The organism is Sphingomonas sp. MJ1 (PH-R8) (assembly GCF_048058635.1).
Lineage (GTDB): Bacteria > Pseudomonadota > Alphaproteobacteria > Sphingomonadales > Sphingomonadaceae > Sphingomonas.
In genome coordinates this window covers 55,805-105,137 of the sequence record NZ_JBBEFX010000012.1, presented here as the reverse complement: position 1 = coordinate 105,137, position 49,333 = coordinate 55,805, and the positions used below count along the sequence as shown (strand labels likewise).

The 49,333-nt window shown below is 67.0% G+C and carries 59 protein-coding genes and 1 riboswitch (1 of these 60 only partly in view); of the genes, 6 read left to right on the top strand and 53 right to left on the bottom strand.

Features of this window, described 5'->3' with window-relative positions; translation table 11 throughout:
- Positions 1 to 207 precede the first annotated feature (207 nt).
- The 8 genes from VPH46_RS11700 to VPH46_RS11665 form a co-directional block, all read right to left on the bottom strand.
- Positions 208 to 411: a sulfurtransferase TusA family protein gene (locus VPH46_RS11700; RefSeq protein WP_132884408.1), complete on the bottom strand. Its 204-nt coding sequence runs from the start codon at positions 409 to 411 to the stop codon at positions 208 to 210.
- A complete protein-coding gene (gene der / locus VPH46_RS11695; protein ID WP_416611398.1) occupies positions 408 to 1,763 on the bottom strand; it encodes a ribosome biogenesis GTPase Der in 1,356 nt (451 codons plus the stop codon). The genes VPH46_RS11700 and der overlap by 4 nt, the downstream gene beginning before the upstream one ends.
- Positions 1,764 to 1,781: 18 nt before the next feature.
- A complete protein-coding gene (locus tag VPH46_RS11690) occupies positions 1,782 to 3,116 on the bottom strand; it encodes a PQQ-binding-like beta-propeller repeat protein (protein WP_416611396.1) in 1,335 nt (444 codons plus the stop codon).
- A complete protein-coding gene (locus tag VPH46_RS11685; RefSeq protein ID WP_416611394.1) occupies positions 3,113 to 3,835 on the bottom strand; it encodes a tetratricopeptide repeat protein in 723 nt (240 codons plus the stop codon). Before VPH46_RS11685 ends, VPH46_RS11690 begins: the two co-directional genes overlap by 4 nt.
- A gap of 68 nt (positions 3,836 to 3,903) precedes the next feature.
- Entirely contained in the window at positions 3,904 to 4,770 is an 867-nt protein-coding gene (gene panB, locus VPH46_RS11680; protein WP_416611392.1) for a 3-methyl-2-oxobutanoate hydroxymethyltransferase, read from the bottom strand.
- A gap of 49 nt (positions 4,771 to 4,819) precedes the next feature.
- Complete coding sequence (locus VPH46_RS11675; protein ID WP_416611390.1) at positions 4,820 to 5,167, bottom strand: ArsC family reductase; 348 nt, start codon at positions 5,165 to 5,167, stop codon at positions 4,820 to 4,822.
- 165 nt (positions 5,168 to 5,332) lie between these two features.
- The gene (locus VPH46_RS11670) at positions 5,333 to 6,286 is read right to left on the bottom strand and encodes a hypothetical protein (RefSeq protein WP_132884402.1); all 954 of its coding nucleotides are present in this window, start codon (positions 6,284 to 6,286) and stop codon (positions 5,333 to 5,335) included.
- 148 nt (positions 6,287 to 6,434) lie between these two features.
- On the bottom strand, positions 6,435 to 6,956 hold the full coding sequence (locus tag VPH46_RS11665) for a TPM domain-containing protein (protein ID WP_416611388.1): 522 nt from the start codon (positions 6,954 to 6,956) through the stop codon (positions 6,435 to 6,437).
- A 143-nt stretch (positions 6,957 to 7,099) separates the two neighbouring features.
- On the opposite strand from VPH46_RS11665, the gene VPH46_RS11660 reads away from it, so the two are divergent.
- The gene (locus VPH46_RS11660; RefSeq protein ID WP_416611386.1) at positions 7,100 to 7,279 is read left to right on the top strand and encodes a hypothetical protein; all 180 of its coding nucleotides are present in this window, start codon (positions 7,100 to 7,102) and stop codon (positions 7,277 to 7,279) included.
- 147 nt (positions 7,280 to 7,426) lie between these two features.
- Here the strand turns inward: VPH46_RS11660 and VPH46_RS11655 are convergent, their stop codons facing one another.
- The 3 genes from VPH46_RS11655 to VPH46_RS11645 all read right to left on the bottom strand — a co-directional run bounded on the left by VPH46_RS11655 (position 7,427) and on the right by VPH46_RS11645 (position 9,576).
- The gene (locus tag VPH46_RS11655; RefSeq protein WP_416611384.1) at positions 7,427 to 8,662 is read right to left on the bottom strand and encodes a family 1 glycosylhydrolase; all 1,236 of its coding nucleotides are present in this window, start codon (positions 8,660 to 8,662) and stop codon (positions 7,427 to 7,429) included.
- A gap of 108 nt (positions 8,663 to 8,770) precedes the next feature.
- Positions 8,771 to 9,193, bottom strand: a complete 423-nt coding sequence (locus VPH46_RS11650) for a GNAT family acetyltransferase (RefSeq protein ID WP_416611382.1) — start codon at positions 9,191 to 9,193, stop codon at positions 8,771 to 8,773.
- Complete coding sequence (locus VPH46_RS11645; protein WP_416611380.1) at positions 9,190 to 9,576, bottom strand: hypothetical protein; 387 nt, start codon at positions 9,574 to 9,576, stop codon at positions 9,190 to 9,192. Before VPH46_RS11645 ends, VPH46_RS11650 begins: the two co-directional genes overlap by 4 nt.
- 143 nt (positions 9,577 to 9,719) lie before the next feature.
- Between VPH46_RS11645 and VPH46_RS11640 the strand changes: the two genes are divergently transcribed.
- Positions 9,720 to 10,811 (top strand): SDR family oxidoreductase, encoded by a 1,092-nt coding sequence (locus VPH46_RS11640; RefSeq protein ID WP_416611378.1) that lies wholly within the window; start codon positions 9,720 to 9,722, stop codon positions 10,809 to 10,811.
- Here VPH46_RS11640 and VPH46_RS11635 read toward each other — a convergent pair.
- A complete protein-coding gene (locus tag VPH46_RS11635; protein ID WP_416611376.1) occupies positions 10,798 to 11,367 on the bottom strand; it encodes a hemerythrin domain-containing protein in 570 nt (189 codons plus the stop codon). The two genes, VPH46_RS11640 and VPH46_RS11635, sit on opposite strands and share 14 nt — an antisense overlap.
- Positions 11,368 to 11,547: 180 nt before the next feature.
- Here VPH46_RS11635 and VPH46_RS11630 point away from each other — a divergent pair, with 180 nt between their 5' ends.
- Both VPH46_RS11630 and metE read left to right on the top strand, forming a co-directional pair.
- Entirely contained in the window at positions 11,548 to 13,827 is a 2,280-nt protein-coding gene (locus tag VPH46_RS11630; protein ID WP_416611374.1) for a TonB-dependent receptor domain-containing protein, read from the top strand.
- Positions 13,828 to 13,938: 111 nt separating this feature from the next.
- Positions 13,939 to 14,161: riboswitch (cobalamin riboswitch) on the top strand.
- Positions 14,162 to 14,267: 106 nt separating this feature from the next.
- Positions 14,268 to 16,556 carry a 5-methyltetrahydropteroyltriglutamate--homocysteine S-methyltransferase gene (gene metE, locus VPH46_RS11625; RefSeq protein WP_416611372.1) on the top strand — a complete coding sequence of 763 codons (2,289 nt, stop codon included), beginning with the start codon at positions 14,268 to 14,270 and terminating at the stop codon, positions 16,554 to 16,556.
- A gap of 54 nt (positions 16,557 to 16,610) precedes the next feature.
- Here the strand turns inward: metE and VPH46_RS11620 are convergent, their stop codons facing one another.
- From VPH46_RS11620 to VPH46_RS11610, 3 genes are all read right to left on the bottom strand, one after another.
- The gene (locus VPH46_RS11620; RefSeq protein ID WP_416611370.1) at positions 16,611 to 17,054 is read right to left on the bottom strand and encodes an NIPSNAP family protein; all 444 of its coding nucleotides are present in this window, start codon (positions 17,052 to 17,054) and stop codon (positions 16,611 to 16,613) included.
- A gap of 95 nt (positions 17,055 to 17,149) precedes the next feature.
- Positions 17,150 to 18,472 (bottom strand): erythromycin esterase family protein, encoded by a 1,323-nt coding sequence (locus VPH46_RS11615; RefSeq protein ID WP_416611368.1) that lies wholly within the window; start codon positions 18,470 to 18,472, stop codon positions 17,150 to 17,152.
- Positions 18,473 to 18,589: 117 nt separating this feature from the next.
- Entirely contained in the window at positions 18,590 to 18,886 is a 297-nt protein-coding gene (locus VPH46_RS11610; protein ID WP_416611366.1) for a hypothetical protein, read from the bottom strand.
- Positions 18,887 to 19,055: 169 nt separating this feature from the next.
- Here VPH46_RS11610 and VPH46_RS11605 point away from each other — a divergent pair, with 169 nt between their 5' ends.
- On the top strand, positions 19,056 to 19,505 hold the full coding sequence (locus VPH46_RS11605) for a DUF2231 domain-containing protein (protein WP_416611364.1): 450 nt from the start codon (positions 19,056 to 19,058) through the stop codon (positions 19,503 to 19,505).
- The gene (locus VPH46_RS11600) at positions 19,505 to 20,863 is read left to right on the top strand and encodes a PQQ-dependent sugar dehydrogenase (protein ID WP_416611362.1); all 1,359 of its coding nucleotides are present in this window, start codon (positions 19,505 to 19,507) and stop codon (positions 20,861 to 20,863) included. The genes VPH46_RS11605 and VPH46_RS11600 overlap by 1 nt, the downstream gene beginning before the upstream one ends.
- 78 nt (positions 20,864 to 20,941) lie before the next feature.
- On the opposite strand, the gene guaA is transcribed toward VPH46_RS11600, so the two are convergent.
- The 38 genes from guaA to VPH46_RS11410 all read right to left on the bottom strand — a co-directional run.
- Entirely contained in the window at positions 20,942 to 22,501 is a 1,560-nt protein-coding gene (gene guaA / locus VPH46_RS11595; protein ID WP_125961387.1) for a glutamine-hydrolyzing GMP synthase, read from the bottom strand.
- A 189-nt stretch (positions 22,502 to 22,690) separates the two neighbouring features.
- Complete coding sequence (locus tag VPH46_RS11590) at positions 22,691 to 24,748, bottom strand: prolyl oligopeptidase family serine peptidase (protein ID WP_416611360.1); 2,058 nt, start codon at positions 24,746 to 24,748, stop codon at positions 22,691 to 22,693.
- 231 nt (positions 24,749 to 24,979) lie between these two features.
- A complete protein-coding gene (gene rplQ, locus VPH46_RS11585) occupies positions 24,980 to 25,402 on the bottom strand; it encodes a 50S ribosomal protein L17 (protein ID WP_416611358.1) in 423 nt (140 codons plus the stop codon).
- Positions 25,403 to 25,617: 215 nt separating this feature from the next.
- A complete protein-coding gene (locus VPH46_RS11580) occupies positions 25,618 to 26,682 on the bottom strand; it encodes a DNA-directed RNA polymerase subunit alpha (protein ID WP_125961389.1) in 1,065 nt (354 codons plus the stop codon).
- Between the two features lie 98 nt (positions 26,683 to 26,780).
- The gene (gene rpsK, locus VPH46_RS11575; protein ID WP_129342170.1) at positions 26,781 to 27,170 is read right to left on the bottom strand and encodes a 30S ribosomal protein S11; all 390 of its coding nucleotides are present in this window, start codon (positions 27,168 to 27,170) and stop codon (positions 26,781 to 26,783) included.
- Between the two features lie 86 nt (positions 27,171 to 27,256).
- Entirely contained in the window at positions 27,257 to 27,625 is a 369-nt protein-coding gene (gene rpsM / locus VPH46_RS11570) for a 30S ribosomal protein S13 (RefSeq protein WP_125961391.1), read from the bottom strand.
- 367 nt (positions 27,626 to 27,992) lie between these two features.
- The gene (locus VPH46_RS11565; RefSeq protein WP_125961392.1) at positions 27,993 to 28,640 is read right to left on the bottom strand and encodes an adenylate kinase; all 648 of its coding nucleotides are present in this window, start codon (positions 28,638 to 28,640) and stop codon (positions 27,993 to 27,995) included.
- 23 nt (positions 28,641 to 28,663) lie between these two features.
- Complete coding sequence (gene secY / locus VPH46_RS11560) at positions 28,664 to 30,031, bottom strand: preprotein translocase subunit SecY (protein WP_125961393.1); 1,368 nt, start codon at positions 30,029 to 30,031, stop codon at positions 28,664 to 28,666.
- 208 nt (positions 30,032 to 30,239) lie between these two features.
- Positions 30,240 to 30,767 carry a 50S ribosomal protein L15 gene (rplO, locus tag VPH46_RS11555; RefSeq protein WP_132883265.1) on the bottom strand — a complete coding sequence of 176 codons (528 nt, stop codon included), beginning with the start codon at positions 30,765 to 30,767 and terminating at the stop codon, positions 30,240 to 30,242.
- A 97-nt stretch (positions 30,768 to 30,864) separates the two neighbouring features.
- Positions 30,865 to 31,041, bottom strand: a complete 177-nt coding sequence (rpmD, locus tag VPH46_RS11550) for a 50S ribosomal protein L30 (protein ID WP_125961395.1) — start codon at positions 31,039 to 31,041, stop codon at positions 30,865 to 30,867.
- Positions 31,042 to 31,045: 4 nt separating this feature from the next.
- Positions 31,046 to 31,747 (bottom strand): 30S ribosomal protein S5, encoded by a 702-nt coding sequence (gene rpsE / locus VPH46_RS11545; protein ID WP_125961396.1) that lies wholly within the window; start codon positions 31,745 to 31,747, stop codon positions 31,046 to 31,048.
- 1 nt (position 31,748) lies between these two features.
- Positions 31,749 to 32,108: a 50S ribosomal protein L18 gene (gene rplR / locus VPH46_RS11540; RefSeq protein ID WP_125961397.1), complete on the bottom strand. Its 360-nt coding sequence runs from the start codon at positions 32,106 to 32,108 to the stop codon at positions 31,749 to 31,751.
- Positions 32,108 to 32,641, bottom strand: coding sequence for a 50S ribosomal protein L6 (rplF, locus tag VPH46_RS11535; protein ID WP_125961398.1), 534 nt, complete (start codon positions 32,639 to 32,641; stop codon positions 32,108 to 32,110). Before rplF ends, rplR begins: the two co-directional genes overlap by 1 nt.
- On the bottom strand, positions 32,641 to 33,036 hold the full coding sequence (gene rpsH / locus VPH46_RS11530; protein ID WP_125961399.1) for a 30S ribosomal protein S8: 396 nt from the start codon (positions 33,034 to 33,036) through the stop codon (positions 32,641 to 32,643). The genes rplF and rpsH overlap by 1 nt, the downstream gene beginning before the upstream one ends.
- A gap of 11 nt (positions 33,037 to 33,047) precedes the next feature.
- Entirely contained in the window at positions 33,048 to 33,353 is a 306-nt protein-coding gene (rpsN, locus tag VPH46_RS11525) for a 30S ribosomal protein S14 (RefSeq protein ID WP_125961400.1), read from the bottom strand.
- Positions 33,354 to 33,448: 95 nt separating this feature from the next.
- Positions 33,449 to 34,033 carry a 50S ribosomal protein L5 gene (gene rplE, locus VPH46_RS11520; RefSeq protein ID WP_125961401.1) on the bottom strand — a complete coding sequence of 195 codons (585 nt, stop codon included), beginning with the start codon at positions 34,031 to 34,033 and terminating at the stop codon, positions 33,449 to 33,451.
- Positions 34,026 to 34,340 (bottom strand): 50S ribosomal protein L24, encoded by a 315-nt coding sequence (gene rplX / locus VPH46_RS11515; protein WP_125961402.1) that lies wholly within the window; start codon positions 34,338 to 34,340, stop codon positions 34,026 to 34,028. Before rplX ends, rplE begins: the two co-directional genes overlap by 8 nt.
- Positions 34,340 to 34,708, bottom strand: coding sequence for a 50S ribosomal protein L14 (gene rplN, locus VPH46_RS11510; RefSeq protein WP_125961403.1), 369 nt, complete (start codon positions 34,706 to 34,708; stop codon positions 34,340 to 34,342). The genes rplX and rplN overlap by 1 nt, the downstream gene beginning before the upstream one ends.
- A 173-nt stretch (positions 34,709 to 34,881) precedes the next feature.
- Complete coding sequence (rpsQ, locus tag VPH46_RS11505; protein WP_125961404.1) at positions 34,882 to 35,154, bottom strand: 30S ribosomal protein S17; 273 nt, start codon at positions 35,152 to 35,154, stop codon at positions 34,882 to 34,884.
- A gap of 12 nt (positions 35,155 to 35,166) precedes the next feature.
- Positions 35,167 to 35,370 carry a 50S ribosomal protein L29 gene (gene rpmC, locus VPH46_RS11500; RefSeq protein WP_125961405.1) on the bottom strand — a complete coding sequence of 68 codons (204 nt, stop codon included), beginning with the start codon at positions 35,368 to 35,370 and terminating at the stop codon, positions 35,167 to 35,169.
- Positions 35,371 to 35,372: 2 nt separating this feature from the next.
- Positions 35,373 to 35,804 (bottom strand): 50S ribosomal protein L16, encoded by a 432-nt coding sequence (rplP, locus tag VPH46_RS11495; RefSeq protein ID WP_125961406.1) that lies wholly within the window; start codon positions 35,802 to 35,804, stop codon positions 35,373 to 35,375.
- 11 nt (positions 35,805 to 35,815) lie between these two features.
- Positions 35,816 to 36,523: a 30S ribosomal protein S3 gene (gene rpsC / locus VPH46_RS11490; protein WP_125961407.1), complete on the bottom strand. Its 708-nt coding sequence runs from the start codon at positions 36,521 to 36,523 to the stop codon at positions 35,816 to 35,818.
- Positions 36,523 to 36,900 carry a 50S ribosomal protein L22 gene (gene rplV, locus VPH46_RS11485; RefSeq protein WP_125961408.1) on the bottom strand — a complete coding sequence of 126 codons (378 nt, stop codon included), beginning with the start codon at positions 36,898 to 36,900 and terminating at the stop codon, positions 36,523 to 36,525. The genes rpsC and rplV overlap by 1 nt, the downstream gene beginning before the upstream one ends.
- Positions 36,900 to 37,178: a 30S ribosomal protein S19 gene (rpsS, locus tag VPH46_RS11480; RefSeq protein ID WP_125961409.1), complete on the bottom strand. Its 279-nt coding sequence runs from the start codon at positions 37,176 to 37,178 to the stop codon at positions 36,900 to 36,902. The genes rplV and rpsS overlap by 1 nt, the downstream gene beginning before the upstream one ends.
- A gap of 3 nt (positions 37,179 to 37,181) precedes the next feature.
- The gene (gene rplB / locus VPH46_RS11475; RefSeq protein WP_416611348.1) at positions 37,182 to 38,030 is read right to left on the bottom strand and encodes a 50S ribosomal protein L2; all 849 of its coding nucleotides are present in this window, start codon (positions 38,028 to 38,030) and stop codon (positions 37,182 to 37,184) included.
- On the bottom strand, positions 38,030 to 38,347 hold the full coding sequence (locus VPH46_RS11470) for a 50S ribosomal protein L23 (protein WP_125961411.1): 318 nt from the start codon (positions 38,345 to 38,347) through the stop codon (positions 38,030 to 38,032). The genes rplB and VPH46_RS11470 overlap by 1 nt, the downstream gene beginning before the upstream one ends.
- The gene (gene rplD, locus VPH46_RS11465) at positions 38,340 to 38,966 is read right to left on the bottom strand and encodes a 50S ribosomal protein L4 (protein ID WP_125961412.1); all 627 of its coding nucleotides are present in this window, start codon (positions 38,964 to 38,966) and stop codon (positions 38,340 to 38,342) included. The genes VPH46_RS11470 and rplD overlap by 8 nt, the downstream gene beginning before the upstream one ends.
- A gap of 2 nt (positions 38,967 to 38,968) precedes the next feature.
- The gene (gene rplC, locus VPH46_RS11460; RefSeq protein WP_416611346.1) at positions 38,969 to 39,718 is read right to left on the bottom strand and encodes a 50S ribosomal protein L3; all 750 of its coding nucleotides are present in this window, start codon (positions 39,716 to 39,718) and stop codon (positions 38,969 to 38,971) included.
- Between the two features lie 306 nt (positions 39,719 to 40,024).
- Positions 40,025 to 40,333 (bottom strand): 30S ribosomal protein S10, encoded by a 309-nt coding sequence (rpsJ, locus tag VPH46_RS11455; RefSeq protein ID WP_033921125.1) that lies wholly within the window; start codon positions 40,331 to 40,333, stop codon positions 40,025 to 40,027.
- A gap of 241 nt (positions 40,334 to 40,574) precedes the next feature.
- Positions 40,575 to 41,771, bottom strand: coding sequence for an elongation factor Tu (tuf, locus tag VPH46_RS11450; RefSeq protein ID WP_125961414.1), 1,197 nt, complete (start codon positions 41,769 to 41,771; stop codon positions 40,575 to 40,577).
- Positions 41,772 to 41,847: 76 nt separating this feature from the next.
- On the bottom strand, positions 41,848 to 43,941 hold the full coding sequence (gene fusA / locus VPH46_RS11445) for an elongation factor G (RefSeq protein WP_416611343.1): 2,094 nt from the start codon (positions 43,939 to 43,941) through the stop codon (positions 41,848 to 41,850).
- A 95-nt stretch (positions 43,942 to 44,036) separates the two neighbouring features.
- Positions 44,037 to 44,507 carry a 30S ribosomal protein S7 gene (gene rpsG, locus VPH46_RS11440; protein WP_125961416.1) on the bottom strand — a complete coding sequence of 157 codons (471 nt, stop codon included), beginning with the start codon at positions 44,505 to 44,507 and terminating at the stop codon, positions 44,037 to 44,039.
- A gap of 52 nt (positions 44,508 to 44,559) precedes the next feature.
- Positions 44,560 to 44,931, bottom strand: coding sequence for a 30S ribosomal protein S12 (gene rpsL, locus VPH46_RS11435; RefSeq protein WP_086129340.1), 372 nt, complete (start codon positions 44,929 to 44,931; stop codon positions 44,560 to 44,562).
- A 245-nt stretch (positions 44,932 to 45,176) separates the two neighbouring features.
- On the bottom strand, positions 45,177 to 46,481 hold the full coding sequence (locus VPH46_RS11430; RefSeq protein WP_416611340.1) for an amidohydrolase family protein: 1,305 nt from the start codon (positions 46,479 to 46,481) through the stop codon (positions 45,177 to 45,179).
- A 117-nt stretch (positions 46,482 to 46,598) separates the two neighbouring features.
- Positions 46,599 to 47,207 (bottom strand): DUF4142 domain-containing protein, encoded by a 609-nt coding sequence (locus tag VPH46_RS11425; protein ID WP_132883260.1) that lies wholly within the window; start codon positions 47,205 to 47,207, stop codon positions 46,599 to 46,601.
- Between the two features lie 87 nt (positions 47,208 to 47,294).
- Positions 47,295 to 47,576, bottom strand: a complete 282-nt coding sequence (locus VPH46_RS11420) for a hypothetical protein (RefSeq protein WP_416611338.1) — start codon at positions 47,574 to 47,576, stop codon at positions 47,295 to 47,297.
- Between the two features lie 107 nt (positions 47,577 to 47,683).
- On the bottom strand, positions 47,684 to 49,084 hold the full coding sequence (lpdA, locus tag VPH46_RS11415; protein WP_416611336.1) for a dihydrolipoyl dehydrogenase: 1,401 nt from the start codon (positions 49,082 to 49,084) through the stop codon (positions 47,684 to 47,686).
- A 27-nt stretch (positions 49,085 to 49,111) separates the two neighbouring features.
- On the bottom strand, positions 49,112 to 49,333 hold the 3' portion of the coding sequence (locus tag VPH46_RS11410; protein WP_125961421.1) for an acyl-CoA thioesterase. It continues 168 nt past the right edge of the window; only the last 222 of its 390 coding nucleotides appear in the window; its start codon lies beyond the right edge, outside the window; its stop codon occupies positions 49,112 to 49,114.

Below are 49,333 nucleotides of genomic sequence, written 5' to 3'. Positions count from 1 at the left end.
TCCCGAAGGTCCTGTGACAGCACTCGCGGCATCCGAGCCGGCCTCCAATCCGGCAAGAAGCCTGAATCAGAAAACCGCGCCCGTGTGAATCCTCAACGATTCAGAAGGACCGGAAACCGCTCTAGCGGTGACGCTGGATCATTTCGAAAACTCCCGAGAACGGGGTGGTGGTACGCCGACGGATCGCCGGTTGCAATCCGCGCGGGCTCAGGCGGCGGGACGGACCTCGAAGCGGGCGTCGGCGAGGCGGATCAAGCGGCGGCCGGCGGCCTCGGCCACCGCACGCATCTCGCGCTCGGCATTGGGATCGTCGGCGAGCACTTCGAACGGCTCCGGGTGCTCCCCCTGGCGGAGCGCCCTGGCGAGGCGAAGGGCCGGCCAGGGGCAGCGCAGGCCGCGGGCGTCGATCATCCGTCCTTGTTGTCGAACGGGTTCTTGGGCGCGCGCAGGTTCAGTCGCACCGGCACCGCGCCGAAATCGAATTCGCGGCGGATGCCGTTGATGAGGTAACGCTTGTAGCTTTCCGGCAGCATGTCGACGCGCGTGCCGAACAGCACGAAGCTGGGCGGACGCGTGTTGTTCTGCGTGATGTAGCGCATCTTGATGCGCTTGCCGCCGGGCGCGGGCGGCGGATTCGCCTCGATCGCGCGATCGAACCAGCGGTTGAGCTGGCCGGTCGACACGCGGCGGCTCCACGCCTCGCGCGTCTCGAAAGCGACCTTGAGCAGGGTGTCGATGCCCTTGCCGCTGAAGGCCGAGACGGTGAGCAGCGGCACGCCCTTGGCCTGGGCCAGCCCTTCCTCCAGCGCACCCTTGACGCCGTTGAACAGGCTGGAGGCGTTTTCGGCCACGTCCCATTTGTTGAGCGCGATCACCAGCGCACGACCTTCCTGGAGGACGCGATCGGCGATCTTGATGTCCTGCACTTCCAGCCCGCGGGTGGCGTCGAGCAGCAGCACGACGACCTCGGCGAAGTCGACCGCGCGCAGCGCGTCGGCGACGGAGAGCTTCTCGAGCTTCTCCTGCACGCGCGCCCGCTTGCGCATGCCGGCGGTGTCGATCAGGCGGACCGGACGGCCCTCCCATTCCCACTCGATCGCGATCGAATCGCGGGTGATGCCGGCCTCGGGCCCGGTGATGAGCCGGTCCTGGCCGAGCATGCGGTTGATGAGCGTCGACTTGCCCGCGTTCGGGCGGCCGACGATCGCGAGCTTGAGCGGCGCGTCGGGGGATTCGGGATCCTCCTCCGGCTCTTCCTCGTCCTCCCGGTCGACGAACGGGCGCAGCGCGTCGAACAGGTCGACCACGCCCTCGCCGTGCTCGGCCGACAGCGGCACGGGATCGCCGAAGCCGAATGCCATCGCCTCGATCACGCCGGTCTCGCCGGCGCGGCCCTCGGCCTTGTTGGCGAGCACGACGACGGGGCGATCGGCGGCGCGCAGCCAGCGGGCGATTTCCTCGTCCAGCGGGGTCACGCCGACGCGCGCGTCGATCATGAACAGCGCGACGTCCGCGTCCATGACGGCCGCCTCAGTCTGCTGGCGCATGCGGCCGGGCAGGCTCTGCGGGTCCTCGTCCTCGAACCCGGCGGTGTCGATGATCCGGAATTCCAGGCCGAGGAGGTTGGCATCCCCCTCCCGCCGGTCGCGCGTGACGCCAGGCTGGTCATCGACAAGCGCCAGGCGCTTGCCGACGAGCCGGTTGAACAGCGTCGACTTGCCCACATTGGGGCGTCCGATAATGGCGACGGTAGGAAGCGGCATGTCCGTTTTCAGCAGCGATCAGCGCCAGGCGCTGATCGTGCCCGAGTCATCGAGCAGGTAAAGGGTCGAGTTGGCGACGATCGGCGACAGGCCGATCGGGCCGCTGGAAGCCTCCACGGTGGCGCTGACGGTGCCGTCCTCGGGCGAGGCATAGACCAGCTGGCCTTCGGAGTTGGCGAGCACCAGGCGATTGCCGGCGAGCACCGGGCCGACCCACAGGATCGGGCCCTTCTTCTTCTTCTCGTTCTGGTAGCGGGGCAGCTGGTGCATCCAGCGGACCTTGCCGCTGCCACGCGCGACGCAGAGCAGGCGCGCATCGTCGGTGACGACGAACAGCCACTCTCCGGCGACGGCGGGCGTCGAGATGCCGGCGAGGTTCTGCTCCCACAAGCGCTGGCCGCTGGTGACCTCGAGCGCGACCATGCGGCCGCCCTGCCCGACCGCATAGGCGCGGCCGGCGTCGATCACCGGCTCCGCATCGATGTCGGCGAGCGAGGAGACCGAGGTGGTGGCGCTGGTGCGCGAGAGGCTGTCCGCCCAGAGCGAGCGGCCGTTCTCGTAGCGATAGGCGTTGAGCTCCCCTGAGGAGAAGCCGGCAACCACGGTGCCCTGCGCCGAGGCGGGTGCGGCGACGCCGAACACGCCCTGGCTCTCGACGGAGCCGGCCTGGGTCCAGACGACGGTGCCGTCTGCCTGCGCCAGCGCGAACAGCTGGTTATCCTGGCTGACGACATAGACCTGGTCGTTGGCGACCGTGGGCGCACCGCGCAGCGGGCCACCCGGCTTCGCGCGCCACACCTCGGCACCGTCCGCCACGTTGAACGCGACCACGTCGCCGAGGCCGTTGGTGGCGAACAGGCGCCCTTCGCCGACGCTCACGCCGCCGCCGAAGCGGGCCGCCTGGTTGCCGTTATCGGCATCCTTGACCGTGCTGGCGGTCCAGCCGGCAGCGCCGGTCGTCGCGTCGAAGGAATGGACGACGCCCTCCACGTCCATGACGTAGAGGCGGCCGCCGGCGACCACCGGGGCGGCGCCCAGGCGGACGCGGGTGGTGCCGCCGGGAATGCGGGCGGTCCACACGCGGCTGGGCGCAGCGGCAAGCGCGAGATGGCCCATCGCCTTCGACTCGTTGCCGCCCGGCTGGGTCCAGTCGGCATTAGCGACCGGGGGCGGCAGCAGCACCTGCACCGCGGCGAGCGACGGATCGACCGTCACGTCATTCTCCGCGGACAGGATCGGCACGCGCTCGCCCAGGATCGGCGTCTTGCGCTTGCCATCGCCCTTGAAGATGCCGCAGCCGCCCAGCAGCGAAAGCGCTGCCACGGCCGTCATCAGCTTCGCGCTGGTCCTCATCCTGCGTTCTTTTCCTCTGAGGGGGGGGTCGTCGGCGCCTTGGAGGCGGGCGCGTCTACGCCAAGAGCACTCGCCATCTGAACCGCACGTTGCCGGATCGATTCCGGCACGCTCTCGGTCTGGGCCATTTCCCCAAACATCTTGCCGGCCAGGTCACGGCGACCCAGGCGGATATAGGCGACCGCGACCATCTCGCCCGCGCTGCCGAACCAGGGGCTCTGCTTGCTGGCGAGGCCACGGAGCCGATCGACGACGGCCTGGGGCTTCAACGTGTCATATTCGGCCGCGGTCTGGCGCAGGAGCGCCAAGTCGCGGAACTCGCCCGGAAGCGAGGTGTCGTTCGCGACCTCCGCGAACTTGGCGGCGGCGCCCTTCAGGTCCTGCTTGTTGAGCAGGATGTCGGCCTGCACGAACTTCGCCGAGGCGCGGTAGCCGTCGCTGCCCGAGCTCTCGAGCTTGGCAAGCGCGCTCGTGGCGGCATTGACCTTGCTCGCGCCCAGGTCGTCCATCGCCTGCTGGAGCAGCACGCCCTGTTCGGCGGCCTTCTCCTTCTGGTGGTGCTGCCACCAGATCCAGCCGCCGAACGCCGCCAGCACCGCGACGATCGCTACCGCGACCCACAGCCCGTAGCGGCGGCCGAAGCTCGCCACCTGGTCGCGCCGCAGCTCCTCGTCGACCTCGCGCAGGAAGGCCTGGTTATTCTGGGGGGTGAGCGCCAAGTCCTACTCCATGCGTGCGGCGAACGAAGCGCGCTATCTAGCGGCGCGGGAAGGGAAACGAAAGCCGTTCAAACCCTGGGCTGATAGAGGTGTTCGGCACTGGGAAATGCGCGCGACCGCACTTCGCCCGCATAGGCCTCAACCGCGGCCGAAATACGGCCGGCGAGATCTTCGTAGCGCTTCACGAACCGCGCGGTGCGATCGAACAGGCCGAGCATGTCCTCCCCCACCAGGACCTGGCCATCGCACTGCGCCGACGCGCCGATGCCGATGGTGGGACAGGCGATGCGGTCCGTCACTGCGATCGCGATCGGCTCCAGCACGCCCTCGATCACGACCATGAAGGCGCCCGCCTCTGCGATGGCGACGCCGTCCGCGACGATCTTGGCGGCCTCCGCCTCGCTGCGGCCGCGCGCGCCATAGCCGCCGAGGAGATTCACCGCCTGCGGCGTCAGGCCGATGTGACCGATCACGGGGATGCCGCGCTCGGTGAGGAAGCGGACGGTGGGCGCCATCGCCTCCCCGCCCTCCAGCTTCACCGCGGCCGCGCCGGTTTCCTTGAGGAGCCGTGCGGCGCTTTCGAAGGCCTGGGCCGGGCTCGCCTCATAGCTGCCGAAGGGCATGTCGATCGCGACCAGCGCATGGGCACTGCCGCGCACCACCGCCGCACCATGCGCCGCCATCATCTCCAGCGTGACCGGCACGGTCGACGGCAGGCCGTAGATCACCTGGGCCAGGCTGTCGCCGACCAGCAGCACGTCGCAATGCGGATCGAGCAGCTGCGCCATGCGCGCGGTATAGGCGGTGATCATCACCAGCGGCTCCGCATCGGCACCCTTGCGGGCGCGGAGCGCGGGCACGGTCAGCCGCTTGGGAGGAGGCGACGCAGGATCGGCACGACGCGCGCCGCCCTCGATGGAGGAGGTGGTGGACATGGGGGCGGAATAGAGGTTGCGGCGCCAGCGCGCCAGTCACTCGCGCCGATCAGCGCCAGTGCTGCGCATAGGCATCCGGCTTGAAGCCGACCAGCAGCGCATCCCCATCCTCCAGCACCGGACGGCGGATCGACGAGGGATTGGCGAGCATGATCGCGATTGCCCGATCGCGGTCGAGGTCGGCGCGCTGCTCTTCGGGCAGCTTGCGGAAGGTGGTGCCGGAGCGGTTGAGCAGCGCCTCCCAGCCGAGCCGGTCGACCCAACGCTCCAGCGCCTGCCGGTCGACGCCCGCGGTCTTGTAGTCGTGGAAGGTGAAGGCGACGCCCTTCTCCTCCAGCCAGCTGCGCGCCTTCTTCATCGTGTCGCAGGCGCGGATGCCGTACAGGGTGGCGGTCACATCGGGTCCTTGGTGGTTTGGGTTGGCCCCGGGAGTAGCCGCAAGGGTCGGGAAAGGCGACCGCCGAGTGCCTCGGCGGTACCCACCCCCGGCCCCTCCCTTCCAGGGAGGGGAGAAGCAGCCTGCTAGCCGATGACTGCAGCGCCCCCTACCAGCCGTGCCCGGTCAGCTGGCGCGGTAGGCGCGACCGGACTGGATGAGGCGCTGGCGCGCGGTATTGCCCGGGACCGCGATGTGGGTGGCGGGGTCGAACTCCTTGCCGGCACCGGGCGCATCGGCGGGGACCCAGATCTCGACCACCGTATTGGTGTAGCTGCTCGGCAGGTAGCGGACCCAATAGCCGTCCGGATGGTGGCTCCAGCGGCCGGTCGGCACGTCGCGGCTGCCGGCGCCCACGGGCGCCATACCGGCGAGCACCGCGACCCGCTCCAGCTCGCTGTAGCTGGTGCCGGGGGTGGTCAGCATCTGGCGCAGGTCCGCCTCCGCCCGGAGCACGGCGCGCACCTCGGCCGGCAGGTTGTCGGCGATCGGGCCGGACGAGAGCATGTCGAGCACGCCGCGGTTGAGCCCGGCGAGCTGGCGCGGGGTCAGCAGCTGGGCGGCGGCGGCGCGATGCTCGTTGGACATGTCCTCCAGCTTCGCGCGCGACAGGATCGCCCACAGCAGCGCCTGGATGGTGTGCTGATCGATCTCCGGGTGCTGGACCGAGTTGCGGACGATGGTGATCACCGCATCCTTGGCAGCACCGAGCGGCGGGGCATAGAGATAGCCGTCGCCGTTGCCCGGGCCATGGGTGCCGGCGTGCAGGCAGTAGCTCTGGTCGTGGAAGCTGTAATAGCCCGGCTGCAGGACGAAACCGCCGTTGGGCGTGCGCTGCAGTTCGGCGAGGTTGCGCTTGGGCTCCCGGGGCACGAACCCGTCCTGGCTGGGATCGCCCCAGCGCGCGTCGGGAAGGCTGGTGGTGATCGGTTCCTTGCGCAGGCTCGGCATCGAGACGCCAGCGCGCTTGGCGAGATCGCCGAGCATGCCGAACTGCGCATCCGCGGGGACGGCGCCCCAGGCGAGCATCGACACGGAAACCGACGCCAGAACCTTGATCCACACGGTGCGCAAAGTCATTCCCCCCGAAGTTATTGCCCCAGTTGCTGGCGGCCTCAGTAACGAGGGCACTGATAGCTGTGAAGCTGGTTCGAGAACTTGCGCGCAGCCGCGCCAAGCCGCCGGCAACTCAGGCAATCGGGAGGACGGGACGCGAGCGATCCCGAGTCTAGGTCAGCTGATTGATCAGGGCCGTCGCTCCGGCTTCGATCCCGGTTGCCAGGTCGCCCTGCCGGAAGCGAGGCAGCATTTGCTCCTCGATGATGTGGCCGCAAAGCGCATCGGGCAGGGTTTTCTCAAGACCGTAGCCGACCGCGATCCGTACCTTGCGTTCGTTGGGAGCCACGAGGAGGACGACGCCGTCGTCGTGTTCTGCCCGCCCGATCCCCCAGGCGTTGGCCAAAGCGGTCGTGAAGGCGGCAATGTCCAGCCCATCCAGCGAATGGACGGTTACGATGACCATCTGATGACCCGTCGCCTGCTCAAGCGCGTGCAGACGCTTGGAAAGCGCCTCTTCTCGCGTGGCATCGATAATGTCGGCGGTATCGGTGACATACCCTGTCGGGACGACCGCCGGCTGCGACGACGCCGGGGACTGCCTTGAACGGCTATCCTCGATAGAGGAATTCCCCGCCGATCCATCTGAGCAGGCGGCAGCAAGCGCAAGCATCAACAATGTCAGCTGCTTCATGGGAGGTACGCTGGCGTGCTGGCGTTCTGCCGTCAACGTCCGCAACCTGGGGTCGCTGGCTGCCCGCTACTAGGCGTCAGCCCCGCGGCGGAACTGGGGACTGGGCCGGCGGGTTGCATTGTCTTCCCTGACGGAGACTCGACATGGCTCAGAAAGGTGCAGGCGGAAATCCCGGCGCGATCACGAGCAAGGGCGGCGACGGTGCGAGGGGCAGCACTGGTACCGGTCGCGGCGGCGCCACCGGAACCGGCGCGCGCAAGGCGTCGAAGAAGAAGTCGCCCGACGAGACCGGGGACGACAAGGACAGCTCGGCCGAGGAATAGCGGGCGAGGAGGCGCGCCCGACTGGCGCCCTCTCCCCGTCCTACCGAGGCTCGCGCTGTAGCCCCGACTGGCAGGGGCACGGGATAGCGGACGCTTCGATTGCCGGGAGATCGCCGGTTTGCGGGCGACCGAGCGGCTCGCCGGCGGTCATGGCCCCGTGGGGTGGCTGCACGAGGGCGGTACGACCGGGACCACCAGGCACAGGCTCTGCGCCGGCAGCACGTCGCGCCAGTCGGCGATCAGCTGCTTGTACGCCTTTCCCACCGGGCGGATGTTGCGATCCAGGTCGTACAGGCCGACAGGCGTCACCCGGCCGTTCTTTTCGCGAAGCGCGGTGTCCCAGTCCATCTGGTCGGTCAGCGAATACCAGGTGAAGCCCACCGTCGGGATGCCGGTGTTGCGCAGCCTGAGGACGTTGGCCCATTCCTTCCACAGCCAGTTGACGCCCTCGTCGCCGTTCGGCCCCTCGGCGATATTGGTCTCGGTGTGCATCACCGGCAGGCCGTAGCGGCAGTAATATTGGCGGGTGATCTCGCTGTAGCCGAACACCTCGCCCGAGGCCCAGCTGTGGCCGTCCTGGTGCATGCGATGTTCGTTGGTCCAGTAATAGTCCGTGCCGAGGATGCAGTGCTGCTTCAGCCGGTTGCCGTGGAAGCGGTGGTACTCCTCGCGCGTCATGCCGTTATCCAGCAGATATTCGTACATCGCGCTGTCGACCCGGCGGCCGTAGTTGAGATCGAGGCTGAGGAAGCGGCGGGCGTTCATCACCTCGGCCGGGCGGATCGCAGCCGGGCTGTCGGCGTGGAAATACTCCGAGGACTCGCTCTGGATGAACAGCGCGTCGGCGCGATGCTCCAGGATGCGCCGCATCGCGAGGACGTTGGCATAGACGATGTTCTTGAGCGCGGTCACGAAGGCGCGGTCGCTCGCGAGCTGCTCGTTCCACCAGCCGTAGAGCGCGGAGAAGACCGCGCAGACGAACATCTCGTTCACCGGGGTATAGAGCTGCACCCAGGGGTAGCGCTGGGCGAAGGCGGCCGCATACTCGGCAAAGAGCTGCGGGAAATCGGGGTTCTGGAAGTCGCCCACGAAGTCGGGCACGCCGAAGTGGCAGAGATCGACGATGGGCGTGATGTTGCGGCGGCGGAGGTCCCCGAGCGTGAGGTCTGCGAACTCCCAATCATATTTGCCCGGCCCCAGCAGCGTCTTGTGGAGCGGCGGGCCGAAGCGGAGGAAGTGGATGCCGAGATCCTGGACCAGGTCGAAGTCCTCCCGCCAGCGCGCATAGTGGCCGCAGGACTCCATCTGGTCGACGCGCACCCGGCCGTTGTCGATGGTGGGGATGCTGCTCTCGATCCCCGTGCAGAACATGAAGTGCGCCATCCGCCTCTCCCGGCAGCCGGTCGGATCGCATGAGCGCGAGGCGGCCGAGACCAGGGACTGGAACGCCAGCCGCGACGCGAAGGTTTCGAGTCGGGGGCGCGTGCCCGGTCAGGCCGGCTCGGGCGCGAGGACGCGGCCGAGGGTGACGACGTCCTGCGGGACGAGCCCCAACCGATCGTAGAAGGCGAGCGCATCGGCATTGCCGGTGCGGACCATCAGCTGGATCTTGGGACAGCCGCGGGCGCGCAGCCATGCCTCTGCAGCCAGCATCAGCGTGCGGCCGAGCCCGTGGCGACGCCGATCGGGGGCGACCGCGAGATAATAGACCCAGCCGCGGTGGCCGTCATAGCCGACCATGACGCTGCCGATCAGCGCTGCGCCGTCGCGCAGCACCAGCACCGCCGAGTCTGCAGCCGCAAGCGCGCGGGCGAAATCGGCGGCGGGATCGTTCCAGGGCCGCGTCAGCCCAGCCGCCTGCCACAGCGCGACGACGGCGGCGGCATCGCCGGAGCCGGCCTCGACCGGGGTCACGGGCAGCGGATGCGGGTGGTGGTGATGCCGTCGACGGTGACGGCGAGCCGTTCTCCGCGCGAGCGTGCGAGCCGATAGCGCCGCCCCGTGGTGATGCCGTCGACCTCGGCCGAAGTGTCGACGTCCACCGCGCCATCGGCGGCGGTGGTGACCCCGTCGATCCGGGCGCCGGCGATGCGATCCGCCGTCACCTCGAGCGGATGGGCGCAGGCGGCGTCCTCTCCCCAGCGGCCGAGCATCGCGGGCGGAAGGCTGGTCGCGGCGGCGTGCGGCGGCAGTGCCGGGTCGGATCGCGGCGCCTCGTCCGAACAGGCGGCCAACAGCAGCGGCAGCACCGCAGCCGCCAGCCCCATGCCCCCGATCCGGCCGTTCCCTACGTTCATTCTCGCCCCTCCCCTGCAAGGTGCCCGCATAGCCAAGCGCCTCCGCCGCCGCCAGAGCCGCGAGGGATCGGATCGCACCGGCGGCTCGTTCTGCGCCCGCACGGCGCCGCCTTCCACGGCGTCGCCCAACCAGACGAGGTAGCATGAAGGCCCAGCTGAAGCCGCTTTCCGAGCAGGTGATCGTCATCACCGGCGCAAGTTCCGGCCACGGGCTGGAGACGGCCCGCCGGGCGGCGGCGGCAGGCGCGCGGGTGGTGCTGATCGCGCGCGACGGCGATGCGCTGGCGCGGGTGCGCGATCAGATCCAGACCACCGGCGGCACCGCCGCGACCTTCGTCGCCGACGTCGGCCAGGAGGAGGAAGTCGAGCGCGCGGCGGCCTTCGCGATCGATCACTTCGGCGGCTTCGACACCTGGGTGAACAATGCCGGTATCGGGGTCTATGCCGCAGCGCTGGAGACGCCCACCGCCGACCACCGCCAGGTGTTCGAGACCAATTACTGGGGGGTGGTGTACGGATCGCTGGCGGCGCTGCGCCACCTGAAGGAGAAGCCCGGTGGCGGCGCACTGATCAACGTGGGGTCGATCAACTCCGACATGCCGTCCCCGGTCATCTCCTCCTACACGGCGTCGAAGCATGCGGTGAAGGGCTTCACGGATTCGCTGCGGCTGGAGATGATGGCGGAGGGTGCGCCGGTGTCGATCACCCTCATCAAGCCGGGCCCGGTCGGAACCCCCTTCCCCCAGCACGGCCGCAACCTGACCGGCTACAAGGCGCAGCTGCCGCCGCCGCTCTACGCACCGTCGGTGGTGGCGGACGCGATCCTGGACGCAGCGCAGCACCCGCGGCGTTCGCTGACGGTCGGCGGTGTCGGCAAGCTGCAGGTGCTGGGCGCCCAGCTGGTGCCGCTGCTGTTCGACCGGGTGGCGCAGAACATGGGGGCGCTGCTGGCCAACCCCGCCCAGCCGGTGCCGGTGAGCCCGGGCAATCTCTACGCGCCGGACGGCAAGGACGGGGTCACCGAGGGCGAGCAGAAGGGGCGATCGGTCAGCGCCTTTACGGCCACCCGCACGCATCCGGGGATCGCGCTGGGGGCCGTTGCCCTGGCGGGTGCAGCGCTGGGCCTCGCCGTTCGTGCGCGGGGCCGCAAGCCGGAGCCCCTGACCGCCGCTCCGCGGGGATTCGGAGCGGCGGCCACGGCGGGGGTGAAGGGAAGCGCCCTCAGGCGAGCTTGAGGCCTTCCTTGTTCATCGCGGCGGTGATGTGCTTGTTCTGCGTTTCCGACAGCTGATCGCGCAGCTTCGGGAACAGGTCCTGTTCCTCCTCGCGCATGTGGCTTTCGATCAGGACGCGGAACTCCTTGAGCTTGGGAAGCCAGGCGGGATCGTCCTTCGCCATCTCGGTCAGGTCGAAGAAATACTGCTTCACATAGCCATGCTCGTGATTGAGATGGTCCGCCGCCTCCGTCAGGCCCTGGTCGCGCATCATCGCGTACACGACGTTCTCTTCCTGGAACGCATGCTTGCTGATCGCGTGCTTCAACTGCATCAGCAGGAAGGCGCGGCGGGCGGTGTCCTCGTCCTTCGTCTTTTCCAACAGGTCGAAGATCTTGAGCGCCGCGGCATGTTCGGCCGCCAGCGCCTTGTCCCAGCGGCCGGCCATCACCGTCGGCGCCTGCACCGCCGCCTTGCGCAGGAAATTGGCGAGAAGCCCGGCGACCACTCCCGTCGCCGCGCCGATCGCGACCGTGCGGCTGACATTCCCCGAAGATGCTTGCTGTGTCGTGGCCATCTGCTTGCTCCTCACCGTTTGCGCCTCAACGAAAGCCGTGGCGCGGCCGTTCCGCAGCGGGAGGGAATGGCGCGGCTTGGTGCGGAACGCCCGTGCGAACGGATGCGCGTACGTCCCATCTTGATTTAACGATATAACATCACCTAGACGACGCCGGTCAAAAAGGTGGGGAGCAAGACCATGGGTTTTCGAAACATGCGCCGCGGCGCAGCAGCGCTGCTGACGACGTCCGCCCTTGCGGCGGGTGCGCCGGTCCCGGCGTGGGCACAGGAGGCGGTGACCGGAGGTGAAGAGGCGGAAGTCGACGCGCGCGGCCACGTCGGCACGCGCGAGATCGTCGTCACCGGCCGATCGCTGGAGACGGAGGAGAATGCCCTGCCGGTGCAGGTGCTGGCCGGCGACGAACTGGCGCATCGCCGTGAAGGCGGCCTGGGCGAGACGCTCGCCGGCCTGCCGGGCGTGCACCTCGACAATTTCGGCGGGGGCGCTTCGCGTCCCGTGATCCGCGGCCAGACGGTGCCCCGCATCGAGGTGCTGACCGACGGCGCCAACCTGTTCGACGTGGCGTCGGTGTCGCCGGACCACGCGATCACGACCGATCCGCTGCTGCTCGACGCCATCGAGATCCAGCGTGGGCCCGCCGCGACCCGCTATGGCGGCAATGCCACCAACGGCGCGATCAACCTGATCGACAGCAAGGTGCCCAAGGTGGTGCCGGTCGGCGGCCTTGCCGGCGCGACGGAGGTGCGTTTCGGCACCGGCGACCAAGAGAAGACCGTCGTCGGCCGCGTAACGGCCGGGATCGGCCAGTTCGCTCTCCATGCCGAGGGAGCGCGTCGAGCGGCGGACGACTATGACGTGCCGGACAGCTACGGCTCCGACAAGCTGCGCGACTCCTTCGCCGAAAGCACCAGCTATGCGTTCGGCGCCTCCTGGATCACCGCCAAGGGCTATGTCGGCGCCGCCTATTCACGCATCGAGAGCCAATATGGGCTGCCCGGCCACAGCCATCTGAACGGCGTCTGCCATACGCACGGGCTGGACCTGCATTGCGGGGCACATGGCGGCTACGAAGATCCGTTCGGCTCGCCCGACGACCACACCGCCTATATCAAGCTGCGCAGCGACCGGGTCGACGTCCGGGCCGACTATGACGACCTGCTGCCCGGCTTCGCCCACACGCGCGCGCGCCTCTCCTACACCGACTATGCCCATGACGAGATCGACGGCGATCTGCTGTTCAGCCGCTACACCAACGAAGTCTGGGACGGCCGCTTCGAGCTGACGCACAAGCCACTCCTCGGCTTCACGGGTGTGCTGGGGGTGCAATATACTGACGGCCGGTTCGGCGGCATCAACGTCAACGACCGGCACAAGCCGTTCCCGGACGGAGCCTATGGCTTTGACGGAAGTCCCGATTACCTCACCGACAACTTCGGCATCTTCCTGTCGGAGCGGCGGTCGTTCGGCTCCGTCTACGTTGAAGCAGCGGTCCGCAAGGACTGGCGCAAGGTGGACGTGACGGTGCCGCCCTATCGCATCACCCTCGATGCCGAGCTGCAGGACCTCTTCGCCGAATGGTATGGCCCGGATTGGCGCCAGATCCTGGAGCGCGAGGACGTCGACGCGTTCCGTGCTCGCAACCCGGCCGTGAAGCACGATCCCTTCTCCGCCTCGCTTGCCGCCAACTGGAACATCGGGCGCGGATATGGGCTGGCGCTTTCGCTGGGGCATACCGAACGCGCGCCGAGCGTGCGCGAGCTGTACGCACGCGGCAACAACCTGGCGACCAACAGCTACGAACTCGGGCTTGCGGTCGGGAACCCGATCCTGGGCGAGGAGGGGCTGTCCGCCGAAGACATTCTGGAGACCACCGACGCGATCAACCTGACGTTGCGCAAGACGGGCGGTCCGCTCGCGTTCGAGGTCGGCCTGTTCTACCAGGAGGTCGACGACTATGTCTTCGCGCGCCTGATCGAGACCGAGACCGAGACCGGCGTTCCGCACGACTTCCTGATCTACACGGCGGCGGATGCGCGCTTCGCCGGAATCGACGGCCAACTCAGCTACCAGCTGACGCCCCAGTCGCGCGTGACGGTGTTCGGCGACTATGTCGATGCCAAGCTGAAGCGCGAGGACGACAACCTGCCGCGCATCCCACCGGGTCGCCTGGGCGCGCGCTATGACCTTGCCGCCGGGCCGCTTTCGGGTGACGTTGAATATTATCGCACGTTCGAGCAGGACAAGGTCGCCTCCTATGAGACGCCGACGGCGGGGTACGACATGCTCAATGCCACGCTGAGCTATCGCATGGATCTGGGCGGCGCGCGGGCGGTGGAGCTCTACGCACGTGGCAGCAACCTGCTCAACGAACTGGCGTTCGTCCACACCTCGTTCGTGAAGGAGCAGTCGCCGCTGCGTGGCCGCAACGTCGTGATCGGCATGCGCCACACCTTCTGACCGGGTGGCGGAACCCGCGCTTCCGCCCCCGTTTTCCAACCCGCGAAGGGGTTCGGCAGACGTGATATAAAGATTTCTTTATATGACGGTTGACCGGGCTGCGATTTTTCCCGATGCTTGTTGCGTCGAGGTTCTCCGGCCGGGCGTGTGCCTGCGCCGGAGCTAAGACGGGAAGCCGGTGCGCTCCTGATGGGGCAAGGCCGGCGCTGCCCCCGCAACTGTAAGCGGCGAGCGGCGATCCAAGCATGTCACTGAGGCGTCCCGCGTCTTGGGAAGACGGATCGTCCGCGCTGACCCGCGAGCCAGGAGACCTGCCTCTGACGCCATAACGTCCACCGGCGGGGTGCCCGGTCTGGTCGCGTGCGTGTGCGGCCGGGCGATCCCTGGCGCGTGCCTGCCTGCGCTCGGTCCGGCGCTTCGCCCTCTTCGGGGTTGAAGACATGACAGTGACGATCGCGACCTTGGGGTTTCCCCGCATCGGTCCGCGCCGCGAGTTGAAGTTCGCGTTAGAGAAGTTCTGGTCCGGCAGGATCGGCGAAGCCGAGCTGCAGGAGGCCGCATCGGGCCTGCGGACCGCCGCCTGGGCGCGGCAAAAGGCGTTGGGGGCCGACTGGCTGCCGTCCAACGACTTTTCGCTCTATGACCATGTGCTGGATACCAGCGTGATGCTGGGCGCGATCCCGAGCCGCTATGGCGCGGCCGACGGGGTCACCGACCTGGCGACCTATTTCGCGATGGCGCGCGGCACCACCGGCGAGGACGCGGGATGCGGCCATGCGCATGGTTCGGTGACCGCCGGCGAGATGACGAAGTGGTTCGACACCAACTACCACTATATCGTCCCGGAGATCGAACCCGGCCGCAAGCTCGCGCTCGGCCGGTTGAAGGTGGTCGAGGAATATCGCGAGGCTCAGGCGCAGGGCTATGAGACGCGGCCGGTGCTGCTCGGCCCGATCACCTGGCTGAGCCTGGCCAAGGGGCACGGCATCGACCCGTTCGACCTGCTCGACGAGGTGCTCGGGCTCTACCGGGTGATCCTGGGCCATCTCGCCCATGCCGGGGCCGAATGGGTGCAGATCGACGAGCCGATCCTGGCCACCGATCTTTCGGAGCAGCAGCGCGCCGCCTTCACCCGCGCCTATGCCGCGCTCCAGCGGTCCGGCCCGAAGCTGATGCTGACGACCTATTTCGGCGGGCTCGAGGACAATCTGACCCTGGCGACCGCGCTGCCGGTGCAGGGCTTGCACGTCGATCTCGTCCGCGCGCCCGGGCAGCTCGATGCCGTCCTGCGGGCCGCGCCCAAGGACCTGCTGCTCTCGCTGGGCGTGATCGACGGGCGCAACGTCTGGCGTGCCGACCTAGACGCGGTGCTGGAACGGCTCGCCCCGATCGCGGCATCGCGCGACCTGGTGCTGGCGCCGTCCTGCTCGCTGCTGCACGTGCCGGCGGACCTGACGCTCGAGCCCAAGCTCGACGCGGAGGTGAAGCAGTGGCTCGCCTTTGCGGTTCAGAAGGTGGAGGAACTGGCGGTCCTCAAGCGCGCGCTGAACGAAGGGCGCGATAGCGTGGCCGGGCCCCTCGCGGCCGCAGCAGAGGCGGCAGCGAACCGGAAGATCTCGCCCCGCATCCATGACGCGGCGGTGCAGGCGCGGGTGGCGGAGGCGACGCCGGAGATGCGCGAGCGCCGTTCCGGCCATGCCGAGCGCGCGCGTGCCCAGGCGAAACTGCTCGACCTGCCGCCCTTCCCCACGACCACCATCGGCTCCTTCCCGCAAACCGCCGAGGTACGCCATGCGCGTGCCGAGCATAATCGCGGCAACCTCGACGATGCCGGCTACCAGCAGTTCCTGCGCGAGGAGACCGAGCGCGCCATCCGCTGGCAGGAAGCGGTCGGGCTCGACATGCTCGTCCACGGCGAGTTCGAGCGCAACGACATGGTGCAGTATTTCGGCGAGCAGCTGGCCGGCTTCGCCTTCACGGTGAACGGCTGGGTGCAGAGCTATGGCTCGCGCTGCGTGCGGCCGCCGATCCTGTTCGGCGACGTCCGCCGTACCCATCCGATGACGGTGGAGTGGTGGCGCTTTGCGCAGGGGCTGACGGACAAGCCCGTGAAGGGCATGCTCACCGGGCCGGTCACGATCCTCAACTGGAGCTTCGTGCGCGACGACCAGCCGCGCGAGACCTCCTGCCGCCAGATCGCCTTTGCGATCCGCGACGAGGTGCAGGACCTGGAGGCCGCCGGATGCCGGGCGATCCAGATCGACGAGGCGGCGCTGCGCGAGGGCCTGCCGCTCAGGAAGCGGGACTGGCAGCAGTATCTCGACTGGGCGGTGGACTGTTTCCGCCTCTCGGCCGCAGGCGTGGCGGACGGCACCCAGATCCACACGCACATGTGCTATTCGGAGTTCAACGACATCCTGCCCTCGATCGGCGCGATGGAGACCGATGTGATCTCGATCGAGACGGCGCGCTCGCAGATGGAGCTGCTGGAGGCGTTCGCGAAGTATCGCTACCCGAGCGCGATCGGGCCGGGCGTGTACGACATCCATTCCGCGCGCGTGCCGGGCGAGGCCGAGATGGTCGAGCTGATGCGGCTGGCCCAGCAGCATCTGAGGCCCGAGCAGCTCTGGGTGAACCCGGACTGCGGGCTGAAGACGCGCAAATGGGACGAGGTGAAGCCGGCGATCGAGGCGATGGTCGCCGCGGCACGCACGCTGCGCGCCGCCTAGCGCTCAAAAGCGGCTGCGTGCCGGATCGGCGGCACGCAGCCTCCCCGCCTCGGCTCAGCGGAGCGGGAGGCGCGGGGAATAGTCGGCCAGAGTCATGAAGACGCTGTCGATCTTCGTCACCAGCTTGCCGCCGGCTTCGGAGGTCGCGACCACCGCACGCCATTCCGGATCGGTGCCGAACGCCTTCCAGCTCGCCTCCCGCGCCTCCCGGCTCGGGTAGGCGAGCACGTAGACGACGCGGCCCTCCGGCGCTTCTGCGGTGGGCTGCTCGTTCCAATAGGCGACGTTGTGCATGCCGTGCTTGGCGAAGAGCTTGAGCGTATGCTCGCGGAAGCGGGCGTTGAGGGCAGCAAGCTTGCCGGGCGCGGGATGGTAGATGCGCAACTCGTAGACCGCGATCTTCGGATCGAGTGCCGCGGACTGGGCGATCGCCGGACGCATGGCGGCAGGACTGACGATTGCCGCAGCGGTGAGACAGGCAGCGAACAGCAAGCGCATTGGAATCTCCCGGACAGGTACCGGGACCATCATAGGCACCATGCGCGACCGCGCGCCACTCTGGCGGCGCGGTTCCGGCTGCCTGCGGTCGTCCTCTACAATCCCGTTGGCCAGGTCTCGTCCTGCCCCGGCTCGCCGCTTGCCGCCGAAGCCTGCACGGCCGTCGTGGTGTCGAACCACAGGAAGGCATCATATTCCTGCGCCAGCGATGCCTCGGAATAGTGGCTCCAGCGTTCTGTGTCGGGGCGATAGATGACGCCGATGTAGCGCTCGAGCCGCTCGGCCGTGAGCGCCTCGCGCAGTTCGGGGCTTGCCGCCCCCTCGCGCAGATCGAGCAGGAAGCGCGGGGCGCCGCTGTCGTGGAGGATACGCTCGAAGCTGTCGGGGCGGGACGGGTTGACCGTCATGATCTGCATCGGCTCGTCCCAATCATCGGCGGCGGCGACGGTGCCGGTGTGGGTTCCGAAGCCGATCAGGCAGGCGGCGCCGTCGTAGCGCTCCCGCACCAGCTGGCCGAGGTTCAGCTCGCCGCGGCTCTGGCCCATGTCGGTCCGGCGGGCGTCACCGACATGGCTGTTGTGCGCCCAGACCACTGCCTTGGCATCCGGCCCCTTGCGCTGCAGCAGCAGTTCCAGCGTGTCGGCCATATGCTCGTCGCGCAGGTTCCAGCTGGCAGCCGAGCCATAGTACATGGCGCGATAATAGGCCTCTGCATTTGCGACGAGCCTGGCGTTCTGCGCCGCATCGAGGAACGAGTCCGGATCGCCGGGCGCATAGGCGGCTTCGTTGGCGAACAGGTCGCGCAGCAGCTGCACCACCGCCGATTCGCATCGGCCATGCCCTTCCCTCAGCGCCATGCGGCCATAGCGTTCGGGCTGCTCCTTCCACGGCTTCAGGCAGCCGTAGAGGCGGCGGGCCTCGGCGGCCGCCGCCGGATCGACCCGCTCCAGATAGCCGATCACGGCGGCGACCGAGGCCGCCATGTTGTAGAGGTCCAGCCCGTGGAAGCTGACGCGGGCGGACGCGTCCCGATCGGCATTGTGGGCGGTGAGCCAGTCCACGAAGCCGTCGAACTCGGCATTGCGCCACATCCAGGCGGGGAAGCGGGTGAAGGGGGTCGGCGCTTCGGCCGGCGCAGGCTTTGCGCGCACGGTGCGGTCGATGACCGCCGCATCGGGCCAGTCCGCCTCGACCGCGACCATGGTGAAGCCGTGCCGCTCGATCAGGTGGCGGGTGATGGCGGCGCGGGCGCGGTAGAATTCGGAGGTGCCGTGGCTCGCCTCGCCCAGGCACACCACGCGGGCGTCGGCGAAGCGATCGAACAGCACTCCGAATGCCGGATCGTCGAAATCGGGCAGCGGTTCGGCAGCGCCTGCCACCAGCTGCGCCGCCCGGCGCGTGTCGTCTTCTGCCACCATCCGCCTGCCTCTCCGTTGCGGGAGACCAACGCCGGGACGGCGGCTTGGTTCGGCGTGTAGGCTCGGCGGGAACGTCAGCGCCGGGCAAGGTGCGATACCCTGCCCGGCGCCCGGCGCTTACCAGCGGCTGCCGTACTGACGGTCGCGCCAGCCATAGTGGCCGCGATCGTCCCGCCAGTCGCGGCGATCGTGGCGCCAGTCGCGGCGGCCGTCACGGCGCGCGTCTGCGATCTCGCGGCGGCACTCGCGCCGTTCGCGGTAATACTCGCGGCGGCTGTCGGCACGGCGCAGCTCGCGGCGGCATTCCTGCACCTCGCGCCGGACTTCGTGGTTGTAGCCGTAGCGCTGGGCGGATGCGGCGGCCGGAGTGAAAGCCGCAGCGGCCACAGTAGCCAGGATGATCAGCGTACGCATGGTTCTCTCCTTCACGATCTCGATGGGGAGAAGCTAAGCGCGCCGGCCTGAACGAAGCCCGTCCGAGCTATTCATCGATCCGACAGCGTTCCTCCGGGGGTAGAGCCCTCAATGGGAACTCCCTTCCCCTCCGGTCGTAGTCCCCCCAGACACAGGGAAGGACATGCCTATGGCCGAGAGCATCGCGCACGCCGATCGACGGCCACCCGGCGTCCTTGGCCACCGGATCTATTCCGCGCTGCTCCCGGCTTCGATCACCTGCTTCATCGGCGCGCTGATCACCGACATCGCCTATTCCCGCGCACCCGACATGATGTGGCTCAACTTCTCCAGCTGGCTGCTGCTGGCGGGACTGGTCGCGGGCGGGGTCGCCGGGGTGGTGCTGATCGTGGAAACGGTGCGCAGGCGCGCGCGGCGCACGGGCGCGTGGGCGGCGCATGCGCTGCTGTTCGTGGCGGCCTGGGTGGTGGAGGTGTTCAACTCCTTCGTCCACACGCGCGACGGGTGGACGGCGGTGGTGCCGACCGGACTGATGCTGTCGATCCTGGCCGTCGTGCTCGCGCTGCTGGCCGGATGGTTCTGGCAGTCCGCCAATCACCGCGTGGCGGGAGACCTGTGATGAAGCGCAGCCTTGCAGCCCTGCTCGCCGTTTCCGCCCTTGCCGGCTGCGGGGGCGGCCAGAAGATCGACCCCAACGCACAATATGGGCCGAACCCTCTCCTGCCCGAGCCGAAGGAGGCGCTGATCTCCGACGTGGGCGTCTACAAGGTCGTGGGCTGGAAGGCGGGCGAGACCCCGACCGTGCCGGCCGGGTTCCGCATCGAGGCGATCGCGACCGGGCTCGCCAACCCGCGCAACGTGCTGGCGCTGCCGAACGGCGACGTGCTGATCGTGGAATCGAAGAAGGAAGGCGGCGAGCCGGTCCAGCGGCCGAAGGACCCCATCCGTGACTGGATCATGTCGATGGCGCATGGCCAGGCGAAGAGCGGCGAGGCCCCGCCGCAGAGCAACCGCATCACCCTGGTGCGCGACGCCAATGGCGACGGCCGGCCGGATGGGCGATCGGTGCTGGTGGACAAGCTGAACGCGCCCTTCGGCGTGGCGGTGATCGGAAGCGACCTGTATGTCGCGAACACCGACGCAATCGTGCGCTATCCGTTCGTGCCCGGGCAGACGCGGATCACCGCGCCCGGCGTGAAGGTGGCCGACCTGCCGGCAGGGCCGATCAACCACCATTGGACCAAGAGCCTGACGGCGAGCCCGGACGGAACCCGGCTGTACGTGGGCATCGGATCGAACAGCAATGCCATGGAGCGCGGCGAAGAGGCCGAGCGCGATCGGGCGGCGATCCTGGAGGTCGATCCCGCGACGGGCCTGCTGAAGGTGTATGCGAGCGGGCTGCGCAATCCCAACGGGCTGACCTTCTATCCCGGATCGAACACGCTGTGGGCCGTCATCAACGAGCGTGACGAGCTGGGCCCGGACCTGGTGCCCGACTATATGACGTCGGTGCAGCCGGGCGGCTTTTATGGCTGGCCATACAGCTACTACGGGCAGCATGTGGATCCGCGGGTGCGGCCGCAGCGGCCGGAGTTGGTCGCGAAGGCGATCTCCCCGGATTATTCGCTGGGATCGCATGTCGCGCCGCTCGGCCTCGCCTTCTACACGGGCGCGAGCTTTCCTGCGGCCTATCGGGGCGGCGCCTTTGTCGGCGAGCACGGCAGCTGGAACCGCAGCGATCCGCACGGCTACAAGGTGGCGTTCATCCGCTTCCAGGGCGGCCGGCCGACCGGCATGCCGCAGGATTTCGTCACCGGCTTTCTGAAGGACGGCAAGGCACGCGGCCGGCCGGTGGGCGTGGCGGTCGATCGCACCGGCGCGCTGCTGGTGGCGGACGACGTCGGCAACACGGTGTGGCGGATCAGTCATGCCGGCGGGGCTCCCGCTGCCGGCTCCGGCGGCCGCAGCGCGACGTAACTTCCCCCAAACGCAACGTCCGGCGTACTCGGGTGGAGTGCGCCGGACGGATGCTGGCCGCTTAGCGCGAGCCGGGGATCATTCCCACTCGATCGTGCCGGGCGGCTTGCTCGTATAGTCGTAGGTGACGCGGTTGATGCCCTTCACCTCGTTGACGATGCGGGTCGCCACGCGCGGCAGGAAGTCGCCGGGGAACTGGAACGCCTGGGCGGTCATGCCATCGGTCGAGGTGACGGCACGAAGCGCGAGCACCGAATCATAGGTGCGGCCGTCGCCCATCACGCCGACCGAGCGGACCGGCAGCAGCACTGCGAACGCCTGCCAGATCGCGTCGTAGAGGCCGGCGTTGCGGATCTCCTCGAGGTAGATGGCGTCGGCCTTGCGCAGGATGTCGCACCGCTCCTTGGTGACCTCGCCCGGGATGCGGATCGCAAGGCCGGGCCCCGGGAACGGATGGCGGCCGACGAACGCATCGGGCAGGCCCAGCTCGCGGCCGAGCTCGCGGACCTCGTCCTTGAACAGCTCGCGCAAGGGTTCGACGAGCTTCATGTTCATGCGCTCAGGGAGCCCGCCGACATTGTGGTGGCTCTTGATCGTCACCGACGGGCCGCCGGTGAAGCTGACGCTCTCGATCACGTCCGGATAGAGCGTGCCCTGGGCCAGGAACTCGGCGCCGCCGATCTTCTTCGCCTCGTCCTCGAACACGTCAATGAAGGTCTTGCCGATGAACTTGCGCTTGGCCTCCGGGTCGGTGACGCCGGCGAGACCGTTCATGAACAGCGGCTCCGCGTTCACGTGCACGAGCGGGATGTTGTAGTGGTTGCGGAACAGCGAGACGACCTGCTCGGCCTCGCCGGTGCGCATGAGGCCGTGGTCGACGAAGACGCAGGTGAGCTGCTCGCCGATCGCCTCGTGGATCAGGACCGCGGCCACCGCCGAGTCGACGCCGCCCGACAGGCCGCAGATCACGCGGCCCTGGCCGACCTGAGCACGGATGTCGGCGATCTTGGCCTCGCGGAACTCGGCCATCGTCCAGTCGCCGGTGAGGCCGCAGACGTGGCGCGCGAAGTTGCCGATCAGGCGGCCGCCGTCGGGCGTGTGGACGACTTCCGGGTGAAACTGGGTGCCGTAGTAGCGGCGCGTGTCGTCGGCGATCACCGCGAAGGGCGCGCCGGGGCTGGTCGCGACCACGCGGAAGCCGGGGGCGAGCGCCGTCACCTTGTCGCCATGGCTCATCCACACCTGGTGGCGATCGCCCTCATCCCAGAGCGCGTCGAACAGGCCGCAGCGGTCCTCGACGCCGATATAGGCTTCGCCGAACTCGCCGCTCATGCCCTTCTCGACGGTGCCGCCGAGCTGCTGGGTCATGACCTGCTGGCCGTAGCAGATGCCGAGCACCGGCACGCCCGAATCGAAGATCGCCTGGGGTGCGCGCGGGCTCCCCTCCTCCGGCACCGAGGCCGGGCCGCCCGACAGGATCACGCCGCGCGGGCGCATCCGCTCGAACGCTTCGGCGGCCGACTGGAAGGGCGCGATCTCGCTGTAGACGCCGGCCTCGCGGACGCGGCGGGCAATCAGCTGCGTGACCTGGCTGCCGAAGTCGACGATCAGGATGGAGTCTGTGGGATGAACGCTCATGGGCCCGCGCGATAGCAGAGCTTGTGCGCGCTGCCAGCCCCTTTGGCGAGGGCCCTGCTCCGCATCCCGCCTTCCGTTCGTCTTGAGCAGGGATCGAGCTTGTCGAGAGCCCGTGTCGAGAGAACCGCGGCCGGTTTCTCGACACGCCGTCTCGACAAGCTCGACGGCTGCTCGAAACAAATGAAAAGGTTACTCGACCGGCTTGACCTCCATGCCGGTCCAGCGGGCCGCGAACGCCCAGAGGTCGGCATATTCCTCGATCACCTTGTCGGTCGGCTTGCCCGAGCCGTGGCCGGCGCGCGTCTCGATGCGGACGAGGTGCGGCTTGTCGCCGATCTTGGCCGCCTGAAGCGCCGCGACGTACTTGAACGTATGGCCCGGCACGACGCGGTCGTCGGTGTCCGCGGTGGTGGCGAGGATCGCGGGATAGTCCTTGCCCTTGCGGATGTTGTGGTACGGCGAATAGGCGCGCAGGGCCTTGAAGTCCGCTTCCTCCGCCGGATTGCCGTAGTCGTCGACCCAGTAGCGGCCGGCGGTGAAGCGATCGAAGCGCAGCATGTCCATGACGCCCACGGCCGGAAGTGCTGCGGCGAACAGGTCCGGGCGCTGGTTGACGACCGCACCCACCAGCAGGCCGCCGTTGGAGCCGCCCTGGATCACCAGCTGCTGCTTGGTGGTGTCGCCCTGTGCGATCAGGTCCTCGGCCGCGGCGATGAAGTCGTCGAAGACGTTCTGCTTGTTGGCGAGACGGCCACCGTCGTGCCACGCCTTGCCGTACTCGCCGCCGCCGCGGATGTTGGCGACCGCGAGCACCCCGCCCTGCTCCAGCCACGCCAGGCGATTGGAGGAGAAGGCGGGCAGCACCGACGAGTTGAACCCGCCATAGCCATAGAGGAGCGTCGGCGCGGGGCCGGTCGTCCCCTTCTTGCGGACCAGGAACATCGGCACGCGGGTGCCGTCTTTGGAGCCGTAGAAGCGCTGGGCGACGTCATAGTCGGCAGGGTTGAACGCAACCTTGGGCGTCTGCCACGGCGTCGCCTGACCCGTGCGGACGTCGTAGCGGTAGATCGTCGTGGGCGTGGCGAAGCTGGTGAAGGCGAAGAAGGTCTCGGGATCGTCCTGGTCGCCGCCGAAGCCGCTGGCCGTGCCGATGCCCGGCAGCGGCACCGCGCCATCGCGCGCGCCGTTGAGCGTATAGCGGCGCACCTCGGTCTTCGCGTCCACCAGGTAGCTCGCCATCAGCTTGCCGCCGGTGATCTTCGCACCCTGCAGCGTCGCCTCGTCCTGCGGCACGATCTCGCGCAGGCGATCGGTCGATGCGGCGGCGTCGATCGCGACGATGCGGCCGCGCGAGGCGTCCTTGTCGGTCACGAAGTAGAAGGTGCTGCCGATGTTGCCCGCCAGATCCCAGCTGTTCTCCAGCCCGCGCACCAGCGTGCGCGGCCGCATGCGGGCGTCCGTCAGGTCAACGAGCGTGATCTCGTAGCGGTTGTCGGTGCCCTCCGACGTGGTGATCACCAGCCACTTGCCGTCATCGGTGACCTGGCCGACGTGGCTCTGCTTGGGCTTGTCCGGGGTCGAATAGACCTTGATGTCGGCCGACTGCGGCGTGCCGATCTTGTGGAAATAGAGCGCGTGGTTGAGGTTCAGCGCCTGGAACGCGGCGCCCTGCTCCGGTTCCGGGAAGCGCGAGTAGAAGAAGCCGGAGCCATTGTGCGCCCAGGCGACGGCAGTGAACTTCGCCCATTTCACCTCGTCCTCGAGCGGCTTGCCGGTGGCGACGTCGAGCACCTTGAGCGTGCGCCAGTCGGTGCCGCCGTCCTGGATGCCATAGGCGATCAGACGGCCGTTCTCCGACGGCACCCATTCGGACAGCGCGGTGGCGCCGTCCGCCGCCCAGCCATTGGGGTCGATCAGCACGCGGCCCGGGCCGTCGAGCGTGTCGCGGACATAGAGGACCGACTGGTTCTGCACGCCGCTGTTGCGCGTGTAGAAATAGCGACCGCCCTTCTTGGTCGGCAGCCCAAAGCGCTCATAGTCGATCAGCGTGCGCAGCCGCTCCTTGAAGATGGAGCGGCCGGGCAGCGTCGCCAGATAGGCGTCGGTCACGCGGTTCTGCGCCGCGACCCAGGCCGCGACCTCCGGATCGGTGCGGACGTCGTTTTCGAGCCAGCGATAGGGATCTTCGACCTTCTCGCCGAAGAGCTTGTCGACCTGATCGACCCGGCGCGTTTCGGGATAGGACATCGTTACCTCGGCTTTATGGGACGGCGACTGCGAAAGGCCGGGCATGCCGGCGCGAAAGCCCGGATCGGACTTGCCGCAGCCGGCAAGCGCCAGCGAAACCAAAGTCATTGCAGTCGCGCAGACGCGTCGTGACACCAGGTGCTCTCCGGGGAAAAAAAGAAAGGGCCGGCGCCAAACTGGCCCGGCCCTTCTTTGTTTGCAACCGCTTAGAAGCGGAGGCGACGTCGCAGCTTATGCCGCTTCGTCGAAGTCCTCGTCCGTCAGGACCGGACCGGAGTCCTGGCCCTTGGCCGAGACGTCGCGGTCGACGAACTCGATGATCGCCATCGGCGAGGCGTCCGACGCGCGGATGCCGGCCTTGATGATGCGGGTGTAGCCGCCGTTGCGGTCGGCATAGCGGGTCGCCAGCACGTCGAACAGCTTCACCAGCTGCGCATCGTCGAGGAGACGGGCGTGGGCCAGACGACGGTTGGACAGGCCACCCTTCTTCGCCAGCGTCACCAGCTTCTCGACGTAGGGACGCAGTTCCTTCGCCTTGGCGACGGTGGTGGTGATCTGCTCGTGCTTGATCAGCGCGGCCGACATGTTGCGGAACAGGGCCAGACGATGGGCCGAGGTACGCTGCAGCTTACGACCGCCAACGCGATGACGCATGAGTATTTCCTTCGTTCGTTAAGGGGCCGTGTCACGGAAACCCCAGACCAGGTGGGACGGTGAGCCACCCAACAATACCGTCATGCCAGCTGTGCCGGCATCTTTGAACCTGGAGCCCGTCGCGGCGAAGCCGCGACGTCGAACGGGCCGGTTTGCACCGGCCCGCCGGCCGGGGTTCGGCGTCTTCCGGATCAGCCATGCTGATCCGGTGCGCCTTACCCCATGATCTCCTGCTCGAGCTTCTTGGCCATTTCCTCGATGTTCTCGGGCGGCCAGCCCGGGATTTCCATGCCGAGGCGCAGGCCCATCGACGAGAGCACTTCCTTGATCTCGTTGAGCGACTTGCGGCCGAAGTTCGGGGTGCGCAGCATCTCTGCCTCGGTCTTCTGAACCAGATCGCCGATGTAGATGATGTTGTCGTTCTTCAGGCAGTTCGCCGAACGCACCGACAGTTCCAGCTCGTCCACCTTCTTGAGGAGGAAGCGGTTGATCTGCGCGGTGTCGCCCGCCGACTCGGCGACCTGCGCCGGAGCCGCAGCGCCGGTCGGCGCCTGACGGGTGACGGACGAATCGTCGAAGTGCACGAACAGCGCCAGCTGGTCCTGAAGGATGCGGCCCGCATAGGCGATCGCGTCCTCCGGGGTCACCGTGCCGTCGGTCTCGACGGTCAGCGTCAGCTTGTCATAGTCGAGCTCCTGACCCACGCGGGTGTTCTCGACCTTGTACGACACCTGGCGTACCGGCGAGAACAGCGCATCGACCGGGATGAGGCCGATCGGCGCGTCGGCCGGACGGTTGCTCGCTGCCGGCACATAGCCCTTCCCGCTCTCGGCGGTCAGTTCCATGTTGAGCGTCGCGCCCTCGTCGAGGTGGCAGATCACGAGCTCGGGGTTCATCACCTCGATGTCGCCCGAGACGGCGATGTCGCCAGCCTTGACTTCGGCCGGGCCGGTCATGGACAGCTGGAGGCGCTTGGCGCCCTCGCCCTGCATCTTGAGCGCGATCTGCTTCACGTTGAGGACGATGTCGGTCACGTCCTCACGCACGCCCGCCAGGCTCGAGAATTCGTGCAGCACGTTCTCGATCTTGATGGAGGTGACCGCGGCGCCCTGCAGCGACGACAGCAGCACCCGGCGCAGCGAGTTGCCGAGCGTCAGGCCGAAGCCACGCTCCAGCGGCTCGGCAACGAACGTCGCCTTGCGCTTGGAATCGCCACCGGACTTCTTCTCGAGGCCGCCGGGCTTCTTGAGTTCCTGCCAGTTCTTAGCGTTGACAGACACGGGCTTCCCCTAGTTGTGGGCGCAGGCGGGGGCTGCCCGCGCCGAATGACGATCCGGCCGCGCAGCCAACAAGGGTCGCGACGGCCGGACGGGATCGATCAAACGCGGCGGCGCTTGGAGGGGCGCACGCCGTTGTGCGGGATCGAGGTCACGTCGCGGATCGACGTGATCTGGAAGCCAACGGCCTGCAGCGCGCGCAGCGCCGACTCGCGGCCCGAACCCGGGCCTTTCACTTCGACTTCCAGGGTGCGCACGCCGTGGTCGGCAGCCTTGCGGCCTGCGTCTTCGGCTGCGACCTGAGCGGCGTACGGGGTCGACTTACGCGAACCCTTGAAGCCCATCATGCCGGCCGAAGACCAGCTGATCGCGTTGCCCTGCGCGTCGGTGATGGTGATCATGGTGTTGTTGAAGCTGGCGTTCACGTGCGCGACGCCTGCGGTGATGTTCTTGCGTTCGCGCCGACGAAGGCGCTGCGGTGCCTGTGCCATGGGGTAATCCTGACCTGATATCGTGTGACGAAGGCCGGGAGGCGTTCAGCCTCTCACCGGCCTGCGGAGAAGCAAGCGGGGTGCGCTTACTTCTTCTTGCCCGCGATCGGCTTGGCCTTGCCCTTGCGGGTGCGCGCATTGGTGTGCGTGCGCTGGCCACGGACCGGCAGGCCCTTGCGATGACGCAGGCCGCGGTAGCAGGCCAGGTCCATCAGGCGCTTGATGTTCATCGCGGTTTCGCGACGGAGGTCACCCTCGACGGTGTGGCTGGCGTCGATCGTCTCGCGGATCTGCAGCACTTCCTGATCGCTCAGGTCCTGCACGCGACGCTCGGCAGCGATGCCCAGCGCGTCGGTGATCTGCTTGGCCTTCGCAGGACCAATGCCGTGGATGTACTGCAGCGCAATGATGACGCGCTTGTTGGTCGGGATGTTAACACCCGCGATACGTGCCATGAACTTTATTCTCCCAGCTCCACGAGGCACCGCATGGCTATACGCGCGCCCCATCTCGTAGCGTTGACCCGAAACGCACGATTGCGGCGGACACGCGTGCGCGCCGCCGGGACCGGTGTGTCGGGGTAAAGCGCAGGTAAGCCCAGGCGGGGAAGCTGTCAACCGCCCGGCGGAACCAAATTTGCGATGGAGCGTGCGGGTGGTTGCGGCGGAGGGTGCGACAGGCCCCGGAGCCGGGAGTTCGCCGGTATCCGGGGGCGGCCAGGGCCTGGTTGGAGAGGCCCCGGCGAGAGTCGCGCCCGTATCGTAGCTGGGCCCCGGCCTTCGCCGGGGTACAGGGAGGCGGGGACCGAAGCCCCCGCACCCCTCAGCGGTTGAGGATGTCCGCGATCTGCGTGGCGACCGTGTCCATGTCGGCCATGCCGTCGACTCGCTCGACGAGGCCGCGCTCTTCGTAGCCGGGCAGGATCGGCGCGGTCTTCGCGCGATACTCGGCCATGCGGGTGCGCACCGTCTCTTCGTTGTCGTCGGGACGGCGCTTGAACTCGATCGAGCCGCAGGCGTCGCAGGTCGCCTCGACCTTGGGCAGCTTGAACTTGTCGTGATAGCCCGTGCCGCAGACGGCGCAGGTGAAGCGGCCGACGATGCGCTCGACCAGCGCATCCTCGTCCACCACCAGCTCGATGACATAGGCGAGGCGACGGCCGCGATGCTCGAGCAGCAGGTCGAGCGCGTCGGCCTGGGCCGCGGTGCGCGGATAGCCGTCGAAGATCGCGCCCTGCCCTTCCTCGAGCTGGTCGAGGCGCTCGCCGATCAGCGCCGAGACGATCGCGTCGGAGACGAGCTCGCCCGCCTCCATCACCGCCTTCGCCTTGAGCCCCACGGGCGAGCCTGCCTTCACCGCCGCGCGCAGCATGTCGCCGGTGGACAGCTGCACCATCCCGCGATCATGCTCCAGACGGCTCGCCTGCGTACCCTTGCCGGCGCCCGGCGGTCCGAGCAGGATGATGTCCACGGTGTCTTCCCCTCTTCGATCGATCAGCGACGCGCGCGGCCGCCCTTGAGCTTGGCCTTCTTGATCAGGTCCCCATACTGGTGCGCCAGCAGGTGCGACTGGATCTGCGTCACCGTATCCATGGTTACGTTGACGACGATCAGAAGGCTAGTCCCACCAAGATAGAAGGGAATAGCGAGCGCCGAGACCAGATACTCCGGCAGCAGGCAGAGGATGACCAGATAGGCCGCACCGATCACGGTGATGCGGGTCAGCACGTAATCGAAATAGGCCTCGGTGTTCTTGCCCGGACGGATGCCGGGGATGAAGCCGCCGTAGCGCTTGAGGTTGTCGGCGGTCTCTTCCGGATTGAACACCACGGCGGTGTAGAAGAACGAGAAGAAGACGATGCCGGCGCCATAGAGCAGCATGTACACGGGGCTGCCGTGCTGCAGATACTGGTTGAGGCTGATGACGAAGTCACCCCACCAGCTCTGACCCTCTGCCGCCTGGCCGGCGAACTGGGTGATCGTCACGGGCATCAGCAGCAGCGACGAGGCGAAGATCGGCGGGATGACGCCCGCGGTGTTGATCTTGAGCGGCAGATGGCTGCGGTCCGCCTGTACCCCGCGCGCCGTCTGGCGCTTGGGATACTGGATCAGGATGCGGCGCTGGGCACGCTCCATGAAGCAGATGAACAGGACGAGGCCGATCACGGCGACGGTGATGCCGACGAGCTTGAGCGGATCGAGCGTGCCCGAGCGGCTGCCCTCGAACAGCTGGACCAGCGTGGTCGGCAGATGGGCGACGATGCCCGCCATGATAATGAGCGAGATGCCGTTGCCGATGCCGCGGCTGGTGATCTGCTCACCCAGCCACATCAGGAACATGGTACCGCCGATCAGCGAGATGACCGCCGCGATGCGGAACGTCATGCCCGGCTCGATCACCGCCTGTGCGCCCGCCTGGGCGCCGAACGCCTCAAGCCCGACGGCGATGAAATAACCCTGGACGGCGGTCAGCGCGACCGTGCCGTAGCGGGTGTACTGGTTGAGCTTCTTGCGGCCCGACTCGCCTTCCTTCTTGATCGCGGCGAGCTGCGGCGACAGCGAGCTGGCGAGCTGCACGACGATCGAGGCGGTGATGTACGGCATGACGCCCAGCGCCACGACCGACATGCGCGTCAGCGCGCCGCCCGAGAAGGTGTTGAAGAAGTCGAGCACGCCGCCCTGCGTCTGGTTGGCGAGCAGGCCGAGCTGGGTCGGATCGATCCCCGGCAGCGGCACGTAGCTCAGCATGCGGAAGACGATCAGCGCGCCAAGCGTGAACCACAGGCGCTTCTTGAGCTCGGTCGCCTGGCCGAACTTGGCCAGGTTCAGGTTGGTTGCAAGGCCGTCGGATGCCGCTGCCATGAATGTGTCCCGATGATGCTGGCGGGCGCTGATGCCCCACCCCCGGCGCCCATATAGGGCTAAAGGCCGGGATGTCTAACGGGTCCGCGGCGAAACGCCGGCGGCCCTTTCAAACGAGCGGGCCCGCCCACCCCTGCCTGCTCGGCCGAAGCCGGAAGCAGAGCGGAAGCGGACGGGCCCGACGCGAACGACGTTCAGGCGGCGCCGATCAGGCGCGCGCGGCCTTCTTGGCGGCCAGGGTTTGGCCCTTCTTGGCCTTTGCCTTCTCGGCAGCCGGGACGACCTCGATCACGTTGACGGTACCGCCAGCCTTTTCGACTGCCTCGCGGGCCGAAGCCGACACGCCGGCGACGGTGAAGGTCAGCTTGGCGGTCAGCTCGCCCTTGCCGAGCAGACGCACGCCGTCCTTGCCACCGCGGGCCAGGCCAACGGCCTTGAGCGCTGCGTGGTCGATGTCGGTCGCGGTCAGCGTGCCGGCGTCCACCAGCTTCTGGATCGCGCCGAGGTTCACCTCAGCATAATCCTTCGCGAAGATGTTGTTGAAGCCGCGCTTCGGCAGACGCATGTGGAGCGGCATCTGACCGCCCTCGAAGCCCTTGATCGAGACGCCTTCGCGGCTCTTCTGGCCCTTCTGACCACGGCCTGCGGTCTTGCCCTTGCCGGAACCGATGCCGCGGCCGACGCGCATCTTGCGGTGACGGGCGCCCTGGTTGTCGGTGAGTTCGTTGAGCTTCATGAGTTGCACTCGCTTTCGCTTTTTACGCGCTGATGAAATGAGGAAGGGGGCCGCATAGCCCCCTTCCCCTTATTTGTCACCGGTGAAGGTGAAGGCTTCAGCCTTCGACCGACACCATGTGCTGCACCTTGCGGATCATGCCGCGCACCTCGGGGGTGTCGGTCAGCTCGACCGTCTTGTGCATCTTGTTGAGGCCCAGGCCGACGAGCGTCGCGCGCTGGTCCTTGGTGCGCCGGATCGGCGAACCGGTCTGCGTGATCTTCACGGTAGCCATGGGATTACTCCACCACCGCCGCGGCTTCCGCCTCGGCAGCCTGCGATCCGCCGCGACCCAGCAGGTCGGCGATCTTCTTGCCACGACGCTGTGCGACCGACTTCGGCGAAGTCTGCTCGTTCAGCGCCTCGAAGGTCGCACGGATCATGTTGTACGGGTTCGACGTGCCGACCGACTTGGTCACGACGTCGGCCACGCCCAGGCTCTCGAAGATGGCGCGCATCGGGCCACCCGCGATGATGCCGGTACCGGCAGGCGCCGAACGCACCGTCACGCGACCGGCACCGAAGTGGCCGTTGCCGTCGTGGTGGAGCGTGCGACCGTCCTTGAGCGGAACGCGGACCATCGCCTTCTTCGCCGAAGCGGTCGCCTTGGAGATGGCTTCCGGCACTTCGCGTGCCTTGCCATGACCGAAGCCGACGCGGCCCTTGCCGTCGCCAACGACGACGAGGGCTGCGAAGCCGAAGCGCTTACCGCCCTTCACGGTCTTCGAAACGCGGTTGATGTGGACGAGCTTTTCGATCAGCTCCTCGCCACCATCCTCGTTGCGACGATCGTCGCGACGCCCGCGGTTGCCGTCCCGGCCGCCACGACCACGCTCACCGCCACGACCACGGCCGCCACGCGGACCACGGCCCTGGGGCGCGCCTGCCTCTGCGCCCGTCGTCTCGACGGGGGCTTCGGCCTGGTTGTTCTCGTCGGCCATCTTAGAACTCCAATCCGCTCTCGCGCGCGGCTTCCGCCAGCGCCTTGACGCGTCCGTGGAAGAGGAACCCACCACGATCGAACACCACCTGCGTCACGCCGGCAGCCTTTGCGGCCTCCGCGACGCGCTGGCCCACCGCCTTGGCGGCATCGACGTTCGCGCCGCTCTGGCCACGCACGTCCTTTTCCAGCGTCGAAGCCGAAGCGACCGTCCGGCCCTCGGCGTCGTCGATGACCTGGGCATAGATGTGCTTGCCCGAACGGTGGATCGACAGGCGCGGACGACCACCCGAGCGCGCACGAAGCGCGGTACGGTTGCGGCGGCGGCGCTTCTCGAACAGCGACATACCCTTGGTAGACATCACTTCTTCTTCCCTTCCTTGCGGAAGATGAACTCGCCGTCGTACTTGATGCCCTTGCCCTTATAGGGCTCCGGCTTACGCCAGCGGCGGATCTCAGCGGCGACCTGGCCGACCTTCTGCTTGTCGATGCCCGAGATTTCGACCGTGGTCTGGTCCGGGGTCTTCACCTCGATCCCCTCGGGGATGTCGAAGTTCACGTCGTGCGAATAGCCGAGCTGCAGCTTGAGCACCTTGCCCTGCGCTGCTGCACGATAGCCGACGCCGGTGATGAGCAGCTTCTTGGAGAAGCCCTCGGTCACGCCGGTCACCAGGTTCTGCACCAGGGTACGCTGCATGCCCCAGAAGGCACGGGCGCGCTTGGTGTCGTTCGCCGGCTGGACCGAAATGCCACCGTCGGTGACTTCGTAGGCGATGTCGTCCGCGAGCGGCATGGAGAGGGTGCCCTTGGGACCCTTCACGCTCAGCTCACGGCCGGCGATGTTGGCAGTGACGCCGGCCGGAACCGGGACTGCCTTCTTGCCGATGCGGCTCATTAGAACACCTCCGCCAGCACTTCGCCACCGACGTTCTGCTCGCGCGCTTCGGCGTCGGAGAGAACGCCACGCGGCGTCGAGACGATCGTGATGCCGAGGCCGTTGCGAACGCGCGGCAGCTCCTGGCTGCCCGAGTAGACGCGACGACCGGGCTTCGAGACGCGCGCGACGTGCTTGATCGCCGGCTGGCCCTCGAAATACTTCAGCTCGATGCGGACGCCGGCCGCGGGGCCCATCTGCTCTTCGCTGTAGCCACGGATATAGCCCTCGCGCTGAAGCACGTCGAGGACGCGGGTCCGCAGCTTGGACGCCGGCGACAGGACGGAGTCCTTGCGCGCGCGCTGGCCGTTGCGGATGCGGGTGAGCATATCACCCAGGGGATCGGTCAATGCCATCGGTACGGTCCTTACCAGCTCGACTTGACGACGCCGGGGATCATGCCGCGGTTGGCAAGATCACGAAGCATCACGCGGGCGAGGCGGAACTTGCGGTAATAGGCGCGCGGGCGGCCAGTGACCTCGCAGCGGTTGCGAATCCGGGTCGGATTGCCGTTGCGCGGGATCTCGGCCATCTTCAGGCGCGCGATCAGGCGCTCGGTCTCGTCCAGCGAGGTGTCCGCTGCCTGCGCCTTCAGCTTCGCATACTTGCCGGCGTACTTCTTCACCAGCTGCTTGCGACGCTCGTTCTTGTTGATCGAACTCAGTTTCGCCATGGACTTAAGCTCTTCCTAGTCTGGCCCCGGCAACGCGCCGAAGCCCTTGTTGCGGCACCGCCCCGACCGATGGCCGGGGCGGTGCCATCAATGGGTTAGGCCGCCTTCTGCTGCTCGCCGTCCTGCGCCTGCGGGAACGGGAAGCCGAACAGACGCAGAAGCTCACGAGCTTCGTCGTCGGTCTTGGCGGTGGTGGTGACGATCACGTCCATGCCGCGCACCTTGTCGACGCGGTCATAGCTGATTTCCGGGAACACGATCTGCTCCTTGATGCCGCAGGCATAGTTGCCGCGACCGTCGAAGGACTTCGGGTTCAGGCCGCGAAAGTCGCGGACGCGGGGAAGCGCGATCGTGATGAAGCGGTCGAGGAACTCGTACATCCGCTCCCGGCGCAGCGTGACCTTGCAGCCGATCGCCATGCCTTCACGCAGCTTGAACTGCGCGATCGACTTCTTCGCCTTGGTGACGACAGGCTTCTGGCCGGCGATCAGCTCCATTTCGGAAGCCGCCTGCTCGACCTTCTTCTTGTCCTGCGTCGCCTCGCCCACGCCCATGTTGAGCACGATCTTTTCGATCCGGGGCACTTCGAGCGCGTTCTTGTAGCCGAACTTCTCCGTCATCGCCTTGACGATGCGGTCGTCGTAGATCGACTTCATCCGCGGCGTGTACTTGTCAGCCATTGATGACATCCCCCGTCTTCACGGCCACGCGGACCTTCTTGCCGTCACGCTCTTCGAAGCGGACGCGAGTCGGCTTGCCGTCAACGACGTGCGCGACCTTCGAGATGTGGAGCGGCGCTTCCGAACGCTCGAGGCCACCCTGCGGGTTGACCTGGGTCGGCTTGCGGTGGCGCACGGCGATGTTCACGCCCGACACCACGACCTTGCCGTCCTTCGGCATCGAACGGACGACTTCGCCGGTCTTGCCCTTGTCCTTGCCGGACAGGACGATGACCTGGTCACCCTTCTTGATCTTGGCGGCAGCCATTACAGCACCTCCGGCGCGAGCGAGATGATCTTCATGAAGCCGCGCGAACGCAGCTCGCGAACCACCGGGCCAAAGATACGGGTGCCGATCGGCTCCTCGTTCTTGTTGACCAGCACCGCGGCGTTGCCGTCGAAACGGATCACCGAACCGTCGGTGCGACGGATGTCCTTGGCGGTCCGAACGATGACGGCGCGGTGCACGTCACCCTTCTTCACGCGGCCGCGGGGTGCGGCCTCCTTGATGGAGACGACGATGACGTCGCCCACACCTGCCGTGCGGCGCTTGGAGCCGCCCAGCACTTTGATGCACTGCACCCGCTTCGCGCCGCTGTTGTCTGCGACGTCGAGATTGGACTGCATCTGAATCATGATGCGCTTCCTTCTCTATGGGCCCGATTCCGACCGGCGCCCGCCTTCAAAAACGAACCCCCGGCGCGGGCAACCGCGCCAGGGGGAGCGGCCAACTAGCCGTCCCTGGGGAGGAACGCAAGCCCCTGCCCCAATTCCCGTTTCCGGCCCCGAAAGGCCGGAGGTGGAGGCCCTTAGGCCTCCGCCGCCACCTGGGCCGGGGTCGCGTGGGTGTTCACGCGGTCCACGACCTTCCAGGTCTTGAGCTTGGAGATCGGCGCGGTCTCTTCGATGCGCACGGTCTCGCCCTCGCGGTACTCGTTGCCCTCGTCATGGGCATGGTACTTCTTCGAACGGCGGATGATCTTGCCGTAGAGCGCGTGCTTCACCTTGCGCTCCACCTTCACCACCACCGTCTTGTCGGTCTTGTCCGAGACGACCGTCCCGGTCAGCACGCGCTTCGGCATGTCAGTCGTCCCTTACTTGGCCTGCGAGCGCGTGCGCTCGCTCTGCAGCGTCTTGATCCGTGCGATGTCGCGACGGACTTCCTTGACGCGGCTCGGCTTTTCCATCTGGCTGGTCGCAGCCTGGAAGCGGAGGTTGAACGCCTCACGCTTCAGGTTGCCCAGCTCCTCGGTCAGCTGATCGTCGCTCTTGGCGCGCAGATCGGTTGCCTTGGTCATTTTCAACCCTCCAGGTGCGAGGTGTCGCCCAGACGGGCAACGACCTTGACCGCGATCGGCAGCTTCATCGCTGCACGCTCGAATGCCTCAGCCGCGAGCGGGCCGGGCACGCCGTCCAGCTCGAACAGGATCCGGCCCGGCTTGACGCGGGCGACCCAGAACTCCGGCGAACCCTTACCCGAGCCCATGCGGACTTCGGCAGGCTTCGACGAAACCGGAACGTCCGGGAACACGCGGATCCAGAGACGGCCCTGGCGCTTGATGTGGCGCGTGATCGCGCGGCGAGCCGCCTCGATCTGGCGTGCGGTGATCCGCTCCGGCTCCATCGCCTTCAGCCCGTAGGAGCCGAAGTTGAGCGCGGTGCCACCCTTGGCGTCGCCATGGATGCGGCCCTTGAAGGCCTTGCGGAACTTGGTGCGCTTTGGTTGCAGCATTTTCCTAGTCCTTAGCGGCGGTCATCTCGGGCCGGACGCACGCCGGAGGTCTGAGCCTCCAGCATCAGCCGGTCCTGCGCCATCGGGTCGTGGCCGAGGATCTCACCCTTGAAGATCCACACCTTCACGCCGCACACGCCATAGGCGGTGTGCGCAGTCGCTTCGGCATAGTCGACGTTCGCGCGCAGCGTGTGCAGCGGAACGCGACCCTCACGGTACCATTCGGTGCGTGCGATCTCCGCGCCGCCGAGACGGCCGGCGCAGGTGATCCGGATGCCCTCGGCGCCCAGACGAAGCGCCGACTGCACCGCGCGCTTCATGGCGCGACGGAAGGCGATGCGACGCTCGAGCTGGTCCGCGACACCCTGTGCCACCAGCTTGGAGTCGATCTCGGGCTTGCGGATCTCGACGATGTTCAGCGACACGTCGGACGAGGTCATCGCGGCGAGCTTCTTGCGAAGCTTCTCGATGTCGGCGCCCTTCTTGCCGATGATCACGCCCGGACGGGCCGCATAGATCGACACGCGGCACAGCTTGGCCGGGCGCTCGATCACCACCTTCGAGATCGCGGCCTGCGGCAGCGTCTCGGTGATGTACTTGCGGATCTTGAGATCCTCCAGCAGCAGACGGCCATAGTCATGGCCTTCCGCGAACCAGCGGCTGTCCCAGGTGCGGTTGATCTGCAGGCGCAGACCGATGGGGTTCGACTTCTGACCCATTACGCTTCCTCCACCTCGGCAACGACGATGCGCACGCGGCTGAACGGCTTCAGGATGCGGGTCGACTTACCACGGCCGCGGGTAGCAAACCGCTTCATGGTGATCGACTTGCCGACCGAAGCCTCCTTCACGACGAGAGCGTCGACGTCGAGGTTGTGGTTGTTCTCCGCGTTGGCGATCGCCGAAGCGAGGCACTTGCGGACGTCCACGGCCATCGCCTTCTTCGAGAAGGCGAGGATGTTCATCGCTTCACCGGCAGAGCGGTTGCGGATGAGGCCGGCGACGAGGTTCAGCTTCTGGGCCGAGCCACGCACCTGCGTGGCGACTGCCAGTGCTTCCTTCTCGCCCACGCGGCGAGGGGCTGCCTGCTTGCTCATCAGCGCTTACCCTTCTTGTCGGCGGCGTGGCCGGGGAAGAAGCGGGTGGGAGCGAACTCGCCGAGCTTCATGCCCACCATCTCTTCGTTGACCGACACCGGCACGAACTTGCGACCGTTGTACACGTTGAACGTCAGGCCGACGAACTGCGGCAGGATCGTCGAACGACGCGACCAGGTCTTGATCGGACCAGCGCGCGTACCGGCTTCCTGAGCGGCCTCCGCCTTCTTCAGCAGGCTCAGTTCGACGAACGGGCCCTTCCAAACAGAACGAGCCATCTATCAGCCCTTCTTCTTCGCGTGACGCGACCGGATGATCATCTTGTCGGTCGCCTTGTTGTGACGAGTGCGCGCACCCTTCGTCGGCTTGCCCCACGGGGTGACCGGATGACGGCCGCCCGAGGTCCGGCCTTCACCACCGCCGTGCGGGTGGTCGACCGGGTTCTTGGCAACGCCGCGGGTCAGCGGGCGCTTGCCCAGCCAACGGGTGCGGCCAGCCTTGCCGAGGTTCTGGTTCTGGTTGTCCGGGTTCGAAACCGCACCAACCGTCGCCATGCACTCTGCCCGGATGTAGCGCTGCTCGCCCGAGTTCAGGCGAACGATGACCATGCCCTTGTCACGGCCCACGACCTGCACATAGGTGCCGGCCGAACGTGCGATCTGACCACCCTTGGCAGGCTTCATCTCGACGTTGTGGACGATGGTGCCGACGGGCACCTGGCCCAGCTCCATCGCGTTGCCCGGCTTCACGTCGGTCTTGCGACCGGCGATCACCTTGTCACCAACGCCCAGACGCTGCGGGGCGATGATGTAGGCCAGGCTCTGCTTGCCGTCGATCTCGCCATAGTTGACGAGCGCGATGAAGGCCGTGCGGTTGGGATCGTACTCGATCCGCTCGACGGTGCCCTCGACGTCCCACAGGCGACGCTTGAAATCGACGATGCGATAGCGCTGCTTGTGACCGCCGGCGATGCCGCGCGAGGTCACGTGACCCTTGTTGTTGCGGCCGCCCGTCTTGGCCTTGCCCTCGGTCAGCGCCTTTACGGGGCGCCCCTTGAACAGACCCGAACGGTCGACGAGGACCAGGCCGCGCCGTGCCGGCGAGGTCGGGTTGTAATGCTTGAGTGCCATTACGCCATGGTCCCCTGCGTTACGTCGATCGACTGACCTTCGGCCAGGGTAACGATCGCCTTCTTGATGTCCGTGCGCTTGTAGGCTTCGCCCTTCCAGCGCTTGGTCTTGCCCTTGACGACGATCGTGTTCACGCCGGTGACCTTCACGTCGAACAGCGCTTCAACCGCCGCCTTGATCTCGGGCTTGGAGGCGGTCTTCGCCACCTTGAACACGACTGCGTTCTGCTCCGACACCAGGGTCGACTTCTCGGTGATGTGGGGCGCGAGCACCACGTCGTAGTGGCGGACGTCGACCGCCTTGCTTGCCTTAGCCATGGAAGCGCGCCTCCAGCTTTTCGACAGCGGCGCGGGTGAGCACCAGCGTGTCATGCTTCAGGATGTCGTAGACGTTGGCACCACCGGCCGGCAGCACGTTCACGGCCCGCAGGTTGCGAGCGGCGAGCGCGAAGCTCGTCTCGACGGCGTCGCCGTCGATCACCAGCGCGGTCTTGCCGAAGCCTAGCTTCGACAGGTTGCCGGTCAGCGCCTTGGTCTTGCCGTCCTCGACCGTGAGGCCGTCGACGACGATCAGCGAACCCGCCTTGGCGTGGCTCGACAGCGCCATGCGCAGGCCCAGCGCGCGGATCTTCTTGTTCAGCGACGGATTGAAGTCGCGAACACGAGCACCGTGTGCCTTACCGCCGCCGACGAAGATCGGAGCGCGACGATCGCCGTGACGAGCGACGCCGCCGCCCTTCTGGCGACCGAGCTTCTTGCCGGTGCGTGCGACGTCCGCACGCTCACGGGTGCCGCGAGCGGTGCCGCGACGCTTTTCCAGCTGCCACGTCACGACGCGGTGCAGGATGTCGGCACGCGGCTCGACGCCGAACACCTCGTCCTTCAGCTCGATGTCGCCGCTCTCGGCGGCGTCGAGGGTCTGTACCTTGACCTTCACGTTCAGCCCTCCTGGCCTTCGGTCGCCTCGGGAGCCGCCTGTGCGGGCGCCTCGGCCGGGGTTTCGTTGCTGTTGGCGACGGCCTTCAGGCCGGCGGGGTACGGCGCGTCGGCATGGCGCGCGACCTTCACCGCGTCCTTGACGATCAGCCAGGCGCCCTTGTGGCCCGGGACCGAACCCTTGACGAAGATGAGACCACGCTCAGCATCCGTCGAGACGATCTCGAGGTTCTGCTGCGTGCGGTTGCGGTCGCCCATGTGGCCGGCCATCTTCTTGTTCTTGAAGACGCGACCCGGATCCTGGCGGTTACCGGTCGAACCATGCGAACGGTGCGAGACCGAAACGCCGTGCGTCGCGCGCAGACCACCGAAGTTCCAGCGCTTCATGGCGCCCGCGAAACCCTTACCCTGGGTCTTGCCGGACACGTCGACGAGCTGGCCGGCGACGAAATGGTCCGCCGAGATCGTCGAACCGACGTCCAGCAGCGCATCGTCGGCAACGCGGAACTCGCAGACTTCCATCTTCGGCTCGACCTCGGCCTTGCCGAAGTGGCCGCGCTGCGGCTTGGCGACGTTCTTCGCCTTGGCAGTGCCGGCACCGATCTGCACCGCGACATAGCCGTCGCGGTCGGCAGTGCGCTGCGCCACCACCTGAACCTCTTCCAGCGCCAGGACGGTCACGGGCACGTGGCGCCCGTCATCCTGGAACAACCGGGTCATTCCCATCTTCTTAGCGATCACGCCAGTGCGCATGACCCACTCCTCCAACAGAGGCTCGCCATCCCGGCGAGCTTGCCAACGAAAAAGGCCCCGGCCGCTTTCACGCTCCGGAGCCCCAGCCCTCACGACAAACGCCCCCGCCAGGGCCGGTCATCGAGGAACACCGCGGACGAACCGCCTGTTTTTCCCTCGATAGCGGGGACGCGGACAACGGCTTTGATCGAATGATCCCCTGCCGTTCGGTATCCCGTAGCTGCTTTCCCAGCCTCTACCGCGACTTAGCGCGGGAAGCGAAAGCGCGACGCCCGGTGAATCACCAAGCGTCGCGGTGCCGGCGCATTACGCCAGCTTGATCTCGACGTCAACGCCGGCGGCGAGGTCGAGCTTCATCAGCGCGTCCACCGTCTGCGGGGTCGGCTGCACGATGTCGAGGAGACGCTTGTAGGTGCGGGTCTCGAACTGCTCGCGCGACTTCTTGTCGATGTGCGGGCCGCGGTTCACGGTGAACTTGTCGATGTGCGTGGGCAGCGGAATCGGACCACGGATCAGCGCGCCGGTACGACGGGCGGTGTCGGCGATGTCGCCGGCTGCCTGGTCGAGCACGCGATGGTCGAACGCCTTGAGGCGAATGCGGATGTTGTTGTCCATATCCCTACCGATGCGAAATGGTCACGACCCCGGCCGTCACCCCAACCGAAGCTGAGGGCTCGTGCCGCAGGCGCAGCGCCGGCGGGTTGAGATCCCGGTAGAAACCGGGATGGCGGAGAAAGAGCCGAAACTCAAAAAAACTGGAAGGCCGCCCTTACAGAGGCCTCTACAAAAAGGCAACCGCCCGGCACCCCCTTTTTGGGGATGCCGGGCGGCTGTTGTCAGTCGCCTTGTGAGCGGCTTACTTGTTGATTTCGCTGACCACGCCCGCGCCGACGGTACGACCGCCCTCACGGATGGTGAAGCGCTGACCAACGTCCATCGCGATCGGTGCGATGAGCTTGACGCCCAGCGCGACTTCGTCGCCCGGCATGACCATCTCGGTGCCTTCCGGCAGCTCGATCGTGCCGGTCACGTCCGTGGTGCGGAAGTAGAACTGCGGGCGGTAGTTGGCGAAGAACGGCGTGTGACGGCCACCCTCGTCCTTCGACAGCACGTAGACCGACGACTGGAAGTCGGTGTGCGGCTTGATCGAACCCGGCTTGGCCAGAACCTGACCACGCTCAACTTCTTCACGGCCGACGCCGCGGATCAGCGCGCCGATGTTGTCGCCTGCCTGGCCCTGGTCGAGCAGCTTGCGGAACATTTCAACGCCGGTGACGACGGTCTTGCGGACGGCTTCCTGGATGCCGACGATCTCGACTTCCTCACCAACCTTCACGACGCCGGTCTCGACGCGGCCGGTGACGACGGTGCCGCGACCCGAGATCGAGAACACGTCTTCGATCGGCATCATGAACGGCTTGTCGAGCGGACGCTCCGGCTGCGGGATCGACTCGTCGACTGCTGCCATGAGGGCCAGGATCGCGTCCTTGCCGAGCTTGTCGTCCGAACCCGAGAGGGCTGCGGTCGCCGAGCCACGGATGATCGGAATGTTGTCGCCGTCGAACTCACGCTTGGAGAGCTCTTCGCGGATTTCCATTTCGACCAGCTCAAGGATTTCCTCGTCGTCGACGAGGTCGACCTTGTTGAGGAAGACCACCATGGTCGGCACGCCAACCTGGCGAGCGAGCAGGATGTGCTCCTTGGTCTGCGGCATCGGGCCGTCGGTCGCTGCGACCACCAGGATCGCGCCGTCCATCTGCGCCGCACCGGTGATCATGTTCTTCACATAGTCGGCGTGGCCCGGGCAATCGACGTGCGCGTAGTGGCGCGAGTCGGTCTCGTACTCGACGTGTGCGGTCGAGATCGTGATGCCGCGCTCGCGCTCTTCCGGAGCCTTGTCGATGTTGGCGAAGTCGACCGCAGCGTTACCCGCAACGTTCTCAGCCAGGATCTTCGTGATCGCAGCGGTCAGCGACGTCTTGCCGTGGTCGACGTGGCCGATGGTACCGATGTTGAGGTGCGGCTTGTTCCGCTCGAATTTCGCTTTTGCCATTTTCCTACCTTCTGATTCGAATCCGCTGCCGCATCAGGGGCCACGCGAACGCGGCCCCATAGCGACTGTTTCAGGGTTACGCCAGCTTCGCCTTCACTTCGTCGGCCACGTTCTGCGGCACTTCGTCGTAATGCGAGAACTGCATCGAGTACTGCGCACGGCCCTGGGTGAACGAGCGGAGCTGGTTCACATAGCCGAACATGTTGGCCAGCGGCACCATCGCCTCGACCACCTGCGCGTTGCCGCGGCTGTCGGTGCCCTGGATCTGGCCACGACGGCTGTTCATGTCGCCGATGACGTCGCCCAGATATTCCTCCGGGGTGACGACCTCGACCTTCATGACCGGCTCGAGCAGCTTGATGCCGGCCTTCTGAGCGGCCTCACGCATCGCGCCACGGGCGCAGATTTCGAACGCCAGCGCCGACGAGTCGACGTCGTGGTACTTACCGTCGATCAGGTGCACTTCGAAGTCGATGATCGGGAAGCCGATCAGCGAGCCCGTCTGCGCCGTCTCGCGGAAGCCCTTCTCCACCGACGGGATGTATTCGCGCGGGATGTTGCCGCCCTTGATCTCGTCGAAGAACTGGTAGCCCGAGCCACGCTCGCCCGGCTTCACCTGAACCTTGACTTCACCGAACTGGCCCGAACCACCCGACTGCTTCTTGTGGGTGTAGGTCAGCTCGACGGGCTTGGCGAGATACTCGCGATACGCCACCTGCGGCGCACCGACGTTCGCCTCGACCTTGAACTCGCGCTTCATGCGGTCGACCAGGATCTCGAGGTGGAGCTCGCCCATCCCCTTGATGATGGTCTGGCCCGATTCGTGGTCGGTCGAAACGCGGAACGAGGGATCCTCGGCAGCCAGGCGGTTGAGCGCGATGCCCATCTTTTCCTGGTCGGCCTTGGTCTTCGGCTCCACCGACAGCTCGATCACGGGCTCGGGGAATTCCATCCGCTCCAGGATGATCGGGTTGGACGCGTCGCACAGCGTGTCGCCGGTCGTGGTCTCCTTGAGGCCCGCGATCGCGACGATGTCGCCGGCGCGCGCTTCTTCGATGTCCTCACGCGAGTTCGCGTGCATGAGGAGCATACGGCCGATCTTTTCCTTCTTGTCCTTCACCGAGTTCAGGTAGCTGCCCTTGGTCAGCGTGCCCGAATAGATGCGGGTGAAGGTGAGCGAGCCGACGAACGGATCGTTCATGATCTTGAAGGCCAGAGCCGAGAACGGCGCATTGTCTTCCGGCGGACGCGAGTCCGCGGTCTCGCCGTCGAGCTTCACGCCCTGCACGTCGGGAATGTCGAGCGGCGACGGCAGATAGTCGACCACCGCGTCGAGCAGCGGCTGAACGCCCTTGTTCTTGAACGCCGAACCGCAAAGGATCGGAACGAACGACATCTCGAGCGTGCCCTTGCGGATCAGCTTCTTGAGGTCGGCGACCGACGGCTCGTTGCCCTCGAGATACGCTTCCATCAGCGCATCGTCCTGCTCGACGGCCATCTCGATCAGGTCGCTGCGATACTTCGCAGCCTTTTCCTTCAGGTCGTCAGGGATGTCGCGATATTCGAACTTCGCGCCCAGGCTCTCGTCGAGCCAGATGATCGCGCGGTTCTCGACCAGGTCGACCAGGCCCTTGAAGCCGCCTTCCTCGCCGATTGGGATGTACAGCACGGCCGGGCGCGCGCCGAGACGCTCGACGATCGTGTCCACGCAGTAATAGAAGTTCGCGCCGGTGCGATCGAGCTTGTTGACGAAGCACATCCGCGGAACTTTGTACTTGTCCGCCTGGCGCCACACGGTCTCCGACTGCGGCTCCACGCCGGCAACGCCGTCGAAGCAGGCAACCGCACCGTCGAGCACGCGCAGCGAACGCTCGACTTCGATCGTGAAGTCGACGTGGCCGGGGGTGTCGATGATGTTGATCAGGTGCTCTTCGCCCTTGCCCTCTTCAGCGCGCCACTTGCACGTGGTCGCCGCCGAGGTGATCGTGATCCCGTGCTCCTGCTCCTGCTCCATCCAGTCCATCGTCGCGGTGCCTTCGTGCACTTCGCCGATCTTGTAGGACTTGCCGGTGTAATAGAGGATGCGTTCGGTCGTGGTCGTCTTGCCGGCGTCGATGTGCGCCATGATGCCGATATTGCGATAGCGCTCGAGCGGATGGCTGCGGGCCATGATCGTTCTTCCTTAGCGATGTGGGGAGCCGGCGTGACCGGCTCCCCATCATATAGGTCGGTTGTGTTGCCAGCGGAAGACCGCCGGACCCGCTGTTACCAGCGGTAGTGCGAGAAGGCGCGGTTCGCTTCCGCCATGCGGTGCGTGTCTTCGCGCTTCTTGACCGCGTTGCCGCGGTTGTTGGCAGCGTCCATCAGCTCACCCGACAGACGGGCTGCCATGGTGTTCTCGCTGCGGTTGCGGGCCGAGGCGATCAGCCAGCGGATCGCGAGCGCCTGCGCACGCTCCGGACGGACTTCGACCGGAACCTGGTAGGTCGCACCGCCGACGCGGCGGCTGCGGACCTCGATGCCCGGCTTCACGTTGCCGAGCGCGTCGTGGAAGACGCCGATCGGGTCACGCTTGGCGCGCGCTTCGATGGTCTCGAACGCACCATAGACGATGGCTTCGGCGACGGACTTCTTGCCGTCCAGCATCACCGAATTCATGAACTTCGAAAGAACCTGATCCCCGTAGACGGGATCCGGCAGGATTTCCCGCTTTTCGGGACGACGACGACGTGCCATCTGCTTTATTCCTTTAAAACTTCAGCCTGAATGGACCGCAACAGCGGCCGGCTTACTTCGGACGCTTGGCGCCGTACTTGGAGCGGGACTGACGGCGGTCCTTGACACCCTGGGTGTCGAGCACGCCGCGCAGCACGTGGTAGCGCACGCCCGGAAGGTCGCGCACACGGCCGCCGCGGATGAGCACCACCGAGTGCTCCTGGAGGTTGTGGCCCTCGCCCGGGATGTAGCTGATGACTTCGCGCTGGTTGGTCAGGCGAACCTTGGCCACCTTGCGCAGAGCCGAGTTCGGCTTCTTCGGGGTCGTCGTGTACACACGGGTGCAGACGCCGCGCTTCTGCGGGTTCTGCTCCATCGCAGGGACCTTGGACTTGGTCTTCTGCAGTTCGCGGCCCTTGCGGACCAGCTGGTTGATCGTCGGCATGAAGCCCTTCACCTTTCAAACGGTTACTTTGCCGGAGTCGTGACAGGAATGCGCAAAGGCCACGCGGCGAGACGCCCCGGGGCCTTAGGTCTCCAACAACGTTCAGCGCTGCCCAGCAGGTCGGGACCGGAAACCGGAACCATCCCATTGAACGGGCGCGCCTATACGCGCTCGCCCGCGCACGGTCAATGGCGGGCGCCGGAACGAGAAGGCGTTGCCCCCTGCCCTGCCGCGCCGGCCGCCGGTCAGCCGCCCTGACGGCCGGCGACGAGCTTGCCGCCCTTCACCACCGCTGCGGGACGTTCGAGCAGGGTCACGTCACGGGTGGGATCGCCGTCCACCGCCACGAGATCGCCGAAGCGGCCGACCGCGATCGCCCCCACGTCCGCCTCTCGGCCCAGAGCCTGCGCGGCGTTCGTGGTAGCGGTGCGGATCGCGTCCAGCGGGGTCATGCCGAAGCGGACCATGACCGCGAACTGGCGCGCATTGTCGCCATGGGGATAGATGCCGGCGTCGGTCGAGAAGATCATGCGCGCGCCCGCCTTCGCCGCACGGCCGAAGTTCTCCCGCTGGAGCGTGCCGACGCGGCGTTCCTTTTCGATGTTCTCCGGCAGGACGCCGTTCGCCTTGCCCTCCGCCAGCGTGTACTCGGTGTTGTAGACGTCAAAGCCGAGCCAGGTGCCGCGCTCGCGAGCGAGTCGGATGCCCTCGTCGTCGATGAAGCTGACGTGCTCGATCGTGTCGATGCCGGCGCGGATCGCGGCCTTGATCCCTTCGGCGCCATGGGCGTGGGCGGCGGTCTTGAGCTTCCAGAAATGCGCCTCGTCCGCGACAGCCTTGAGCTCCTCTTCATGGAGCTGCTGGATGCCGGGCTCGGTGTTGCGGGAGAAGACGCCGCCGGTGGCGCAGACCTTGATGACCTCCGCGCCATACTTCCGCTGCTCGCGGACCCGCTTTTTCAGCTCCTCCGGGCTGTCGCCCATCGCCGGCGAGACGCGCTGGAAGGAGGGCGGCAGGAAGGTCTCGTCGCAATGGCCGCCGGTGGCGCCGAGCGCATAGGCGGCGGGGACGATACGCGGTCCCTCGATCCAGCCCTCCTCGATCGCCTGCTTCAAGCCGACGTCGGCATAGTTATCCGACCCGACGTTGCGCACGGTGGTGAAGCCGGCGCGCAGCGTCCGCGCGGCATTGCCCGCGGCCTGCGCCACCCAGAAGCTGTCGGTGAACTGGAGGCCGGTGTAGCCGCCGTACTTCGGATTGCTGGTGAGATGGACGTGCATGTCGATCAGGCCGGGGACGATCGTCTTGCCGGGAAGATCGATGCGAGTAGCACCCGCCGGGATCACCGGGCGGGCGTTGCCGGTCGCGACAGAGGCGATACGCCCGTCGGTGATGACCACCACCGGCTGATCGAACAGCCGGCCGCTCTGGACGTCGAGCATGCGATCGGCCGTCACCACGACCGTCTCCGAGCCCGACGTCTGGCTGAATGCCGGCGACGCGAAAGCCGCCGCTGCGGCCGCAGCCGCCACCCCCAAGTTCCGCATCATCATCCCCCTGCACGCGTTCGCCCCTTGGTCGGGGCGGATGCAGGTTCGGTCAATCCACTCGGGGAAGAAAATGCGGCGAGTGCGAACGCGCAGAGCCTTCGCACCCGCCGCCGGGGATCACATCCCCTGCACTTCCTTCAGATGGCCTTCGACCACCGGGGCGGTGTTCGAGGCGAAGGTCTTGAGCGAGGCAGCCTCGCCATTGGCGGCATAGCCCTGCAGCGCCGAGAGCGCCTGCTGGTGGGCTGCGACCTGCTGCTGCTTGTAGACGGTGTCGAAGTCGGCACCGCTGGCGGCGCGCAGCGCTTCCAGGTTCGCATTCTGCTCGGCGGTGAGCGCCGGCGCCGGGGTGACATTGGCGCTGGCGGCCGCGGTCTTCAGCTTGGCGGTGGAAGCGGTGTGATCCTTCACCATCTGCGCTGCGAACTTCTTGAGCGCAGGCGCCGTCGCCTTGTCCTGCGCGATCTTGGCCGATTCGATCTCGAACGTGTCGCTGGCGGCCATGGTGTTGGCGAAGCTCTGCGCGGTCAGGCCCGCAGCATCGGTCGCGTTGCCGGTCGTGGCGGCCGCGTTGCCGTCCAGCGTCTCGTCGGTCAGCACGGTGTCGTTGGCCGTGCCTTCATCGACAACCACGGTGTTGGTGTTGTCGGTCGTGGTACGATCGCCGCAGGCCGCAAGGCCCGCCAGTGCGGGCAAAACGGCCCCGATCAGCAAAAGCTTCTTCATGCGCTCTCTCCTTCGGGGCTGTGCAACGCAGTCTGCACGCCCCCGTTCCTTTATTTGCGATGAAGCGTGGGCAGACCGCCGCCCCGCTCAGCGAGTCGGCGTCGCGTCGTTGGCGATCGGCAGCGTGTCGTTCGTGGTCGGCATCGCCATGTTGGCGTCGGTGCCGTTGCCCATCATGGCGCCGTCGGTCCCGCCCGCGCTACCCATCGCGTTGGCGGGATCCTCGCCATCGTTCGAGAAGGCCATGTTGTCGTAGCTGTCGTTGAGGACGACGTTCTCGTCGTTGGTCACGCGGACCTCCTCGCCGCCTCCACAGGCGCCGAGCAGGGCGACGAGCGGAAGCATCAGCATCGGAACGGCTTTGGTCATGGCGGCGTCTCCTTCGCGGGCAACAACGTGCGTTCGCGAAGGCCGTTCCGAAGCCGCCAGCCAGACAGGAGGCGGCGGACGGCCCAAAGGACCGCCCGCCGGCCGGATCAGATGTGCAGGGCGCGTCCGTAGGCAGCCAGCACGCTCTCGTGCATCGCCTCGGACATGGTCGGGTGCGGGAACACCGTTTCCATCAGCTCGGCTTCCGTGGTCTCCAGCGTCTTGCCGACGGTGTAGCCCTGAATCATCTCGGTCACTTCGGCGCCGATCATGTGCGCGCCCAACAGCTCGCCGGTCTTGGCGTCGAACACCGTCTTGATGAAGCCCTCGGCTTCGCCCAGCGCGATCGCCTTGCCGTTGCCGATGAAGGGGAAGGTCCCCGCCTTCACCTCATAGCCCGCTTCCTTGGCCTTCGCCTCGGTGAGGCCGACGCTCGCGATCTGCGGGTGGCAATAGGTGCAGCCCGGGATGTTGCGGACGTCCATCGCGTGCGGGTGCTTGCCGGCGATCGCCTCGACCGCGATCACGCCCTCGTGGCTGGCCTTGTGGGCGAGCCAGGGCGGCGCGGTGATGTCGCCGATCGCCCACAGCCCCTCGACGTTGGTCTTGCAGGTGGCGTCGGTTTCCAGGAAGCCGCGGTCGTTCATCGCGACGCCCAGTTCCTTGAGGCCGATGTCGGCGGTGTTCGGCACGATGCCGATCGCGACGATGACATGGCTGTACTCGCCGTCGAACGCCTTGCCGTCCTTGCCCGTGATCGTCGCCTTCACGCCGTTGGCGTCGGCCGAGATCTTGTCGATCTTGGCGCTCGTCAGGATCTTCATGCCCTGCTTGGTGAGCGACTTTTCCAGGAAGGTGGAGATGTCGGCATCCTCGACGGGGACGATGCGGTCCATCATCTCCACGACGGTAACTTCGGCGCCCATGTCGTTGTAGAAGCTGGCGAACTCGATGCCGATCGCGCCCGAACCGATCACCAGCAGCTTGCTCGGCATCTCGGACGGCGTCATCGCATGGCGATAGGTCCACACGCGCTTGCCGTCCGCCGGCAGGTTCGGCAGGTCGCGGGCACGCGCGCCGGTCGCGACGATGATGTTCTTGGCCGCGAGCTCGGTGGTCTTGCCGTCCTGGCCCGTCACCGTCAGCTTGCCCTTCCCCGTCAGCTTGCCGGTGCCCATGTGCACCGCCACCTTGTTCTTCTTCATCAGGTGGGTAACGCCCTGATTGAGCTGCTTGGCGACACCGCGCGAGCGCTTCACCACCGCATCCAGGTCCGCGCTGATCTTGTCGGCGACCAGGCCATAGTCCTTGGCGTGCTGCATATAGTGGAAGATCTCGGCCGAGCGCAGCAGCGCCTTGGTCGGAATGCAGCCCCAGTTGAGGCAGATGCCGCCCAGGTTCTCGCGCTCGACGATCGCGGTCTTGAGGCCCAGCTGCGCCGCACGGATCGCCGCGACATAGCCGCCCGGCCCGGAGCCGAGAACGATGAGGTCGTAGGTTTCAGCCATGGCTTGGTGCTTCCGTTCTGCGATTCTTCAGGATTGTACGGTGTTGATCGGGCGCGGGCGCCGGTTCTCGTCGATCGCGACGAAGACGAAGCGCGCCTGGGTGACCCGACATTGTTCCTCGACGTGGCGGCCTCGGCGCCAGGCCTCGACCTCGATCGTCATGGAGGTGCGGCCGGTCTTCACCAGCTCGGCATAGACCGACACCTCGTCGCCGACCGCGACGGGGGCGTGGAACTGCATCGCCTCCAC

Excerpts from the sequence above, each read along its gene's own strand:
- VPH46_RS11700 (WP_132884408.1), bottom strand. The coding sequence starts at position 411 with ATGATCGACGCCCGCGGCCTGCGCTGCCCCTGGCCGGCCCTTCGCCTC.
- der (WP_416611398.1), bottom strand. The coding sequence starts at position 1,763 with ATGCCGCTTCCTACCGTCGCCATTATCGGACGCCCCAATGTGGGCAAG.
- VPH46_RS11690 (WP_416611396.1), bottom strand. The coding sequence starts at position 3,116 with ATGAGGACCAGCGCGAAGCTGATGACGGCCGTGGCAGCGCTTTCGCTG.
- panB (WP_416611392.1), bottom strand. The coding sequence starts at position 4,770 with ATGTCCACCACCTCCTCCATCGAGGGCGGCGCGCGTCGTGCCGATCCT.
- VPH46_RS11670 (WP_132884402.1), bottom strand. The coding sequence starts at position 6,286 with ATGACTTTGCGCACCGTGTGGATCAAGGTTCTGGCGTCGGTTTCCGTG.
- VPH46_RS11665 (WP_416611388.1), bottom strand. The coding sequence starts at position 6,956 with ATGAAGCAGCTGACATTGTTGATGCTTGCGCTTGCTGCCGCCTGCTCA.
- VPH46_RS11660 (WP_416611386.1), top strand. The coding sequence starts at position 7,100 with ATGGCTCAGAAAGGTGCAGGCGGAAATCCCGGCGCGATCACGAGCAAG.
- VPH46_RS11655 (WP_416611384.1), bottom strand. The coding sequence starts at position 8,662 with ATGGCGCACTTCATGTTCTGCACGGGGATCGAGAGCAGCATCCCCACC.
- VPH46_RS11645 (WP_416611380.1), bottom strand. The coding sequence starts at position 9,576 with ATGAACGTAGGGAACGGCCGGATCGGGGGCATGGGGCTGGCGGCTGCG.
- VPH46_RS11640 (WP_416611378.1), top strand. The coding sequence starts at position 9,720 with ATGAAGGCCCAGCTGAAGCCGCTTTCCGAGCAGGTGATCGTCATCACC.
- VPH46_RS11635 (WP_416611376.1), bottom strand. The coding sequence starts at position 11,367 with ATGGCCACGACACAGCAAGCATCTTCGGGGAATGTCAGCCGCACGGTC.
- VPH46_RS11630 (WP_416611374.1), top strand. The coding sequence starts at position 11,548 with ATGGGTTTTCGAAACATGCGCCGCGGCGCAGCAGCGCTGCTGACGACG.
- metE (WP_416611372.1), top strand. The coding sequence starts at position 14,268 with ATGACAGTGACGATCGCGACCTTGGGGTTTCCCCGCATCGGTCCGCGC.
- VPH46_RS11620 (WP_416611370.1), bottom strand. The coding sequence starts at position 17,054 with ATGCGCTTGCTGTTCGCTGCCTGTCTCACCGCTGCGGCAATCGTCAGT.
- VPH46_RS11615 (WP_416611368.1), bottom strand. The coding sequence starts at position 18,472 with ATGGTGGCAGAAGACGACACGCGCCGGGCGGCGCAGCTGGTGGCAGGC.
- VPH46_RS11610 (WP_416611366.1), bottom strand. The coding sequence starts at position 18,886 with ATGCGTACGCTGATCATCCTGGCTACTGTGGCCGCTGCGGCTTTCACT.
- VPH46_RS11605 (WP_416611364.1), top strand. The coding sequence starts at position 19,056 with ATGGCCGAGAGCATCGCGCACGCCGATCGACGGCCACCCGGCGTCCTT.
- VPH46_RS11600 (WP_416611362.1), top strand. The coding sequence starts at position 19,505 with ATGAAGCGCAGCCTTGCAGCCCTGCTCGCCGTTTCCGCCCTTGCCGGC.
- guaA (WP_125961387.1), bottom strand. The coding sequence starts at position 22,501 with ATGAGCGTTCATCCCACAGACTCCATCCTGATCGTCGACTTCGGCAGC.
- VPH46_RS11590 (WP_416611360.1), bottom strand. The coding sequence starts at position 24,748 with ATGTCCTATCCCGAAACGCGCCGGGTCGATCAGGTCGACAAGCTCTTC.
- rplQ (WP_416611358.1), bottom strand. The coding sequence starts at position 25,402 with ATGCGTCATCGCGTTGGCGGTCGTAAGCTGCAGCGTACCTCGGCCCAT.
- rpsK (WP_129342170.1), bottom strand. The coding sequence starts at position 27,170 with ATGGCACAGGCACCGCAGCGCCTTCGTCGGCGCGAACGCAAGAACATC.
- rpsM (WP_125961391.1), bottom strand. The coding sequence starts at position 27,625 with ATGGCACGTATCGCGGGTGTTAACATCCCGACCAACAAGCGCGTCATC.
- secY (WP_125961393.1), bottom strand. The coding sequence starts at position 30,031 with ATGGCAGCGGCATCCGACGGCCTTGCAACCAACCTGAACCTGGCCAAG.
- rplO (WP_132883265.1), bottom strand. The coding sequence starts at position 30,767 with ATGAAGCTCAACGAACTCACCGACAACCAGGGCGCCCGTCACCGCAAG.
- rpmD (WP_125961395.1), bottom strand. The coding sequence starts at position 31,041 with ATGGCTACCGTGAAGATCACGCAGACCGGTTCGCCGATCCGGCGCACC.
- rpsE (WP_125961396.1), bottom strand. The coding sequence starts at position 31,747 with ATGGCCGACGAGAACAACCAGGCCGAAGCCCCCGTCGAGACGACGGGC.
- rplR (WP_125961397.1), bottom strand. The coding sequence starts at position 32,108 with ATGTCTACCAAGGGTATGTCGCTGTTCGAGAAGCGCCGCCGCCGCAAC.
- rplF (WP_125961398.1), bottom strand. The coding sequence starts at position 32,641 with ATGAGCCGCATCGGCAAGAAGGCAGTCCCGGTTCCGGCCGGCGTCACT.
- rpsH (WP_125961399.1), bottom strand. The coding sequence starts at position 33,036 with ATGGCATTGACCGATCCCCTGGGTGATATGCTCACCCGCATCCGCAAC.
- rpsN (WP_125961400.1), bottom strand. The coding sequence starts at position 33,353 with ATGGCGAAACTGAGTTCGATCAACAAGAACGAGCGTCGCAAGCAGCTG.
- rplE (WP_125961401.1), bottom strand. The coding sequence starts at position 34,033 with ATGGCTGACAAGTACACGCCGCGGATGAAGTCGATCTACGACGACCGC.
- rplX (WP_125961402.1), bottom strand. The coding sequence starts at position 34,340 with ATGGCTGCCGCCAAGATCAAGAAGGGTGACCAGGTCATCGTCCTGTCC.
- rplN (WP_125961403.1), bottom strand. The coding sequence starts at position 34,708 with ATGATTCAGATGCAGTCCAATCTCGACGTCGCAGACAACAGCGGCGCG.
- rpsQ (WP_125961404.1), bottom strand. The coding sequence starts at position 35,154 with ATGCCGAAGCGCGTGCTGACCGGGACGGTCGTCTCGGACAAGACCGAC.
- rpmC (WP_125961405.1), bottom strand. The coding sequence starts at position 35,370 with ATGACCAAGGCAACCGATCTGCGCGCCAAGAGCGACGATCAGCTGACC.
- rplP (WP_125961406.1), bottom strand. The coding sequence starts at position 35,804 with ATGCTGCAACCAAAGCGCACCAAGTTCCGCAAGGCCTTCAAGGGCCGC.
- rpsC (WP_125961407.1), bottom strand. The coding sequence starts at position 36,523 with ATGGGTCAGAAGTCGAACCCCATCGGTCTGCGCCTGCAGATCAACCGC.
- rplV (WP_125961408.1), bottom strand. The coding sequence starts at position 36,900 with ATGAGCAAGCAGGCAGCCCCTCGCCGCGTGGGCGAGAAGGAAGCACTG.
- rpsS (WP_125961409.1), bottom strand. The coding sequence starts at position 37,178 with ATGGCTCGTTCTGTTTGGAAGGGCCCGTTCGTCGAACTGAGCCTGCTG.
- rplB (WP_416611348.1), bottom strand. The coding sequence starts at position 38,030 with ATGGCACTCAAGCATTACAACCCGACCTCGCCGGCACGGCGCGGCCTG.
- VPH46_RS11470 (WP_125961411.1), bottom strand. The coding sequence starts at position 38,347 with ATGGCTAAGGCAAGCAAGGCGGTCGACGTCCGCCACTACGACGTGGTG.
- rplC (WP_416611346.1), bottom strand. The coding sequence starts at position 39,718 with ATGCGCACTGGCGTGATCGCTAAGAAGATGGGAATGACCCGGTTGTTC.
- rpsJ (WP_033921125.1), bottom strand. The coding sequence starts at position 40,333 with ATGGACAACAACATCCGCATTCGCCTCAAGGCGTTCGACCATCGCGTG.
- tuf (WP_125961414.1), bottom strand. The coding sequence starts at position 41,771 with ATGGCAAAAGCGAAATTCGAGCGGAACAAGCCGCACCTCAACATCGGT.
- fusA (WP_416611343.1), bottom strand. The coding sequence starts at position 43,941 with ATGGCCCGCAGCCATCCGCTCGAGCGCTATCGCAATATCGGCATCATG.
- rpsG (WP_125961416.1), bottom strand. The coding sequence starts at position 44,507 with ATGGCACGTCGTCGTCGTCCCGAAAAGCGGGAAATCCTGCCGGATCCC.
- rpsL (WP_086129340.1), bottom strand. The coding sequence starts at position 44,931 with ATGCCGACGATCAACCAGCTGGTCCGCAAGGGCCGCGAACTGCAGAAG.
- VPH46_RS11430 (WP_416611340.1), bottom strand. The coding sequence starts at position 46,481 with ATGATGCGGAACTTGGGGGTGGCGGCTGCGGCCGCAGCGGCGGCTTTC.
- VPH46_RS11425 (WP_132883260.1), bottom strand. The coding sequence starts at position 47,207 with ATGAAGAAGCTTTTGCTGATCGGGGCCGTTTTGCCCGCACTGGCGGGC.
- VPH46_RS11420 (WP_416611338.1), bottom strand. The coding sequence starts at position 47,576 with ATGACCAAAGCCGTTCCGATGCTGATGCTTCCGCTCGTCGCCCTGCTC.
- lpdA (WP_416611336.1), bottom strand. The coding sequence starts at position 49,084 with ATGGCTGAAACCTACGACCTCATCGTTCTCGGCTCCGGGCCGGGCGGC.